52 protein-coding genes, 1 pseudogene and 1 riboswitch (1 of these 54 running past the window's edge) are annotated in these 57671 nt (G+C 61.2%); of the genes and pseudogenes, 28 read left to right on the top strand and 25 right to left on the bottom strand.

Translation table 11 applies throughout. The annotated features are described in order from the left end of the window. The 3 genes from QCE79_RS04940 to QCE79_RS04930 all read right to left on the bottom strand — a co-directional run. A protein-coding gene (locus tag QCE79_RS04940; protein ID WP_309842317.1) for a hypothetical protein crosses the window boundary here: on the bottom strand, positions 1 to 298 show its 5' portion. The gene continues 329 nt to the left of window position 1, outside the view; only the first 298 of its 627 coding nucleotides appear in the window; its start codon is at positions 296 to 298; its stop codon lies beyond the left edge, outside the window. Between the two features lie 817 nt (positions 299 to 1115). Further along, positions 1116 to 1328 carry a hypothetical protein gene (locus QCE79_RS04935; protein ID WP_250464302.1) on the bottom strand — a complete coding sequence of 71 codons (213 nt, stop codon included), beginning with the start codon at positions 1326 to 1328 and terminating at the stop codon, positions 1116 to 1118. Positions 1329 to 1460: 132 nt separating this feature from the next. Next, on the bottom strand, positions 1461 to 1736 hold the full coding sequence (locus tag QCE79_RS04930; RefSeq protein WP_309842314.1) for a hypothetical protein: 276 nt from the start codon (positions 1734 to 1736) through the stop codon (positions 1461 to 1463). A gap of 182 nt (positions 1737 to 1918) precedes the next feature. Between QCE79_RS04930 and QCE79_RS04925 the strand changes: the two genes are divergently transcribed. Both QCE79_RS04925 and QCE79_RS04920 read left to right on the top strand, forming a co-directional pair. Further along, entirely contained in the window at positions 1919 to 2272 is a 354-nt protein-coding gene (locus QCE79_RS04925) for a hypothetical protein (protein WP_244827571.1), read from the top strand. Between the two features lie 69 nt (positions 2273 to 2341). Further along, positions 2342 to 3565: an MFS transporter gene (locus QCE79_RS04920; RefSeq protein WP_309842312.1), complete on the top strand. Its 1224-nt coding sequence runs from the start codon at positions 2342 to 2344 to the stop codon at positions 3563 to 3565. On the opposite strand, the gene QCE79_RS04915 is transcribed toward QCE79_RS04920, so the two are convergent. The 5 genes from QCE79_RS04915 to QCE79_RS04895 all read right to left on the bottom strand — a co-directional run bounded on the left by QCE79_RS04915 (position 3562) and on the right by QCE79_RS04895 (position 5983). Further along, entirely contained in the window at positions 3562 to 4017 is a 456-nt protein-coding gene (locus tag QCE79_RS04915; protein ID WP_309842309.1) for a response regulator, read from the bottom strand. The genes QCE79_RS04920 and QCE79_RS04915 overlap by 4 nt on opposite strands. Positions 4018 to 4062: 45 nt before the next feature. Beyond that, the gene (locus QCE79_RS04910; RefSeq protein ID WP_244827568.1) at positions 4063 to 4695 is read right to left on the bottom strand and encodes a response regulator transcription factor; all 633 of its coding nucleotides are present in this window, start codon (positions 4693 to 4695) and stop codon (positions 4063 to 4065) included. 114 nt (positions 4696 to 4809) lie between these two features. Beyond that, positions 4810 to 5385: a bacterioferritin gene (locus tag QCE79_RS04905; RefSeq protein ID WP_244827567.1), complete on the bottom strand. Its 576-nt coding sequence runs from the start codon at positions 5383 to 5385 to the stop codon at positions 4810 to 4812. A gap of 198 nt (positions 5386 to 5583) precedes the next feature. Continuing rightward, positions 5584 to 5745, bottom strand: a complete 162-nt coding sequence (locus QCE79_RS04900) for a DUF1328 domain-containing protein (protein ID WP_040048814.1) — start codon at positions 5743 to 5745, stop codon at positions 5584 to 5586. A 61-nt stretch (positions 5746 to 5806) separates the two neighbouring features. Next, positions 5807 to 5983 carry a DUF1328 domain-containing protein gene (locus QCE79_RS04895; protein WP_132450940.1) on the bottom strand — a complete coding sequence of 59 codons (177 nt, stop codon included), beginning with the start codon at positions 5981 to 5983 and terminating at the stop codon, positions 5807 to 5809. Positions 5984 to 6156: 173 nt separating this feature from the next. Between QCE79_RS04895 and QCE79_RS04890 the strand changes: the two genes are divergently transcribed. Then, a complete protein-coding gene (locus QCE79_RS04890; protein ID WP_309842300.1) occupies positions 6157 to 7644 on the top strand; it encodes a sensor histidine kinase in 1488 nt (495 codons plus the stop codon). Between the two features lie 150 nt (positions 7645 to 7794). Next, a complete protein-coding gene (locus QCE79_RS04885) occupies positions 7795 to 7929 on the top strand; it encodes an entericidin A/B family lipoprotein (RefSeq protein WP_244827565.1) in 135 nt (44 codons plus the stop codon). A gap of 297 nt (positions 7930 to 8226) precedes the next feature. Here the strand turns inward: QCE79_RS04885 and QCE79_RS04880 are convergent, their stop codons facing one another. The 4 genes from QCE79_RS04880 to QCE79_RS04865 all read right to left on the bottom strand — a co-directional run bounded on the left by QCE79_RS04880 (position 8227) and on the right by QCE79_RS04865 (position 14675). After that, entirely contained in the window at positions 8227 to 9006 is a 780-nt protein-coding gene (locus tag QCE79_RS04880) for a DUF4397 domain-containing protein (protein ID WP_309842294.1), read from the bottom strand. 512 nt (positions 9007 to 9518) lie between these two features. Beyond that, complete coding sequence (locus QCE79_RS04875) at positions 9519 to 10388, bottom strand: glycosyltransferase family 25 protein (protein ID WP_309842292.1); 870 nt, start codon at positions 10386 to 10388, stop codon at positions 9519 to 9521. Positions 10389 to 10598: 210 nt separating this feature from the next. Further along, positions 10599 to 12755: a hypothetical protein gene (locus QCE79_RS04870; RefSeq protein WP_309842290.1), complete on the bottom strand. Its 2157-nt coding sequence runs from the start codon at positions 12753 to 12755 to the stop codon at positions 10599 to 10601. Between the two features lie 981 nt (positions 12756 to 13736). Further along, positions 13737 to 14675: an EamA family transporter gene (locus QCE79_RS04865; RefSeq protein WP_309842287.1), complete on the bottom strand. Its 939-nt coding sequence runs from the start codon at positions 14673 to 14675 to the stop codon at positions 13737 to 13739. Positions 14676 to 14976: 301 nt separating this feature from the next. Beyond that, a riboswitch (TPP riboswitch) is annotated at positions 14977 to 15116 on the top strand. Between the two features lie 177 nt (positions 15117 to 15293). On the opposite strand from QCE79_RS04865, the gene thiC reads away from it, so the two are divergent. The 7 genes from thiC to QCE79_RS04830 all read left to right on the top strand — a co-directional run bounded on the left by thiC (position 15294) and on the right by QCE79_RS04830 (position 22324). Beyond that, the gene (gene thiC, locus QCE79_RS04860; protein ID WP_309842284.1) at positions 15294 to 17225 is read left to right on the top strand and encodes a phosphomethylpyrimidine synthase ThiC; all 1932 of its coding nucleotides are present in this window, start codon (positions 15294 to 15296) and stop codon (positions 17223 to 17225) included. Between the two features lie 220 nt (positions 17226 to 17445). Further along, entirely contained in the window at positions 17446 to 17658 is a 213-nt protein-coding gene (locus tag QCE79_RS04855; RefSeq protein WP_244827561.1) for a glycine zipper domain-containing protein, read from the top strand. Positions 17659 to 17865: 207 nt separating this feature from the next. Continuing rightward, positions 17866 to 18411, top strand: a complete 546-nt coding sequence (locus QCE79_RS04850) for a hypothetical protein (protein ID WP_250464288.1) — start codon at positions 17866 to 17868, stop codon at positions 18409 to 18411. Positions 18412 to 18679: 268 nt separating this feature from the next. Beyond that, the gene (locus QCE79_RS04845) at positions 18680 to 18826 is read left to right on the top strand and encodes a hypothetical protein (protein WP_309842279.1); all 147 of its coding nucleotides are present in this window, start codon (positions 18680 to 18682) and stop codon (positions 18824 to 18826) included. 228 nt (positions 18827 to 19054) lie between these two features. Then, positions 19055 to 20656 carry an L-lactate permease gene (locus QCE79_RS04840; RefSeq protein WP_309842277.1) on the top strand — a complete coding sequence of 534 codons (1602 nt, stop codon included), beginning with the start codon at positions 19055 to 19057 and terminating at the stop codon, positions 20654 to 20656. A gap of 97 nt (positions 20657 to 20753) precedes the next feature. After that, entirely contained in the window at positions 20754 to 21680 is a 927-nt protein-coding gene (locus tag QCE79_RS04835; protein ID WP_250525650.1) for a DMT family transporter, read from the top strand. Positions 21681 to 21799: 119 nt separating this feature from the next. Then, entirely contained in the window at positions 21800 to 22324 is a 525-nt protein-coding gene (locus QCE79_RS04830) for a hypothetical protein (RefSeq protein ID WP_244827557.1), read from the top strand. A gap of 55 nt (positions 22325 to 22379) precedes the next feature. Here QCE79_RS04830 and arfB read toward each other — a convergent pair whose 3' ends face one another. Next, a complete protein-coding gene (gene arfB / locus QCE79_RS04825) occupies positions 22380 to 22787 on the bottom strand; it encodes an alternative ribosome rescue aminoacyl-tRNA hydrolase ArfB (RefSeq protein ID WP_250464280.1) in 408 nt (135 codons plus the stop codon). A 212-nt stretch (positions 22788 to 22999) separates the two neighbouring features. On the opposite strand from arfB, the gene QCE79_RS04820 reads away from it, so the two are divergent. Further along, positions 23000 to 25654 carry an FUSC family membrane protein gene (locus QCE79_RS04820; RefSeq protein WP_309842273.1) on the top strand — a complete coding sequence of 885 codons (2655 nt, stop codon included), beginning with the start codon at positions 23000 to 23002 and terminating at the stop codon, positions 25652 to 25654. 9 nt (positions 25655 to 25663) lie between these two features. Here the strand turns inward: QCE79_RS04820 and QCE79_RS04815 are convergent, their stop codons facing one another. Then, positions 25664 to 25897 carry a hypothetical protein gene (locus QCE79_RS04815; protein ID WP_244827554.1) on the bottom strand — a complete coding sequence of 78 codons (234 nt, stop codon included), beginning with the start codon at positions 25895 to 25897 and terminating at the stop codon, positions 25664 to 25666. Between the two features lie 401 nt (positions 25898 to 26298). Beyond that, entirely contained in the window at positions 26299 to 26766 is a 468-nt protein-coding gene (locus tag QCE79_RS04810) for an Lrp/AsnC family transcriptional regulator (protein ID WP_244827553.1), read from the bottom strand. A 132-nt stretch (positions 26767 to 26898) separates the two neighbouring features. Here QCE79_RS04810 and QCE79_RS04805 point away from each other — a divergent pair, with 132 nt between their 5' ends. Next, entirely contained in the window at positions 26899 to 27477 is a 579-nt protein-coding gene (locus QCE79_RS04805; RefSeq protein WP_309842267.1) for a cysteine dioxygenase family protein, read from the top strand. Between the two features lie 13 nt (positions 27478 to 27490). On the opposite strand, the gene QCE79_RS04800 is transcribed toward QCE79_RS04805, so the two are convergent. Continuing rightward, the gene (locus tag QCE79_RS04800) at positions 27491 to 30034 is read right to left on the bottom strand and encodes a mechanosensitive ion channel family protein (RefSeq protein WP_309842265.1); all 2544 of its coding nucleotides are present in this window, start codon (positions 30032 to 30034) and stop codon (positions 27491 to 27493) included. Between the two features lie 96 nt (positions 30035 to 30130). After that, positions 30131 to 30610, bottom strand: coding sequence for a hypothetical protein (locus QCE79_RS04795; protein WP_309842263.1), 480 nt, complete (start codon positions 30608 to 30610; stop codon positions 30131 to 30133). Between the two features lie 383 nt (positions 30611 to 30993). Between QCE79_RS04795 and QCE79_RS04790 the strand changes: the two genes are divergently transcribed. The 6 genes from QCE79_RS04790 (at position 30994) to QCE79_RS04765 (ending at position 41700) form a co-directional block, all read left to right on the top strand. Then, a complete protein-coding gene (locus tag QCE79_RS04790) occupies positions 30994 to 31302 on the top strand; it encodes a hypothetical protein (RefSeq protein ID WP_309842260.1) in 309 nt (102 codons plus the stop codon). A 530-nt stretch (positions 31303 to 31832) separates the two neighbouring features. Then, positions 31833 to 32702, top strand: a complete 870-nt coding sequence (locus QCE79_RS04785) for an IclR family transcriptional regulator (protein WP_309842258.1) — start codon at positions 31833 to 31835, stop codon at positions 32700 to 32702. A 387-nt stretch (positions 32703 to 33089) separates the two neighbouring features. Then, positions 33090 to 34463 (top strand): MdtA/MuxA family multidrug efflux RND transporter periplasmic adaptor subunit, encoded by a 1374-nt coding sequence (locus QCE79_RS04780; RefSeq protein ID WP_250464269.1) that lies wholly within the window; start codon positions 33090 to 33092, stop codon positions 34461 to 34463. Positions 34464 to 34491: 28 nt separating this feature from the next. Beyond that, positions 34492 to 37614, top strand: coding sequence for an MdtB/MuxB family multidrug efflux RND transporter permease subunit (locus tag QCE79_RS04775; RefSeq protein WP_250525626.1), 3123 nt, complete (start codon positions 34492 to 34494; stop codon positions 37612 to 37614). Between the two features lie 3 nt (positions 37615 to 37617). After that, positions 37618 to 40953: an efflux RND transporter permease subunit gene (locus QCE79_RS04770; RefSeq protein WP_244827544.1), complete on the top strand. Its 3336-nt coding sequence runs from the start codon at positions 37618 to 37620 to the stop codon at positions 40951 to 40953. Between the two features lie 87 nt (positions 40954 to 41040). Then, positions 41041 to 41700 carry an NAD(P)H-binding protein gene (locus QCE79_RS04765; protein ID WP_244827543.1) on the top strand — a complete coding sequence of 220 codons (660 nt, stop codon included), beginning with the start codon at positions 41041 to 41043 and terminating at the stop codon, positions 41698 to 41700. A gap of 15 nt (positions 41701 to 41715) precedes the next feature. Here the strand turns inward: QCE79_RS04765 and kdpE are convergent, their stop codons facing one another. From kdpE to QCE79_RS04750, 3 genes are all read right to left on the bottom strand, one after another. Then, on the bottom strand, positions 41716 to 42414 hold the full coding sequence (gene kdpE, locus QCE79_RS04760) for a two-component system response regulator KdpE (protein WP_250464265.1): 699 nt from the start codon (positions 42412 to 42414) through the stop codon (positions 41716 to 41718). A 54-nt stretch (positions 42415 to 42468) separates the two neighbouring features. Then, entirely contained in the window at positions 42469 to 43443 is a 975-nt protein-coding gene (locus tag QCE79_RS04755) for a quinone oxidoreductase (protein ID WP_250464263.1), read from the bottom strand. Positions 43444 to 43530: 87 nt separating this feature from the next. Continuing rightward, the gene (locus tag QCE79_RS04750; RefSeq protein WP_244827540.1) at positions 43531 to 44310 is read right to left on the bottom strand and encodes an SDR family oxidoreductase; all 780 of its coding nucleotides are present in this window, start codon (positions 44308 to 44310) and stop codon (positions 43531 to 43533) included. Between the two features lie 284 nt (positions 44311 to 44594). Here QCE79_RS04750 and upp point away from each other — a divergent pair, with 284 nt between their 5' ends. The 9 genes from upp (at position 44595) to rng (ending at position 52617) form a co-directional block, all read left to right on the top strand. Next, positions 44595 to 45248, top strand: a complete 654-nt coding sequence (gene upp / locus QCE79_RS04745; RefSeq protein WP_244827539.1) for a uracil phosphoribosyltransferase — start codon at positions 44595 to 44597, stop codon at positions 45246 to 45248. A 348-nt stretch (positions 45249 to 45596) separates the two neighbouring features. Further along, entirely contained in the window at positions 45597 to 46325 is a 729-nt protein-coding gene (locus tag QCE79_RS04740) for a YebC/PmpR family DNA-binding transcriptional regulator (protein ID WP_244827538.1), read from the top strand. 209 nt (positions 46326 to 46534) lie between these two features. Then, the gene (gene purD, locus QCE79_RS04735) at positions 46535 to 47812 is read left to right on the top strand and encodes a phosphoribosylamine--glycine ligase (RefSeq protein WP_250492111.1); all 1278 of its coding nucleotides are present in this window, start codon (positions 46535 to 46537) and stop codon (positions 47810 to 47812) included. Between the two features lie 72 nt (positions 47813 to 47884). After that, positions 47885 to 48823: an oxygen-dependent coproporphyrinogen oxidase gene (gene hemF, locus QCE79_RS04730; protein ID WP_250508821.1), complete on the top strand. Its 939-nt coding sequence runs from the start codon at positions 47885 to 47887 to the stop codon at positions 48821 to 48823. After that, the gene (locus tag QCE79_RS04725) at positions 48814 to 49518 is read left to right on the top strand and encodes a nicotinate-nucleotide adenylyltransferase (RefSeq protein WP_309842243.1); all 705 of its coding nucleotides are present in this window, start codon (positions 48814 to 48816) and stop codon (positions 49516 to 49518) included. Before hemF ends, QCE79_RS04725 begins: the two co-directional genes overlap by 10 nt. 2 nt (positions 49519 to 49520) lie before the next feature. Continuing rightward, positions 49521 to 49976, top strand: a complete 456-nt coding sequence (gene rsfS / locus QCE79_RS04720) for a ribosome silencing factor (RefSeq protein ID WP_309842240.1) — start codon at positions 49521 to 49523, stop codon at positions 49974 to 49976. Positions 49977 to 49990: 14 nt separating this feature from the next. Beyond that, a complete protein-coding gene (rlmH, locus tag QCE79_RS04715) occupies positions 49991 to 50461 on the top strand; it encodes a 23S rRNA (pseudouridine(1915)-N(3))-methyltransferase RlmH (RefSeq protein WP_309842237.1) in 471 nt (156 codons plus the stop codon). A 67-nt stretch (positions 50462 to 50528) separates the two neighbouring features. Beyond that, complete coding sequence (locus tag QCE79_RS04710; RefSeq protein ID WP_250464253.1) at positions 50529 to 51140, top strand: nucleoside triphosphate pyrophosphatase; 612 nt, start codon at positions 50529 to 50531, stop codon at positions 51138 to 51140. Positions 51141 to 51147: 7 nt separating this feature from the next. Next, positions 51148 to 52617 carry a ribonuclease G gene (rng, locus tag QCE79_RS04705; protein ID WP_250492108.1) on the top strand — a complete coding sequence of 490 codons (1470 nt, stop codon included), beginning with the start codon at positions 51148 to 51150 and terminating at the stop codon, positions 52615 to 52617. A gap of 277 nt (positions 52618 to 52894) precedes the next feature. On the opposite strand, the gene QCE79_RS04700 is transcribed toward rng, so the two are convergent. The 5 genes and pseudogenes from QCE79_RS04700 to QCE79_RS04680 form a co-directional block, all read right to left on the bottom strand. After that, positions 52895 to 54145, bottom strand: coding sequence for a CotH kinase family protein (locus QCE79_RS04700; protein ID WP_309842234.1), 1251 nt, complete (start codon positions 54143 to 54145; stop codon positions 52895 to 52897). 980 nt (positions 54146 to 55125) lie between these two features. Beyond that, positions 55126 to 55956 carry an F-box protein gene (locus QCE79_RS04695; RefSeq protein WP_309845190.1) on the bottom strand — a complete coding sequence of 277 codons (831 nt, stop codon included), beginning with the start codon at positions 55954 to 55956 and terminating at the stop codon, positions 55126 to 55128. 30 nt (positions 55957 to 55986) lie between these two features. Further along, positions 55987 to 56214 (bottom strand): annotated as a pseudogene (locus QCE79_RS04690) (RHS repeat-associated core domain-containing protein); the annotation flags it as partial. Between the two features lie 150 nt (positions 56215 to 56364). Next, entirely contained in the window at positions 56365 to 56940 is a 576-nt protein-coding gene (locus QCE79_RS04685) for a lysis system i-spanin subunit Rz (RefSeq protein WP_309842231.1), read from the bottom strand. Further along, the gene (locus QCE79_RS04680; RefSeq protein ID WP_309842228.1) at positions 56937 to 57434 is read right to left on the bottom strand and encodes a lysozyme; all 498 of its coding nucleotides are present in this window, start codon (positions 57432 to 57434) and stop codon (positions 56937 to 56939) included. Before QCE79_RS04680 ends, QCE79_RS04685 begins: the two co-directional genes overlap by 4 nt. Positions 57435 to 57671 lie beyond the last annotated feature (237 nt).

The raw sequence follows: 57671 nt of genomic DNA, 5'->3' as shown, positions 1-57671 counted from the left end.
ACGCTTTGATCTGCTGCGGCGTAAAGATGTTTCCAGTAACCATGTTTGGCGCTATGTGCAATTCCGGCCAGTTGCGATCAACGATCTCCAGCAGTCGCGGGTTTTCAAAGAGATAGGGCTCGGCGTGAGACACAATGTCGATCAAGTAGGCTTTTTCGCCATCCAGACGCAGCAGCAAAAGTTCGGATTTTCCGCGCTCGCGAGATACGAAACCATCCTTGCCTGCGGTGTCAATGCTGTTTAAATGCAAGTGATGGACGCCCCATGACAGCAGCAGATAATCCTTGTGCGCAGGCACCACTGCCTGCTTCGAGAGGTAGGGCCTCACACTCTTGCCCTCTCGAAGTCGGGACGTTATTTCTTCCAGCGCCTTTCGGCGAACCTTGAACTTGGGGTTTTGAGTTAGTTCGATCGAAAATTGGACCGCATATGGAGTCGGCGGAATCGTTCGCTCCGTGTATGTACATAACATAGCGAACCGATCAAAGGCTGTTTCGCGTGCGTGCGCTCGATGCCCAAGACCACTCAATCGCTCGACGGTTAAGGAGTCAAGGTCGGCTATCAAGTCCATCGCCACAAGTAATCGCATACCGTCCGTTACGCGAGTTCAGGGTATCAGGATTTTAACTGTTTCAGCCTTTTGAACGGCCCGCCGCGCCGCTCGCCTGGGTCCGTTTGAGATATCGGCATGGGCCCGCGAGGGCCTTACGCGCGCCGAGACCTCGGGTAGGGTGTGCATTTTTCTGCCAACGCACTCTACAGCACTGTTTTTATATACAGCATATGACCGACCGAACGCCTTGTCTTACCGTGAGACTCATGCCAATATACTGTTCGTATATACAGTGCATCAGGACTTAAAATCCGCCGCCTAACGGCTTGCCGGTTCAAGTCCGGTCCCCGGTACCACTCGCCCATGGTTTCACGCTGAATCGACAGCATAAAGCCAGTCGTCTTTTATCGCGGCGCGCGCTGTTTCCGTTCAGACTTGAACGACCACGAACACAATTGAAACCATCACGCGGGTGATAGCGCTGCGGGCCGAGACCGCGCCCCGCTGCGGGATCTACCCCGTTGCGCTTTCCTTCGCCTGCCTGCTGCATCGATATCGCGGATCACACCGCATTCAACAAGCGTTCTGCATCCCTCACTGCATCGAACAAGGCTTCGATCGGCGTTTCGCGGTCGAGCAGGCAGAGATGCTCGATATCGAACGGCAACGCATCCACACCGATAAACCTCACGGTGCCTCCAAAACATTCACGTCCTCTTCCCCGGCGAACCGAGGCGATATAGTTCGGCGTGACGTAAAGCGCAACGGGCGTCATGGCAATCTCCGCAAACTGGCTTGAGCCGATCGGCGCAGGACCGAGCGGTAAGGCCAAGTCTAGCGGCCGATAATTCGCGCGCGCACCCTCGCCTCGCGGGGACGACATCCCTCCCTGCGCCGCCACCCGCCGTTACAACCCGTGCGCCAATACGCGCGCGATGTAGTGGCGCCCCCACGCCTCGCCATGCGCGAGGGCTCCCGCTATCGTCTCGAACGGACCGTGCGGGCCGATCATCTCGCCGGAATCATCGACCAACTGCGAGCCGTGCACCGCTTTTCCGTCGATGCGCGCCACCCGCACACGAACCGCATAGCCCGCGCCGGACTCGTTTTCGCTTTCTTCCGCGTTGAGCGCCAGCAGATATTCGCCGGCTTCGATATCTTTGCGCATGACGATGGCCTCCACAAAACGAAACGCTATCCGCCGATTGTGCTACCGCCGCGCGCCGCATGCACGACAGGCAAGCACGCCAGCCAGCACGACGCCAATGCGGTCACGCAAGCCGCGCCCGCATGTTATAAAGCTCGCCATCCCCTGATTTCGCTCCGATGCGCCCTCGCGCGGCCGAGCATTCACCCTGTTCACCAATGATTACCCGTTCCCGCCTCTTCTTGCTGGTCTGCCTTCCGCTCGTGCTTTTGTCCGGCTGCACTTCGTATTACCGCAACGTCGAAACGTGCAAGGACCGCGTGCGCGCCGAGTATCCCGACGCCGCAAGCGCGCCACTGAAGCTCACCGGATCGGGCGCGAGCTACCACGGTTCGCGCGTCGTCGTGCGCGGCGAATTCCCGACGCAGCCCAAGCCGCCCGCCACGAAAATCGTCCAGACGCCCGCCGCCGCCGAATGCACGTTCGCCGAGAACACGCTGACCGGCTTTCAATGGCTCGCGCCCGCCAGGCTCGTGAAGAAGCCGCAGCCCACGGACGATGCCGCGCAGTAAGGCGGGCGACCGGAAGCGCGCATCTCTACGGCGGCTCGCCGCCGTTCTCGCGCTCAACTCAAGGCAACCATGACCGCTTCGTCCGATTCCTCGAGTCATCATCAGCACTATTCGCGCGCCACGCTCTGGCTGCTTGCGACCATCGCGGGCGTATCGGTCGCCAACATCTACTTCAATCAGCCGCTGCTGGGCGATTTCCGTGGCTCGTTTCCCGGCAGCGCGTATCTGATCGGCGCGGTGCCCGCCGCGACGCAACTCGGCTACGCGCTCGGCATGCTCGTGCTAGCGCCGCTCGGCGATCGCTTCGACCGGCGGCTTCTGATCCTGCTCCAACTGGCCGCGCTCGGCGTGGCGCTCGTGGTGGCGTGCATCGCGCCGACGCTCGCCGTGCTGATCGCCGCGAGTCTTGCCATTGGCGTCGTCGCGACCATCGCGCAACAAGCCGTGCCGTTCGCCGCCGAACTCGCGCCAGCCGCCGAGCGCGGTCATGCCGTCGGCACGGTGATGAGCGGTCTATTGCTCGGCATCCTGCTCGCGCGGACGGTGTCGGGTTTCGTCGCCGAATACTTCGGCTGGCGCGCCGTATTCGGCGCTTCAGTGATCGCGACGATCGTGCTGGCGGTCGTCGTCGTTGCGCGGCTACCGAAGAGCCGTCCGACGTCTACCTTGCCCTACGGCAAGCTGCTTGTGTCGATGTGGCATCTCGCTGTCGAGAATCCCGGGCTTCGCGAAGCGTCGCTCACGGGCGGCGCGCTCTTTGCAGCATTCAGCGCGTTCTGGTCGCTGCTCACACTCCTGCTCGCTGGCGAGCCGTTTCACATGGGACCGCAGGCCGCGGGACTATTCGGTATCGTCGGCGCGGCGGGCGCGCTCGCGGCGCCGCTTGCGGGCAAGTCGGCGGACCGGCGTGGGCCGCGCGCGGTGATCACGTTGTCCATCGGGCTCGTTGCGCTGTCGTTCGTGGTGTTCGCGTTTTCGGCGCGCAGCATCGCGGGGCTGGTCATCGGCGTGATCGTGCTCGATATCGGCGTGCAGGCCGCGCAGATATCCAACCAGTCGCGCATTTACGCATTGAAGCCGGAGGCGCGCAGCCGCGTGAATACGGTTTATATGGTGGCTTACTTTATCGGCGGGGCGTTGGGATCGGCGCTGGCGTCGCTCGCCTGGCACGCAATGGGATGGACAGGCGTTTGCGTCGTCGGGCTGGCTGCGACGGCGCTGGCGGCGTTCAGTCACTGGCGCGGGCGGGAAGCGGCAGATTCGTTGGCGGGCTCCGGCGGCGGGGATCGCTAACCGCGCTCACCTTCTCTTTCCCGCGCGTGCCGGCAAAGCGCATCCAGCACCCGATCGAACTCCAGCGATTTATCGAAGAAATGGCGCACGCCATATTGCTGGCAGCGCTCGCGATACGTCGGCAACGCGTGATTGGTGAGCACCGCGACAAAGGCCTCGTCGTGTATGGATGCCTTGCCGCTCTCCTGCAACCACGCCAGTACCTCGATGCCCGAGCCGTGCCTGAGTTGCAAGTCGATGATCACCGCATGGAACCGATGCGACAACAGGAGCGCGATGGCTTCGTCCGGAGCCTCGGCGAACGCGGTCACGCGCCACGGACCGAGCGCGTCGATGGCTTCAGTCAGGCTGCGCCGGATCAGCGGCGAATCCTCGATAAGCAGCACCGCGAGCGGCGTGTCGCGCGTTTCGCGTTGCTGCGCACGGTCGTCGGTGATGATGTGCTTGCCCACTTCGGGCGCCCTCCGGTTCAGCTTGCCGTCCGACTGCGCGTCGCGCTATTCGATCAGGCCGTTCTTGATTGCGTAGTACGTGAGATCCGCGTTGTTCGCCAGTCTCATTTTTTCGAGCACGCGCGCGCGGTACGTGCTCACCGTCTTCACCGACAGATGCAATTCTTCCGCGATCTCAGTCGGAATACGCCCGGCCGCGAGCTTGCAGAAGACCTGAAACTCGCGCTCGGACAACGCCTCGTGCGGGCGTTCGGCGGCAGGCTTGTCGAGCTTGTCGGCGAGCGCGTCGGCGATGAATTCCGACAGATACCGATGCCCGCGCGCCACCGTGCGAATCGCCCGGACGATTTCCTCCGGCGCCGCGTCCTTGTTCAGATAACCGTTCGCGCCCGCCTTCAACAAGTTGATCGCGTACTGACTCTCGGGATAGCCCGACAGCATCAGCACGCCCTGCTCCGGACGAATCTGCTTGATGACACGCAAGGTATCGACGCCGTTCTTGTCGGGCATCGCGATGTCGAGCAACACCACGTCGAACGCCTGAACGCGCACGTGCGCGATGGTTTCGTCGCCAGTGGAGGCTTCCGCCGCCACTTCCATATCGGGTTCGTCCGCCACGAACTGCTTGAAACCGCTGCGTACGATCGCATGGTCGTCGGCTATCAGGACTCGGATCATTCGCGCTTGAAATCAGGGATGAGCCGCCATTGTACGCATGCGCCCACGCAAAAGATGCGCGGTCTCGGACGAGTTCCGCGCATCGCGTGACGTCATGCCGGCATGCCCTGCTATTTAGCCGTTACGGCCTTCCAGCAGATCGGCCATGTCGTCGGCGTGCTCTTCTTCCACCGCCAGGATGTCTTCGAAGATACGGCGCGTGGTGACATCCTTGTCGCCGAGATAGCGAATGATCTCCCGATACGTATCGATCGCAATCCGCTCGGCGATCAGATTCTCGCGGATCATGTCGATCAGGTCCGAGCCTTCCTTGTACTCGGAATGCGAGCGCGACTTCAGGCTGTCGGGTGCGAAGTTCGGCGCGCCGCCCAGTTGGACGATGCGCTCCGCGAGCGTATCGGCGTGTTCCTGTTCCTCGTTGGCGTGTTCGAGAAATTCGGCTGCGACGGCTTCCGAATGGATGCCCTTGGCCATGAAATAGTGACGCTTGTAGCGCAGCGTGCAGACGATTTCCGTCGCGAGCGAGTCGTTCAGCAGCTTGAGCACGACTTCGCGATCCGCGCCGTAGCTCGGCGTGACCGGGCCCTCGTCCATGTGCGTGCGCGCATCGGCGCGGATCTTTTCCACGTCGAGGACGAATGCGTCTCGCGATTGAGTCGGCGCGGCTTGTACAGCAGACGATTTGGACATTTGGTTCGCTCCTTGATATTTGATGAAAGACGTTCGCTGGAGCAGGCCTACGCGTGCCGCTTCGTTCATAGGGCCCTGCTATCCAATCAAAAACTCCGATGCACGCGCCATGCCTGCTCCCACCAATGCCTCGCAAAAGGCGCGGAAAAGGCGCGGGCCGCGCGAGCGGCCCGGTGCGGCAAGGCTTTCAGGCGTACGTCAGGTTCGGAACACGCCCAGCAGCAACGTGACGACGAACACCACCAGGAAAATGTAGAAAAGGATCTTGGCGATTTCCGCGGCGCCCGCGGCAATGCCGGTAAAGCCGAACACGGCCGCGATTATCGCGATGACGAAGAAAACGGCAGCGTAATGAAGCATGGAATCCCCCTGACTTGCTTTTGATGGTCTGATTCAGGTTCGGGCGCGAGTGAGTTGGTCGCTAATCGACTATTTTCTTGGTGACGACGAAACCGAGTACCAGGAACACGACGCACAAAATCAGGAACAGCACGAACAAGAATTTGGCGATGGTCGCAGCGCCCGCCGCCACACCCGTGAACCCGAGAAGACCGGCGATCACGGCCACGATCGCGAAAAACAATGCCCACTTCAGCATGATCGTTCCCCGTTGGAATGATTGAAAAATGATGACGAACCCATGCTAGCCGTGCCTTTGGGCGCGCGCATCCGGGCTGGCTCCTTTTTTGCTGTGGGAATCCACCGACATCCGCTTTCAAACGGCTTTGCCGGCGTGGCTCACGACGCCCGCCGGAACCGCAGAAACACACCATGAGCCACGTTCTAAAAGACGCCGCGCCGGCAGCATCTGAAACTCCACAGGGACTCGCCCGGCGCGCGACGCGTATCAACGAATGGATGCATCGCTATAGCTGGGCGGTCGCGATGACGGTGGCTATCGTCATTACCGTCGGCGGGCTCGTGATTTTGGAATCGGGGCGCATGCGCATCGCGGCCGAGTACGAGACCGCGCTCGATGCAAAAAGCGCCACCGCGCAGTTATCGTCGCTGGCGGCCGATATCGCCACGCTCAGCGCCGAGGAACGCGGTTTCGCGCTCGCCGCCGACGACACCTACAAGAGCCACTTCGCGCAAACGGCCGGGCGCGTGCGCCGCGCGTTGACATCGCTCGATAGCTATTACCGCCGCATCGGCGATGACGCCGCGCTTGCGAGCTTCGCGCAGATTCGCGCGGCCGCCGACGAGAACATCGCGCAAGGCGAGGCGCATCTCGCCGATCTGTCGAAGACGCCCGCGGATGCGGAAATGCGCGCACGCGTCGTAGCGACGCCGTCGCCCGACACCAGCGCCACGCTCGATGCCGCGCTCGCCCTCCTGCGGCTGAACGAAGAGCAACGCGCGCAGCACGCGCTCGATGCAAGCCGCGCCGATCAGCGCATTTCCACGCTGTGCGTCGGCGCGTTGTGCGCGCTCAACATCGTCCTGTTCCTGCTGCTGTTCCGCAATCTCGGTATCCAGTTGGACAAGCAGGACCGCGTGCAGAAGAAGCTCATTACGCAGCAGGAGGAACTCGACCGGCTCGTGTTCGAACGCACGCGTCAGCTCGAAGCGCTCGCGTGGCATTTGCAATCCGTGAGCGAAAACGAAAAGACCGAACTTGCGCGCGAACTGCACGACGAACTCGGCTCCATTCTTACCGCGAGCAAGATGGATGTCGCGTGGGTGCGCGGCAAGCTCAGGACGAGCGAACCCGCCATGTCCGACAAGCTCGCGCGCGCCATCGGCAATCTGGACCAGGGAATTGCGCTCAAGCGGCGGATTATCGAAGACATGCGGCCGACCGTGCTTGCCAACTTCGGTCTCGTGACCGCGCTGCGCTCGCTCGCCGATGAAGCCGCGCAACGCAACGGCTGGAGCGTCGAATTCGATCTTCCCGGCGACGATGTGAAGCTCGGCGAGGCTATCGAGATCGCGCTCTTTCGGGTGGCGCAGGAGACGCTCACGAACGCGGCGAAATACGCGCGCGCGAACCGTATCGAAATCGCGCTCGCGCTCGTTGGTGACGACGTTGCGCTCGCTATCGCGGATGACGGCATCGGCATCCGTCCGCAGGATTTGAAGCGCACGCAGACGCACGGCCTGGTCGGCATGCGTCAGCGCGTGTCGGCGCGCGGCGGGCGCTTCGAGATCGAACGCGTGGCGCCGCATGGCACGCGCATCAGCGTGTCGATGCCACGCGAGCGCAGCGCGGGCACGTTCATCGATGCAAGCGCGCCGGCGGCCGTTCCGCTTGCCTGATTACGTAGGACGATACTTACGCCAATAGCAGAGACGGCCGACACCAAAAACCCGTGTGCGCCTACAGCGGCGACTACGCCGCTTTTTTATGATTGATCACAACGGAAGCCTCGAAGGGCTACCCGAATTTCTAATTCAAGGGGAACACACATGACTCGAATCATCGCTTTGCTGCTGATCGCCGGCACCGCCGCGCTCGCGGGCTGCAATACCATGTCGGGCGCGGGCCAGGATATCTCGAAGGGCGGTCAGGCTATTTCGAATTCGGCCGAAGAGCATAAGTAAATTGGCCGCGGCGCGGTGAGCCAGGCGCTCATCGCGTTGATGTTTCGTGCTGATTTTCTGTCGTCCCGTCATGTTTTTTGGCGGGATTTTTTTCGTTTATCTTTAGTACGTGAGAGAACGTGGATGCGTGGCGCCTGAGGCTTGCTTGCCTCGCGTGATCGGCGACGTTCGCACGTAGGTAGGCGGCCGGATGTCTGCGAGGGTCATAAACCCGCTCCTCTTCGAATGAAAAAACCCCACGCATGCGGCAGCGTGGGGTTCGTCGATGTCTGCGCCCTGTTACCCGGGCGCTTCTAATTACAGCGTGTCCGGCAGCTCGATTGCAGGCGTCGTGGTATTGCCGCCCTGCGCAACGAGCACGCGAATCTTGTTCGGGATCACTTGCGACAACGCGTTGCCTGAAGGCAGCGTCGTCACGAGCCAATCGGCGTTGTTGCTCAGATTGAACGGTGCCGACGCATACACCGGCGTCTTCGAACCCGGCAGCGTCGCGACCAGCTGATACGTCCCGCCGTTGACGTAGAGCGAGTCTTGCGTCGTTGCCGGCACGGCGTTCTTGAAGCCGACGCCCGCCATCGTCGGATTGACGGTCGCGATGTTCGTCCCCGGTGCGACCAAATACAAATCGAGAGTCTGCGCATTCGCCGACGCATTGAAGCCGCGCACCCGCGCGCTGTTCGAGAGCAGGCCCTTGTCGAACGGATCGTCGATCACGGCGATGGACGGCAGGAAACCCGCGTCAGGCAGCGCGATCACCGTGTACTCGTGACCCTTGGCGTCATTCGAGATGCTCGTGTCGGTCGCGAGTTGCGTCGTCGTGTTGACGGCGGCGTAGGAGAAGTTCTGCTGGCCCGTATCGATGTTTGCGAAGTTCGTCACCGTCTGGTAGCCGAGATTCGCTTGCAGCACCTTGCCGTTGTCGTAGAAGTCGACGTTGGGGGCACTCGGGATCGCGTGGATGAAGTGGACTTCTGGATTCGTGAGTCCGAGTTCCTTGCCTACGTCGTCGGAGCCGCCACAAGCGGACAGGATCGAGGCGACGGCGGCAAGCGCGGTGACTGTGCGGATGAGCTTCATGTTTCCACCTTCCTTAGCTTTAATCATTGATTTTGTTGTCCGGTCCGCGCTGCGAGCACCACGCTTAAGTGATCATGCGTATTGCCCGGCGCGCCTCGGAAGACCCCTTCTCTCTTTTGCTTCTATTCCCTTGAACGACAGGCTTTTCGCGTCATGCCGATGAAACTGTCGTTCGAGGGTGACGGCATTGAGCAATGCGCATGCCCTGCATCGGTGCGCAGAGGCGGCAGATATGACGGGGAGCCTTGCGCCGCAAGGATTTGTTATTCGTTAGAGGAATTGCTCGGGCCGAGCTGGAAGGCCGATTAAAGCGGCGCCGGATAGGAGCGAATGCAGCGCGCGGAGGAGGTTTTTACAAAAGGAAAGGCGGAAGGCGCGCTGGTTGAACAAGAACAGGTCACCGCCGTACCAAGGCACCGAGCCGAAGTTCCAAATAAGGTACATCTGACCATTCGCCAACATGGTGAAGTCCGCCATAGCAGACAACAAGCCAGTGTTTTTACTGTCTCCACTCAATAATCGGAAGAGCGCGACGTTTCGTATAGTTTCATGCCAAGCGTGTACTCAGGCGAACTTTCCGTTTCGCCGATCATGACCGCTATTTTGGCCATATCCAACCGGTGTTCTCCAGCGAACAATAGACGCCGAATAGCGTTGGCAAGCAAAGCATCTGACATGTTGAGGTGAAGAAATTTAAATTGTTCGTAGGGAATAGTCGAGATGTTTTGAAACTCGGGCGTCGCTATGAATGGGACAGTAATGTTTGCATTGAGCTGGCCACTGGCAATCCAATCTCTATATAGGATATCTACTGCTGCATTCGCGTCCTTATCGTCCGAAAAAAGCCGATGTAATGTCTTTTTTCCCTTGGGCGTTACGACATAAGAGGCGGCGCAATAAGCGAACACACCGCGAGCATCGATAATGCTTACCGTAGAGAGCGCGTGTCGCTCGACTTCCAAAGCGTCGCTACGCAGCCGATTTTTCAGCCGACCTTCAGCAAGCGAAAGCAGGTAGGGAGTCTGTGCGCGAAACGCCACACAGTCAAGAAAGAGTACATCGCAATTTGGAAAGCTATCAACGAAACCATTGAGCGTTGCTTCATTCAGAATGCTCGGGAAATAGCGACTGAGCTCTACATCATCCTCCAAGATTAGAACTGCCGAGTCATCCTCGGAATTCAAGATTGCTTCAGTGTGAGACTGTCGGCAGGCCCAAACGCTGTTTTCGGCGGCATTGTCAAAAGGTCCGTTAGCGCGACCATCAATTGCCGGAAAGCGTGTGATCCAATCTGCGCATCCAAGTTGTTTTAGCTGAGCTTCAATTGACTGTCGTCGTTCCTGACTTCGCTCCAGATTTATAAATCTGCCTTCTAGCATCATGGTTTTTAACCCTAACCAAATCTTTTTTTAGACATTTAACAGCAGGTAGACTCTAGCGCTTTTTCCAGCCTAAACGCCTAATCAAACTGACACTTATGCCGAAGCATTCAGATGATGATTTTTCAAAGCACAAGCGCCGGTTCGCCCGGAAGCTCGGCTGAAAATAATCGCGGGGGATTGGCAAGTAGCGCCCTTCCCCCGCGAAATCGCTTACCAGCGATAACCCGCCTGCGCCTTAAGCGCAACTGGGCCGCCGCTCGCCGACGAAACGGCCACGCCGACATTCAGGTTCGTCGTCGCTTGATACGCTGCCGCAACGCCGACAGCAGTCGAGGTGCCGTAATTCCCGACAGCTGCGCCAACCCATTTTTCACCGGTATTGAGCATCGGAATGCTCGGAATAGCCAGGGTCGACGCGGCTGCCCGGTCGCTGTAATGCTTCATCTCGTTCTTGGCATCCGCGACGGCTCGATCGGTATATACGTTCGCGCCGGCAATCGCGTTGTCGGTGTACGAGTCTGCCTGCTTCACTGCACTGGTCACTGCGCCATTCAGTTGATCGACATTCACCGCATCCGTTCCCTGCGTACCGGTGGCGACATTCTTAATTTGACGCGCGCTTTCAGCTGAGCCCACTGAAACAGTGTTCACGCGGTCCGCTACCGAGTTGGCGCCGAGGGCGATAGACCCGTCTGCGCTTGCATGAGCGTTCGCGCCTACTGCCAAAGAATGTGCAGCACTTGCGATGGCAACTTCTGACGAATCGCCATCAGCTGCAAAGAAGGAGCTTGAGCCGCCCGACAGTGCGACGACGGGTGCCGCGCCTACATTCGAAGTTGCGCCGACGAGCGACGGCGTGCCGACTTCGGACACATCGGCGCTTACGTGCAAAGGCGCGCCAACGAAGGTTGCTCTCACGCCACCCTGCATAGCCGAGATGTTCGCTGTGTTTTGTGCAACCTGAGCGCTTACCGCGTTCAACTGCGACATATTAACAGCGTCGGTGTCGCCGACTCCACTTGCAACACCAATGATTCGCCTGCTATAGCCAAAGTCGCCGCCGACACTGACCACGTTGTCCAGGCCGTAATCGTTAGAGTTTGCCCCCAGCGCAACTGAATTGACTCCATACGATTGCGCGCCGGAGCCCAACGCAAGTGACTTGATGTTTTGAGCGTATGAGCCATTCCCGAAGGCGGCACTTTGCTCCCCTTCAGATCGGCTAAAACCGCCCGCGGCAACGCTATACCATCCCGAAGCATTCGATTCGGCACCAAGGGCTAACGTGAACTTGTCAGTAGCTTGCGCGCTACCCCCGAGCGCGACCGCACTGAACTTCAGTGCCTTCGCTTCGTTGCCGAGGGCAACTGCATAACTGTCAGCGCCCACTGCACTGCCGCCGATCACCACCATGTTGTTGCCGCTAACGTTTATATAGCGCCCGATCGCGATACTGCTGTCCCCGGTTACTTGAGTCCGCGTGCCCAAGGCAATCGAATTAGGGCTATTCGCCTGCGCACTCCAACCCGTCGCGATCGCGCCATATGCGCCGGCGTAGGAACCTTCGCCAATCGCAATTGGGGCATCGCTACTGCCAGCGGATGCGTGATTCCCTAACACGGTACTGCTACCCGACCCGGATGCTCCGTTGCCAACAACCAAGCTGCTACTCGACCCGGATGCGCCAATCCCAACTACCAAGCTCCTATCAAGCGCACGTGCATTGGTTCCGAGCGCCGTACTATAACTATCGGCATAGGAACCAGCGCCAAGCGCAGTCGCACTATAGTCCCCACCCCAGGCATTCGTACCGATAGCGACACCGTTCAAACTCGCCCGGGCGTTCGCTCCAATTGCCGTTGCATCGGCATAGCTGGCATTCGCATGGGGCCCAATAGCGACGCTATTTTGTTTCGCGCTCGAACTTGCTCCAATCGCAACGGCCGCGAGATCACCCGAGTAACCGTCCGCAGTCGATGACACCTGTGCGCCGTTTCCAATAAGAACGCTACCTGTAACATCGTTGTATTGATTGTTCCCGATCATCGTTGCGCTGGCTTTGGCTACATTGCTATCGCCAATCACCGTCGCCGTGGCATTTACCGTATTGTTATCGCCGTAAATATTCGTTCCATCGCGCGATACCCCGGATGCCAACGAGTCGCCCCAACCCGTCACCGTCCCTGCAAATGCGCTTGACGTAGCCATCGCTGCCAAGCTGGTAAGCACCGCCAGCGTGACTGGTTTGAACCGAAAAGCATGAAATTTCATATATAATGATCGTATAAGAAAGACAAGTTGTGATGCGTAATTGCGCTGCGTTAGACGCCCGGCCAAGGTTCGTCTAACGTAGTTTTTTGTAGGCACGATAGTCGTCGCTAAAGCCTCCTTTATTGCTGTGCCAATGCTCGGACCGTTGTTAATAGAAACGCGGCGATAGCGGGTTGGCTGCATTGGTTTGGACAGAGATGCACCAATGACCAAAGACTCCGCCAAAAATCAAGCAATTCGTTTTTATTCTGTTGTTATCTCGTATTAAAAATCATCCATATGCCTTGAATGGCGTTTCTAAGCTCAACCTACTTCAGGATGGGATGGAGCCAAAGCGGATACCGAGGAATTTTGAAGGTCCTGCTCTTACTCGATTAATCAACCTGCTTCCAAACACTATAACCAATGTAATTGAAAGCAATGAAGCAACGCTTCAAATTTTTCGAATTTGCTTATTTTTGAGTCTATCGGGACTACACCCGGAGGGGGCCATTGCGCCTTGCATAGCGGACATGCAGCATTATGTCTTCATGAACGCAGCTCCATGCACACAAGTATGTGCTACGTTTTTTAAAAAACAATCGCTCAAAGAAGCTAAATATAAATGTGGATGTGGTCGCTACAGCGCGCCATTCATTCACGTGACATGAGTTATTTTCAGACGCCTATCGTGTGACGGACGTCGTGTGCAGACGCGGGAGGAAGTGCCCGGCAAGCTTTTCATTGGACGCCACCTGATCGCGCTATAACGCGTCGGTAGAGGAAACAGCAAGCTGTTTTAGCTCAAGCGTCCATCACCTGATCGAGACCATTCGAATTCGCGGCTAACTAGTTGCACTCGCGGCGGTTCGTGCTACGGCGTGCTATGAGAAAGGGGGATGGTGGCTCGGAAGCGCGCGAGATTTCTTAGGTAATGAAACTGATGACGTAACGGACCACGGTGCTTTTTCTAACAAGTCAAGTCAAGTCAAGCTAGTCCCGATTCCTATCTACGATAGTTGCTATCTTTACAAGAAGCGTCGGGCGGCGATTCAGTTTTATTCGACAGCCCTTGCCTACAAGGCCAGATTCCTGCGCTCAAACCAACTCCCGCCGCCGATAATCAAACCAAAACGACAACGCAACGCTCATCAAAATCACGACCGTGGCAACAACCGTCCACTGCGTGATGATTTCCCCAAGCAACAAAGCGCCCAATAAAACCGCGACGACCGGATTCACGTAAAGACAACTCGTCGCGACAATCGTGCTCGTGTTCCGAATGAGAAAGTTATAAGCGACATACGCGGCCATCGATCCGATCACGACGAGATACAAGAACGAAAACCCCGCGCCCATGCTCATCGTGCCAAGGCGCTCGCCTGACACGAACGCGATGACAGTCGCGATAAGCCCGCCAAGCCCGATCTGCAACGCAGTCGACATCAGCAGATCGGAAGGCTGCGAAAGACGGCTTGCCAAATGCGCCCCGCCCGCCCAAAAAATTGCCGCGCACAAGATGGCAAGCGTGCCGACGGTCGAGCTCGGCGAGGGATCGCCATGATTGAGCAACACGATACCCACGAGACCCAGCGCCACCGCAAACCATTCGCCCTTCGCCACACTGCGCCCGGCAAGCGCGGTGAAGATCGTCGCGAAGAGCGGCACGGTAGCCACCATCACGGCAGCCGTGCCGGTTCCCACCGTGCGCATGCCGTAAGCCATCATCCCGCTCGACAAACCTTCGAGCAAAGTCCCGACGATCGCTGCATTCCGTACTTCACGCGCCGTCGGCCACACCGCCTTGCGATGCACGGCAATCGCGAAGAGACCGACGCCAGCGCACAGGTTACGCAGGCCGCCGAGCATGAGCGGCGGAAACGATTCGAGCGCCAGGTGAATGCCGAGATACGTCGATCCCCACACGAGATAAACGACGGCCAACGCGAGCGCGACGCGTCCCTTGAGGCTGCGAGGAGCGCGAAACGGAAAGCGGTCGGGAAAACCGAGCGGCAGACGCGGAGGTACGGCAGACATGCATTACTCCGCGAAGCGCGCCCGGATCGGGGCAAGAGACTTGCAATGGGGACTGCCGCCAATCGACCGAACGGGGCATGAGCTTGAAGAACGCGCGCGCCAGGTGACGAACGAGGCGGGACTGACGATGGACGGCATGACGGAGCGAAAGAAGTGCGGAAGCGACAGGCGGGGCGACTGCTGACGACATCCGGGTAAGTACCGAAAATCGCGCGCTCGCCATTATGCAGTAAGCGCCTGCGCTTCAGCGCAAACTTCGCGAACGGTTGCCAAGATGCCACGCCACGATGTATGGTGACGCCTGCTAACGCGGGGGTCCTGCGTTGCACATCGCGATTCGTCCGGCTGCGTCGACTGAATGGCCCGTGCAATGTGGGTGAGAAATACCCTTTGAACCTGATCTGGATAATGCCAGCGCAGGGAAGCGTTCGGGCCTCGGCGCACGGTATCTCTCTCACGCGCCACGTCTTCTCGGGCCCGCACCTTTCCATCTCGTTCCTCCCTGTCTAGCTCCTGAATCAGCCGAGCTCGCCGGCGTTCGTTTGTTCGTCGTTCATTCGATCGCCCGCGTGCTCGCTGTCAATTACCGTCCCTGCGACTGAAAAGGAGAAACAGCACATGAATGCGAATCCCAAGTTCCTGTCCGAAAACGCCATCGTCGATGCAGCCGCCATCGCGCCGCTGCCCAACTCGCGCAAGGTCTACGTGACGGGTTCGACGCCCGACATCCGCGTGCCGATGCGCGAGATCACGCAGTCCGACACGCCCGACAGTTTCGGCGGCGAAAAGAATCCGCCGGTGTATGTGTACGACACGTCCGGCCCCTACTCCGATCCGGACGCGAAGATCGACATCCGCTCCGGTTTGCCCGCGTTGCGCGCCGGCTGGATCGAAGCGCGCGGCGACACCGAGGAACTCGCGGGTCTTTCGAGCGAATTCGGCCGCGAGCGCGCCGCCGATCCGAAAACGGCCGAGCTGCGCTTCCCGGATCTGCATCGTCATCCGCGACGCGCGACGCCCGGCAAGAACGTGTCGCAGATGCATTACGCGCGGCAGGGCATCGTCACGCCGGAGATGGAATACATCGCCATTCGCGAGAATCAGCGCCGCGCCGAATACCTCGAAAGCCTCAAGACGAGCGGTCCGAACGGCGAAAAACTCGCCGCGATGATGGGCCGTCAGCATCCCGGCCAGTCGTTCGGCGCGGTGCCTTTCGACAAGGACGCCCTGAAGGCCATCACGCCCGAGTTCGTACGCGATGAAGTGGCGCGCGGCCGCGCGATCATCCCCGCGAACATCAATCACCCGGAAAGCGAGCCGATGATCATCGGGCGCAACTTCCTCGTGAAGATCAACGCGAACATCGGCAATTCGGCGGTGAGTTCGTCGATCGGCGAGGAAGTCGACAAGATGACCTGGGCGATCCGCTGGGGCGGCGACACGGTGATGGACTTGTCCACGGGCAAGCATATTCACGAGACGCGCGAGTGGATCATCCGCAATTCGCCGGTGCCGATCGGCACGGTGCCGATCTATCAGGCGCTCGAAAAGGTCAACGGCAAGGCGGAAGACCTGACCTGGGAAATCTTTCGCGACACGCTCGTCGAGCAAGCCGAGCAAGGCGTCGATTACTTCACCATTCACGCGGGCGTGCGTCTGCAATACGTACCGCTGACGGCCAACCGCATGACGGGTATCGTCTCGCGCGGCGGCTCGATCATGGCGAAATGGTGTCTCGCGCATCATCGGGAAAGCTTTATCTACGAGCACTTCGAAGACATCTGCGAGATCATGAAGCAGTACGACGTCTCGTTCTCGCTCGGCGACGGCCTGCGTCCCGGCTCCATCTACGACGCGAACGACGAAGCCCAGCTCGGTGAACTGAAGACGCTCGGCGAACTCACGCAGATCGCGTGGAAGCACGACGTGCAAGTGATGATCGAAGGCCCCGGCCATGTGCCGATGCAGCTCATCAAGGAGAACATGGACCTGCAACTGGAACGGTGCGACGAGGCGCCCTTCTACACGCTCGGGCCGCTCACCACCGACATCGCGCCGGGATACGATCACATCACCTCGGGCATCGGCGCGGCGATGATCGGCTGGTTCGGCACCGCCATGCTTTGCTACGTCACGCCGAAGGAGCATCTCGGACTTCCGAACAAGGACGACGTCAAGACCGGCATCATCACTTACAAGCTCGCGGCGCACGCGGCCGATCTGGCGAAGGGTCATCCGGGCGCGCAGGTGCGCGACAACGCGCTATCCAAGGCACGCTTCGAGTTTCGCTGGGAAGACCAGTTCAACCTCGGCCTCGATCCCGACAAGGCGCGCGAGTTTCACGACGAAACCTTGCCGAAGGATTCCGCCAAGGTCGCGCATTTCTGCTCGATGTGCGGCCCGCACTTCTGCTCGATGAAGATCACGCAGGACGTGCGCGACTTCGCGGCCAAGCAAGGCGTCTCCGAAAGCGATGCGCTCGCCAAGGGCATGCAGACCAAGGCCATCGAGTTCGTGAAGAAGGGCGCGGAGATTTATCAGCCGACCTGAAGCAAACGCTGACTGTACGCAACGGCCTGTGCTTCCTTGCAGGCCGTTTTTGCATGGCGCGCGCGTGCACCGTTTCGGGCATCTTTCCTGCTGATAAGCGAACGAACCGGCGAAAAAAACGTTGCGGCGTCCGTCGATGAAAGCCAGATCGTGATCGAACGGCAGGACGCGTGGGCAAAGCCGCGGCCGTTTCATTGATCAATCGTTCTGGAGAGTCGACATGAAAATCATCAAACAAATCGGCGCCGCAGCAGTGGTCGTTTCCCTTCTCGCCGGACTCACGGCCTGCGACAACATGACGACGCGTCAACGCGATACGGCTGTTGGCGCTGGTGTTGGCGCCGCGGGTGGGGCCGTGATCGGCGGAAGCGCGTTATCGACGTTGGGGGGCGCGGCAGTAGGCGGGGTTATCGGCAATCAAGTCGGGAAGTAAGCGGGCGATCCACAGCCATCTTATGCGGCAAGCAGCGATGCTTGCCGCCGCTTCGATCGAGGGCTGTTTCAGGATTGATACACGCCGAGGTTTGTTAGCGGACGCGCGACGCGCACGCCGCAACGATCGAGTAAGCTCCTTCTTAACGGACCCTTCCTCGCAATCGCATAGGTAGAGTCCGGCAAGCCGCAAGCAAGGAGCAGCATCATGATTTCCCCGCGCATCATCTTCGGTTACAGGGCAGCGGCCGTTTCGCTTGCTGCCGGATTGCTTCTCGGCGGATGCTACCTGCCGTATCCCGACTACCCCGCTTATTACTATCCGCCGGTTCCCGCTGCCTACACGCAACGTGAGTTCGCGTTACCGGCGCAAGGTGCTTCGGGCGTCAGTGCCGCGAACGCGCCGTCGCAAGCTCAGTACGCAGTGGCCGCGCCGACAGTCGACTACTCGACGATCTATACGAGCACGCCGTATGCGCCGGCTTATCCCTATCCTTACGCGTACGCACCTTATCCCGCTTACGCCGCTTATCCCGCATATGCTGCTTACCCCGGTTACTACGGCTACGGTTATCCGTCGGTGTCGATCGGCTTCGGCTACTGGGGCGGCGGCGGATGTTGCTGGGGACGCGGCTATGGCGGCGGATGGCATGGCGGCGGCGGTGGATGGCACGGCGGTGGCGGCGGATGGCACGGCGGCGGTGGCAGTTGGCAAGGCGGCGGTGGACATGGCGGTGGCGGCCATGGCCATTGAATAATGAAACCCCACGCTCGAATGCGGCGTCGATGTCGCATTCTGCGCCGCTATTACCGAAAAAAGTAACAACTCTGAAACATTTTCCGGCAATGCAGAAGCAATTCGCTTGCCTTGCCGCTCTGTACGATCGGTCACTTTCCTTATCCGACAAGGCCCTGGCGCATTACGCCGGTGCTTTGGCACGATTATCGCTAAATGGTATCCCTACTTATCGGACAGCGCGGGTGGCAGCCCAAGCGTTACCTATCGTTCTCGGGGATTGGACATGATGGCCTTCGCTTTTTTCCTGCTGTGGATGGTCGCATCCCTTGGGCTGCTCGCGCTCTGGGTGTTTCGCCAAGTGCCGGCATCGCGTCTTGATTCCAGCGCGGCACAACAAACAACGGCTACTCCAGCGACCGTCGAGAGCTGAGCGCCGCATCCCGCGAAACGCGTGACCAAGCGTCCGAACGGAGCAGATGCGTCACGTCCCTTTCCGCTTCCATCCGGCATCCTTACGCCAATATTCAAGCCTTGACGAGGGCCATCCTCGCCCTATTCTTAGTGAGCGCGTTATGCGGTTGCTTAAAGTCTTCGATACCACTCGAACCAGCAGCGAAGACCGCGGCATCCATCCAAGAATAGAGAAACAGGAGACCCGATGTTCCATCAGATCCTCACGCCTATCGCGGGTTCGCTCGCGCTCTCCTTCATCGTTGCCGCGTTGCCTATCATCGTCGTACTCGTCATGCTCGGCTGGGCGCGCCGTCCCGCGTGGCAGGCTTCGCTTGCGGGACTGATCGTCGCGTTGATCATCGCGATGGTGGGCTGGCACTTCCCGGTTGGACTCGCGCTCGACTCCATCGCGGCCGGCGCCGTGTTCGCGCTCTGGCCGGTGATGTGGATCGTGTTCTCCGCGATCCTGCTCTACAACGTCGCGCAACGCTCGGGACGCTTCGAAGCGTTTCGCGTGTGGATGATCGACAACCTGCCGAACGACCGGCGCATCGTGCTCGTGGTCATCGGCTTTTCGTTCGGCGCATTGCTCGAAGGCATCTCGGGTTTCGGCACGCCGATCGCCATCACGAGTTCGCTCTTGATTCTGCTCGGCTTTCCGACGCTCGAAGCGCTCACGTTCACGCTGATCTTCAACACGGCGCCAGTCGCGTTCGGCGCGCTCGGCGTACCGATCACCGTGCTCGGCGCGGTCACGCATTTGCCCACCGATGCACTCGCCAAGATGGTCGGCCGCCAGTTGCCGTTCTTCGCGTTCTTCCTGCCGTTCTATGTTATCGGTATCTACGCGGGCTTTCGCAACATGCTGCGCGTGTGGCCCGTGCTGCTCGTCTCGGGCGGCGCGTTCGCGTTGACGCAGTACGTCACGTCGAACTACATCAGCTATTCGCTCACCGATGTCCTCTCCTCGCTCGTCTCGCTGATCCTCACGATAGCGTTCCTGCGCGTCTGGAAGCCCGCGCCCGACGAACGCTTCGCGGTGAACGTCGATCGCCTCGCCAACACGCGCGGCAACGTCTCGGCCGCTCAGGGATGGATGCCGTGGATCGTCGTCTCGGTCGTGGTGATCGTCTGGACGGTGGCCAAGATATTCCTCATCGGCGACGTGAAGATCCCGTGGCCGGGGCTCGACAAGGCGGTCTACATCACGCTCTACAATCAGCCTTACGGCGCCATCTGGGACTTCCAGCCGCTCGCCACCGGCACGGCGATTCTCGTGGCGGCCATCATCACCGCGCTCCTGGTGAAGTTGCCGGCAAGCGAGTTCGGCCACGCTATCGTCGATACCTGGGTGCAAACGCGCATTGCCATCTTCACGGTGGCGACCATCGTCGGGCTCGCGTATCTCATGAACTACTCGGGCATGAACTACACGCTCGGACTCGGGGTGGCCTCGGTCGGGCCGTTCTTCCCGCTCGTGTCGGCCTTTCTCGGCTGGGTGGCGGTGTTTCTCTCAGGCAGCGATACCTCGGGCAACGCGCTCTTCGGCAACCTTCAGGTGGTCGCCGCTCATCAACTCAATCTCAATCCGGTGCTGATGGCCGCGACCAATTCGTCCGGCGGCGTGATGGGCAAGATGATCTCGCCGCAAAACATTTCGACGGGCGTCGCCACGACCGAACTCAAGGGCAAGGAAGGACTCGTTTTCGCGCGCACCTTCAAGCATTCGATTCTGCTCACCATCATTCTCGGCATTCTCGTGTGGCTGCAGCAGAACGTGTTGACGTGGATGATTCCGCCACATTGATTGTTCCTTGCGGTCTCATCGGCGCGATGACCGACGGCACGCGGCGCGGTGCTAACATGCGCGGACTTTTCCTTGGAACACTGAAGTCCGCATCGTCATGTCACCCGTCAATTTGTTGCAACTCGTCTGTCTCGCCGCGCTCTGGGGCGCGTCGTTTCTCTTTATCCGCGTGGGCGTCGCCGAGTTCGGCGTCGCGCCGCTCATGGCCTTGCGCGTCGGCATCGGCGCCGTGTTTCTCGTCGCCATGCTGCTCGGCCGCCGCCAGTTTTCGAGCAGTCTCGCGATCATGCGCAAGCGTGCGCTACCGCTACTCATCGTCGGCATTCTCAATTCGGCCGCGCCGTTCTGCCTCTTCGCTTATGCGGAGCTGACGCTTTCGGCCGGCGCCACATCCGTCATCAATGCGACGACGCCGCTGTGGGGCGCGCTCGTCGCCTATCTCTGGCTGAAGGACCGCCTCACGACCTTGCGCACTATCGGCACGGCGATCGGTTTCGCGGGGGTGCTGCTGCTCGTGTGGAATCAGATAGAAGGCTCGCCCGGATCGGCGGGATCGGGCGCGGCGGGCGTGTTGGCGGCGGCCGCGGCGCTCGCGGCATCGGCGCTATATGGTGTTGCGGGCAACTTCGCGAAAAAGTATCTGATGGACGTCGATGCCATGACCAACGCCGCGGGCAGCATGATCGGCGCGACGCTCGTGCTCGCGCCTATCGCCTTCGTCACGTGGCCCGCCGCGCCGGTCTCCGCGCCTGCATGGGCGGCGGTGCTCGCGCTGGGCGTGGGTTGCACGGGTATCGCGTACTTCATCTACTACCATCTGGTCGCGGTCGTCGGTCCCGCGCGCGCGATGACCGTCACTTTCGTCATTCCGCTCTTCGGCATTCTGTGGGGCGCGTTGTTTCTGCATGAGCGGGTGTCGCTCGTCATGCTCGAAGGCTGTGCCGTCGTCCTTGCGGGCACCGCGCTCGCCACCGGCGCGATCAAGCGCCTGCCGTTTTCAGGACGCCGCAAGCTCGTAGGCTGAACTAGACTGCAAACAGCGCAGCCGCTGCCGCAGTGCGAGATTCATCGAATTGTTCGGATGCGCGTTGCATTTCGTGCAACGCGCCGGCATGCGCATCCATGCGTTTCCTGGAGCAGACCATGCACGACTTTTTCGCGAAGGCCAGGCACGAATTGATGAAGATGCTGCCGCCCACCTTGTTCTTCTTCGTCGTGCTGCACGTGGTGATGGTCGTGCACGCGCTCATGGTGAAAGGCGCCGGCCTGTCGATTCCCGCGTCGGCATCCGTGCTCGTCGCCTCGCTCATTCTCGGCAAGGCGGTTCTACTCGCCGATATGCTTCCGTTCATCAATCGCTATCCCGAGCGCCCGCTCATCTGGAATGCGGGATGGAAAACCGTCATTTATACGCTCGTCGCGCTGGTGCTTCATTATCTGGAGCGCTTGTTCGAGTTCTGGAAAGAGACGCATAGTCTTGCGGCCGCGCACCAGGACTTGCTGGACCATCTGAACTGGCCGCAATTCTGGGCCGTGCAGATTCTGCTCGTCACGCTCGTCTTCAACTATTGCGTCTTCGCGGAACTCGCGCGCGTGCTCGGACGCGGCAGGCTTAAGACGATCATGCTCGGGCCGCTCGATGTATCGCCCGCGGAGCAGCACGGCTGACGCGCCGCTTCAACTCCCGCTCGAATCGCGCTCGAATCCCGCTTGAATCCCCGCTTCAGTCGCCGTGCACCGGCCCGCGCCCGGCCTTGATCGCCCCGCGCCTGACCTTGCCTTCGACGCGCCGCACTTGCGAACCGCGCGTTGGCTTGGTCGCGATGCGCTTGCGCCGCACGATGCTCACGCTGCGAATCAGCTCGTCGAGCCGCGCGAGCGCCGCCGCGCGATTCATGTCCTGCGTCCGATATTCCTGCGCCTTGATGACGACCACGCCATCGCGCGTCACGCGGCTATCCGACAGCGCGAGCAGCCGCGCCTTGATGTGCTCCGGCAACGACGATGCGCGGATGTCGAAGCGCAGATGAATGGCGCTCGATACCTTATTGACGTTCTGCCCGCCCGCACCCTGCGCGCGCACGGCCGTCAGCTCGATCTCGTGCGGCGGCACGGCGATGCTGTCGCTCATCGGTGGGCTCCCTTGAAGATGTGTTCGGCGCTTTTCACGTGAGCATAACAAAGGCCGCGAGGCGCCGAAAAGCTGGCCATTCGGCCGAGTTCCGAACGAAGCGCAAGTGAGTTATAAGTGCATGACAAGTGCGATAGACTCAACCCGCCTGACCGCCTGGGTCCGGAGCGTGCTTCGCCCGTGGTCATAACGAGCGTCAAATCAGGAAGTCGATGCGCTATTCGTTCGAAATCAGGAAGTTCATTTACAGCCAGTATTTCTTCGGCGGCTTGCGGATCGCTCTGGGCGTGTCGCTGCCCGCCGTGCTCATGCTCATCGTGTTTCACAATCGCGAGCTGGGCTTCACCATCGCGACGGGCGCGCTTGGCGCGTGTGTCGTCGACATGCCGGGTCCGCTCAAATACAAGCACAACGAGATGCTCGCGTGCACGGTGATCGGCTTCTTCTCGGCGCTCGCCACGGGCATTGCGACGGCGCATCCGTTGACGCTATGGCTCACGGTCGTGCCGCTCACCTTCGTGCTCTCGCTGATCGTCGTCTATGGCAACCGCTGGCCGCAGATCAGCTTCGCCACGCTCTTCATGATGGTCGTCACGCTGGAAGAGCACTTCACGCCGATGCAGGCGCTCGTCAACGCGTCGTGGATCTTGCTGGGCGGCCTCTGGTACACGTACTGGGCCACGCTCGTGAGCCGGCTGCTCGTGTATCGCATCGAACAGCAGGCACTGGCGCAGAGCATCTTCAGTTGCGCGGAGTACTTGCAGGCGCGCGCCGAGTTTTATGACAACGACGCCGATCTCGACGAATGCTACCGAAAGCTGATCGAAAAGCAGATTGCGGCGGTGGAGCAACAGGAAGCCGCGCGCGACATCGTGCTGCGCAATCTGCCGAAAGTAAAAAGCCGCAAGCTCGACGCGCGGCGCGCGCGGCTTTTCAATCTGTTCATCAACGTGGTGGATCTGCACGAGTTCTTCGTCGGCGCGCATACGGACTATCCGCTCGTGCGCAAGACGTTCGCGGGCTCGGACGTGCTGATCTTTTATCGCGACCTGATGCGCAAGGCGAGCGCGGATCTCGAAGAAATCGGCTTGGCCGTATTGCAGAACAGTTCCGCGCCCAGGCAGATCAGCATGAAGGCGGAGCTGCGCGCTATCGAGTACGAACTCGAACTCATGCGCAAGCACGGCATGCCCGAGAAGAACGCCGAAGCCTACGCGGCCGCGGCGGCGGTGTTCCGCCGTTTGTGGAGCGCCACGCGCCTGATCGACAAGATGCGCCGCCGCACGCGCGATGACGCGAGCCTGATCGAAACCGAAGTGCAGATCGACCATGCGTTGTCGCGTTTCATATCGAGCCGGCGCGTGCCGTTCATGCAGATTTTCTCGAATCTCACGATGGCCTCGCCGAGCTTCCGGCACGCGCTTCGGGTCACGATCGCGGTGGGCATCGGCTTCTGGCTGGGACGGCTCTTGCCGCTCACGAACGCGTACTGGATCGTGATGACCACGGTCATCATTCTGAAGCCCGGCTATTCGCTCACGAAGCAGCGCAACACGCAGCGGATCATCGGCACGGCGATAGGCTGCGCGCTGACCATCGCGCTGATTCTGCTCGTGAAGGAGCCGCACATTCTGCTCATCGTGATGTTCGCGTCGATGGTGATGAGCTACAGCCTGCTGCTCTTCAACTATGCGGCGAGCGTGGTGTTCACGTCGTCGTATGTGCTCTTGATGTTTCATCTGCTCGCGCCGGGAAGCATGCGGCTGATCGGCGAACGGGCTATCGATACGGTGGTCGGTTGCGCGATTGCAATCGCGGCGAGCCATCTGTTCCCGTATTGGGAATATCGGCTGATGGGCAAGCTCGTGAAGGATCTGCTTGGCGCGACGCGCAATTATCTCGAGGCGAGTTGGTGGTGGAAGGCCAAGAGCGCGAGCGCGGGGCAAGCGGAGAGTAAAGCGCGTGGCGGTGCGGGTGCGGGTGCGGGTGCAGGTGCGGGTGCGGGTGCGGGTTCGGGTGCGGGTTCGGGTGCGGGTGCGGGTGCGGGTGCGGGTGCGGGTGCGGGTGCGGGTGCGGGTGCAAACACGCGCACGCAAGATTCGATTGCACCGGCCGCCGTCGCCACGGCCACCGCGACACAGACGCTAGACGACGCCGCCGTATCGACCATCGTGATCGCGAAAGAAGCCGCCAACGAATCCACCGTCGATACCTCCGCGCTCGATCCGAATCTCGTGACGGCATCGGCGGTACGTGCCGCGAGCGCAACGGCGGAAAAGCTGTCGTCGGTGAACATCGGCGAGAGCACGGCGGCGACCACCAGCAAGGGCGCATCGGCTGCCGCGACCGTCGCCGCCACCGCGCTGGACCGCGACTTCCGCTACCGGCTCGCGCGCAAGAACGTGCACATTGCGTTCGCCAATCTCGCGCAAGCGTTCCAGCGAATGATGCTGGAGCCCAAGGCGCAGCAAAAATACGTCGCCGAACTCAACGATCTGCTCGTGCAAAGTCACGTGCTCGCGTCGCAGATCACGGCAGCGGCGCCGCTTCTGCAAACGATCAACGAAGCCGAAGGTCAGGCGTTCGAGCCGTTGCAACGGACTTTCGGAATCGTGCGCGACAATCTGTCCGATGCACAGGGCGCGCTGCCGGAGCCCGCGCGCGAAGAAGCGACATCGGCGAATGCGGACGACATCAAGGAACTGCGCCGTGAACTCGACGCCATGGTCACGAACGCCGAACGCACGCAGGCGTTGCCCGCCGATGCGCTTCACGATCTCAAACTGCTTGCGCATCAATGCAAGCAGATGCTTACGGCGTCCGCGCTGATCAGCAAGGATGCGGCGCAAATTCGCTTGCCGGTTTGAGGGGCTCGGCTACTGCGACGCTCCGATCGCCGGCACGGCCGGCCGCGCATCGCTCGCTGGCGAAGGCGTCGCGTTCTGTTGATCGAAGTCGCGCTTCTCGCGAATCGCGTTATACGCGAGCGTGCCGATCACGAGCAACACCACGACGACGATAAACGCGCCGACGCCGAATGTCGGATTCTTCTTCTTGGGCGCGCCGTTGCGGGTGCTGTCCGGGCGGCGGTCGTTGCGGTCATCGGTCATGGCGGATGTTGCGTCTCCTGGCGCGTTTCGTCATCAACCCGTGATAGTACCCGCACTGGTTTTCAGTTGCGTTGCGCCGACCGTTCCTCGATCTGCCGCATGTCCGCGCGCGCCGTTTCGGAAGACGGCCAAGCACCGCGAAATTCTTTGCTGCACGGTCCCGCTTGAGGGGCACCGCGTCACCGGCCATACTTCCTTCGATTCCATGCGCGTCTGATTCCGGCCGGGGCAGTAAGGGCTAGACCGGAATACCTAGTGACTGGACGCGTTACGCCGCCCTCCACGGGCGGCTTTTTTTTGGCGAATCGATCATGCCGCGCCTTCCACAGGCAGGCGCTTGGTGCGGAACGAAGTGGCATGGCGCGGGCAGCGGCAACCGCCATCTGAAAACGAGTCACGCCTCAGGATTCGAGCGTGGGACGCACCGGCAATGCGGTCGAATACTTGATCTGCTCCATCGCGAAGCTCGAACTGACATCGTAGAGCGGCACGGCGCGAATGAGCTGCTTGTAGACGCGGTCGTAATCGTCGATATCGGATACCACCACGCGCAGCAGATAGTCCGTCTCGCCACTCATCCGATACACCTCCACGACCTCCGGAATGTCGCGCACGGCGCGCGTGAAGTCCTCGGCCCAGATCTGCGTGTGCTGATTCGTGCGTACCGCGACAAACACCGTGGTGCCGACACCCAGCTTCTTCGGATCGCATAGCGCCACCTGTGCGCGGATCACGCCGGTTTCCTTCAAGCGCTGCACGCGCTTCCAGCACGGTGTCTGCGAAAGATTCACGCGCTGCGCAAGCTCGGCGATAGGCATCGTCACGTCGGTCTGCAGCAATTCCAGCAGCTTGCGATCGATAAGGTCCATTCCCACAGCGCACCCCCGATAGGAAATTATTCTATTTTTGGTTCTTCGAGCGGAATTATATGGAAACTAATTCTGGGCGCAAGCCGGTATAAATGTTGTTCGCGAAACACAACGAAAACCGGTGCCGTCATCATGAAATTCGAAGCGTTCAGCCGCCTTTCGCGGCCTCGGGATCAAGCGCCGGCGTCGCTACGCGGCGGTTCGGCGCTAAACCGGCTCTGCGATGAAATCGATGCCGCCTTCCATTCCGCCGATGCCTTGTCGTTCGGATCGCGCGTGCGTGCGGCTCTGCGGCGCGCTTCGTCCGATACGAGCCCGCTGCGCCTCGATCAGCGTGAGAGCGGCGCACGCGGCTATCGCCGTCATCTGCTGGCGGCCGACCCGCTTGACCGCTACGCCATCGCCGCGCTCGTCTGGGAGCCGGGACAGGCGAGTCCGGTGCACGGTCATCGAACGTGGTGCGGCTATGCGGTGATCGACGGGACGCTTGAAGAGACGCTTTATCGCTGGGACGCGCCTTCGGCATCAGCCATCGAAACGCGGCATCATGCGCGCGAGGCCGGCGACGTCTCCTTCGTGCAGGCGGGCGGAGGCGCCATTCATCGCCTGGGAAATCCCGCCGATGCCACCGCGCGCGCGATCTCGCTGCATATCTACGGCGTCGCGGGCGACGAGATTGCCACGCACGTGAACGACTTGCTCGCGGCCTGACGACGAGTTCGTCTCAACCTTTGCCCGGCTCCGCCGTGGGAATCTGCGGCGGAATTTGCACGGACTGGTCCGTCGGCGGCGGCGCGGGACGCGGTTCGTGCGAGACATCGCGGGCCTTCGAGGGATCGGCATCCACGAATTCCTCGTCTTCGAGCAGCCGCTCCTCGCCCGTCCAGATGCGCTGCGCGCGGCCATCGGCGTGCGGCTCGAACGCGGCATGCAGGTCGGTGCGGCTCATCTGCACATGCATCCGCGGCACGGGAATCTCGATGCCCGCCTCGTCCATCCGCCGCTTGATGCGCAGATTGAACGCCCGCGCCACACTCCATTGCTGCAGCGGCCGCGTCTTGATCTGCCCTTTCACGACCATCCAGTTCGGATCGAAACGGTCCAGTCCCCAGACCTCCACCGGACCCAGCATCTCGCGCCGGTAGCGCAGATCGTCCATCAGCTCGACGCCGACTTCGCGAATCATTTGCGTGATTTCGTCGACATCCGCCGAAAACGGCATGCGCACTTCGAACACGGCGTAGGCGAAGTCGCGCGACAGGTTTTTCACCGTCTTGATCTGCGAGAAGGGAATCGCGTGGATTGCGCCCTGGCCGTCGCGCAGGCGCACGGTGCGGATCGTCAGACTTTCGACGATACCCGCGTGGCCGCCTTCCACCTCGATCGAATCGCCGACGGAAATGGTGTCCTCGATGATGATGAAAAGCCCCGTGATCAGATCCGCGACCAGCGATTGCGCGCCGAAGCCGACCGCGAGCCCAATCACGCCCGCGCCCGCCAGCAAGGGCGTGACGTTCAGGCCGAGATTGGCCGCGGTGACGATGCCCGCGATCATCAGCAGCACGACGAACACGACGTTGCGCACGAGCGGCAGCATGGTGCGCGCGCGCATGCTCGGGCCGCGCGTGCCGCGCCGCGTGGAATCGGGCCGCAACGTCTCCTGGATGGCGGTATCGATCAGGATCCACACCAGCCAGACTATGAAAAACGTCAGCACGATCATGGCGAACGCGCGCGTGATGCCGCGTGCCGCGACGCTCTCCTCGGCCATGTGCGCGAGCGAAAAACCCCAGAAGCGCGACGACAGTTCGAGGAATACGAGCCACACGCCGGTCACGATCATCGTGCCGACGAATTTCACGAGCCGCCGCACGTAAGCCGACTGGCGGCGCGGCTTCTGCGACTTCGGCCGCGTGATGCGGATCACGATCGCCGACAGGAAGAACGCGACGACGAGCAGTCCGGCGGTCGCAATCGCCATCTGCAACACGTTCTCGGATGTACCGATGCCCGCGAGCGTCGCCACCACCGACGCCGACGCCAGCAGCAGCAACGGCACCTGCCACAACGAAGCGACCACTTCGAAGGTCTCGGTCGCGGCCTTGCGCGTGTTGCGCTGCTCGTAGGTGCGGCTGCGGATCAGATGCGCGACCGGCCGCTGGAACGCCAGCGCGAAATACGCGGTAAGCGCCGCCGCGCCCATGTTTGCGAAGGTCGAGATCAGGGCGGACAGATTGGTGCCGAGTTGCTGCGCGACGTCGTAGTTGGCGGCCGCGTCGCCGAGCGCACCGAACGTGCCGATCAGGAACAGGAGCCGCCGCGCGCGGATGATCAGCACGTTCACCGCCACACGCCGGTGTGCCGAGCCGAACAGCGAAAACATGATGAGGCAGATCGCCGAGAACACCGCGCCCGCCACGATGGCGTAGGCCGTGACCATCGCGAGCGTGCGGCCGAGCGAAAGCGGCATCATGCGCACGAAGGCCAGCGCGACGAGGAACGCGAACAAATAAGGCGCGACGCGCCGCAGCGCGAAGAGCAGCAATTCGCGCGTGGTCGGGTTGGAATGCAGTCCGGCCTGGATGCCGTAACGCGCGTGGACCTGCCGCTGCACATAGACGAGGACGAACGCGCACGCGCCCCAGCCGACTAGCATCGCGAAGTAATTGAAGAGCGTGCGGCCGAACGGCTCGCGGCTCTGGCTCGTGACGATGGTGAAGAGTTCGTTGCCGGCCGCGTTGAAGCGCCCGCCCCAGTACGCGATCGGCGTTTTGCCGCGCTTCACGTCGGCTTCGATGTTCGTGAGCGCCGATGCTATCGCGCCCAGCAAGCCCGCGTTCTGCGCCATGCTCGCCACGACCGACGATGCCGTCGACGGCGTGGCCGCGGGCGCGCTTGCGCCTGACGCAGCGGCTGAATCGACCGCGACCGCGCCCGGTGCCGCGCCAGCCGTCTCGGCCGCGCGCTTGGCTTCGCGCAGTTTCTTCAATTGCGCGACGAGCGCGCCGCGTTGACGATCGCTGTCGAGCGTCGAGATGACCGTATCGAGCGAGCGCACCATGTCGGCATCCGATACGGCCGGGTCCGTCACGCCGGAAGCCGCATCGGGAGCGGATGCGGGTGCGGCGGGCTTGATCAGTTCCTCGAACGAAGGCAGCGTGAGCGCCGGAGCCGCGAACGCGGCGGGCGAGAAAAGCGCAAGCGCGGCCATCCAAAATATCGCGACGATCGCCAGCGCGCCGTCATGCGCGAGCTTGCGTGACTTCATAACTGTCTCGATTTCCGAAAGACCGCCAGTTTAGCGGCTGCGGTGAAGGCATCGGCCGAATCGGACGTAACGGAATGTTAAGTCGACGCCGGCTGCTTACTTGTCCATTTCCGTGCGGGCGCCGCTCGTGTCGGTGGTCGGGCTCGCGCCCGAAGTGCCCGACGTACCCGCGTTACCCGCCGTGCCCGATGCGCTTCCGTCCTTCGACCAGTCCTGCAACTTGCGGCCAGCGTTCTGCAAACCGGCGCCCGTCGCGCTGGCCGCGTCGGTGATGGCGGCGTTGGTCGCGCTCGCCGCGTTCTGCAGATTCGCACGTGCCGTCGCCGCGACGCTGCTCGCGGAGATATCGGGCATCGAGCCGGCGTTGTCGATGTTCTGCTGAGCCGTCTGTTTGGCGGAATCGACCTTCTGGCCGACGTAACTCGCCGCCTGATCGAACTTTTGCTGGGTCTGGCTCGCGAGGTTGTTGAGCGCGCCCGCCGCCTGTCCTGCCGATGCATCGTGCTTTTCGCACGCGGCAAGTACACCGAGCGCGGCGAGCGCGATCCCGATTCGGGTCATGGGCGAAGTCTGCATGGTCGTTCCTTCCAGATGTGGTGCCTGAGTGCTGCATGAATCTCGATGCGAAGTCCGCACGCCTGAGCGCGATTTGTTCCTCTTGGAAATGGCGCTCATCATACGCTGACCCTGGATGGCAACGTTTTGAGCGCATTTTGCCTAAGCGCGAAAGCTCGAATTGGCACTTGGAAAAGAAGCGTTTTGTAAAGCTTGCATCACGAGGGAACCTTGGAAAACCCTTACCGGCTCTTCTCGGCTTTGCCTAACTTTTGAACACCCTCTAACTCCCCGCGAATGTAATAGAGTTTTCCCTCTACATTTAGGACACTTCTGGTTTTGAGAGGCATGGGACTCGCATATATTCGCCGCCAGTCCACATCTCTTCGCGCCAACGTTGCCCCATGCTTTATATGAATTTCGTCGTGGCCCTCTTCGCCGGGGTCCTGCTTTTCGAGCCTTTCACCCGTCCTCCTGTCTCCCGCTTTACCACGCACCAGATGCGCCGCAGTCTGGCCAAGCGCGCCTACTATCAAGCGGCGGCGGCATTTTTCGCGGCGCTTTTGATCGCCACCAGTCAGCCAGCGCCCGAACGCATTTCGCCAGTATTCGTTTTGAGCGTCGCGTTGCTTTTGTTACTTGCCGGCGTGTACTGGATCATGCGCGGCAAGCGGCTGCTTCGGCAGCGCCGTGTGTTCAACGAATTCGATTGAATCGACTCACCGGCGGCGCATCGCGCGCCGCTATCGGTCCACGCGCCCGGCCTTCGGGCGCGCGCCTCGCCCTCTTCCAGCGTCTCCGCAACCCTTCGCGCCGAAGCAAGCTAGCTTCCAGTCCGACGCCATTTCTGCTTTCAGCGTATATTTAGTGCGTTTGTTACCGCAAACATAGGGCGAAAAAAAAGGCGCTATGTTTCCATAGCGCCTTAAAAGTTCTAGCCATTCCGAGGGCCGTGCTAGAACCTGAGAGCCGGTCATTCAAGCGGGGAGCGGAAAGCAACTGTGCACGTCGCCCCACCAGTTTCGAAATTCGGTTCCATTTTTTATGGGATTGCTGCCCAAGTCAAGCAAAATCTCCGGCGCAGAACTTCTGCCCAAGGTAATCTTTGCAAACCCCTAACAAGAGAAATGTTTCATCCCGTCTACCGCTTATTGATGAGAGGCTTGCACCGCTTGCAAGTTTAGGCGGCATCCGGGTTATTTAGCGTCTGCCCGCATCCGAAACTACGTTTCAGAAAATAAGAATGCACACATTAAAAAGCCGGCTACCAGACCGGGAAAAACCGAGAGAGAGAGAGGGCGAAGAAGTCACGGCGCTTGCGCGCGGTCTTGACGTTCTACGCCGTATCGCTGCCGCCGATGCCCCTGTCAGCAACCGAGAGCTTACCGAATGGACCGGCATTCCCAAACCTACCGTGTCGCGTATCACAGCAACGCTCGTCGGCGCAGGCCTGCTGCTGCGGCTGCCCGACAGCGAGCGTTTCGTGCTGACCGCCTCGGTTCTGGAATTCAGCAATGGATTCTTACGCAATTTCGATATTCGTGCTCGGGCGCGCCCCTACCTCATCGCGCTCGCCGAGGAAACCAGCCTGTCGGTGCATCTGGCGGTGCGGGACCGGTTGGAAATGGTCGTTATCGATGCCATCCGTCCGCGTTCGGCCGTGCTCGTCTCACGTCTCGAAGTGGGCGGAAGGATGGACCTGACCCGGACCGCCGTGGGGCGCGCGTACTTGTCCGTGCTGTCGCAGGCGGATCGCGAAACGCTCATCGGTAGTCTGCAGATCGCATCCGGCGACGACTGGCCGCTCATCGCGATGGGACTTCGGCACGGTATCGAAGACACGCATCGCAATGGCTTCGCGGTTTCGATCGGCGAATGGCATCTGGGGCTCAACGCAGTCGCGGCGGGCTTCATCGGTCCGTCGGAAGAGCGTTACTCCGTGAACTGCGACGGCGCGGCGCATCAGTGTCCCGAAGAGACGCTCATCGAAATAGTCGCGCCCGCGCTGCTGCGCTGCGTGAGCCAGATCGCGCGTGAGATCGGCGGCACGTCCGGCGCCGCATCGGCGGCCATCGCGATGGCTGCCTCTACGGACTTGCGCGCCACCGAGTAGACTTGACACCCCTGACGTATTGGCCGGCCGACCCATCGACGGGTTCGGCCGGCCTGCGCTCGCATCGTGCGAAAGCCATGTCAGGCCGCGTGTAACACTCGTAATCAGCCGAAAGAAAGGTGGGTGGACGGGCCTCGATGCGGGACGTAGCATCATGCTTCGCACGACTGCGCGGCGTTGGTGCGGCTTGTATGCGTCGTGTCTCTTCGTTGCGGTTTCGTCATGCGCGGCAGCGCTTCGAACGCGTCGCGAAAAAGCTTCATGTGCTCATCGCCTGCTTTCAGGTCCTCGCCTCGATGCGGCTTGCAGATTGCGCTGTCCTGCCTGGCGTTCGCGCGCCGCCTTGGGCGCTCCAACGAATCACTCGAAATACCAGCCACAGAACCGATGGACGACCAAAAGAATTCTCCCGGACAACCGCAGAAACCGTCCAACTCGCCTGATCGACCTGCCACGACCACGCTCGGGGAACGTCCGCCAAGGCGGCGCAAGCTCGTCCCGCTCGTGATCGCTTTGCTGATTGTCGCGGGAGCCGTCGCCTGGTGGCATCCTTGGAGCCGCAACAGTGCCTCGGGTCAACCACAGGATGCGCGTCAGGGCGGCGGCCGTCGCGGCGGCGGCGCGAACGCGATGAATCAGCCGCAGCCCGTGCACGTCGCGACCGTCGCGCAAGGTGAGATGCCGGTGGTCATCAATTCGCTCGGCACGGTCACGCCGCTTGCCAACGTCACGGTCAAGACGCAGCTCAATGGCACGCTGATGGACGTGGCCTTCAAGGAAGGCCAGATGGTCAAGAAGGGCGACGTGCTCGCGCAGATCGACCCGCGTCCTTATGAGATTTCGCTGCGTAACGCCGAAGGCACGCTGGCGCGGGACCAGGCGCTGTTGCAGACCGCGAGGCTCGACTTGCAGCGCTATCAGACGCTACTCTCGCAAGACTCCATCGCCAAGCAACAGGTCGACACTCAGGGCTCGCTCGTCAAGCAGTATGAAGGCGCGGTCAAGTCGGACATGGCCAACGTCGATACCTACAAGCTCGATCTCACCTACGCGCGCATCACGGCGCCCGTGTCGGGACGCGTCGGCCTGCGTCAGGTCGATCCCGGCAATTACGTGACGACGGGCGACACCAACGGCGTCGTGGTCATCACGCAATTGCAGCCGATCAGCGTGATCTTCACCACCTCGGAAGACAACCTTGCCGCCATCCTGAAGCCGCTGCATGCGGGCACGAAGATGTCGGTGACGGCATATGACCGCGCCAATACGGTTGCGCTCGAATCGGGCTATCTGGAAACCCTCGACAACCAGATCGACACCACCACCGGCACCGTCAAGCTGCGCGCGACCTTCGACAACAAAGGACTCGGGCTTTTTCCGAACCAGTTCGTGAACACGAAGCTGCTCGTCGATGTCATCAAGGACGCGCTTATCGTTCCGACTTCGGCGGTGCTGAACGGCTCGTCGGGATCGTTCGTGTATGTCGTCAAGCCGGACAATACGGTGACGGTGCGCAACGTGAAAACCGGTCCCGTCGATGGCGAGCGCACCAGCATCAAAACCGGTCTGCAGGCCGGCGAGCGCGTGGTGATCGACGGCTCCGACCGGCTCAAGGAAGGCGCGAAGATCACGATTCCGGCGGACAAGGCCAAGGGTGCTTCGGGCGCATCCGGCGCTTCAGGTGCATCGGCGGCGGCTGCCGCGTCGGCAGCTTCGGGTGCGCGGCATGGCGGGCATCGTCGTCAGCAACCGCAGCAGTGACAGTTAAGCCAAGAGCAACCAGAGCCGCATGAATCCATCTCGCCTTTTTATCCTGCGTCCGGTCGGCACGGCGCTTCTGATGGCGGCGATCATGCTGGTCGGCCTCGTCGCGCTACGTTTTCTGCCGCTGTCCGCGCTGCCCGCGGTCGACTATCCGACCATCCAGGTGCAGACGTTTTACCCCGGCGCGTCGCCGGATGTGATGACCTCCAGCGTCACCGCGCCGCTCGAAAAGCAGTTCGGGCAGATGGCGAGCCTGAACCAGATGTCGTCGCAGAGTTCGGCGGGTGCGTCGGTCATCACCTTGCAGTTCAGTCTGGATTTGCCGCTCGATATCGCCGAGCAGGAAGTTCAGGCCGCCATCAACGCGGCGGGCAATCTGCTGCCGTCCGACCTGCCCGCCCCGCCGATCTACGCGAAAGTGAACCCCGCCGACGCGCCGATCATCACGCTCGCGATCAGTTCCAAGACACTGCCGCTCACCAAGGTCCAGGATCTCGCCGACACGCGCCTCGCGCAGAAGATTTCGCAAGTCGCGGGCGTGGGTCTCGTGTCGATCAGCGGCGGCAACCGCCCCGCCGTGCGCATTCAGGCGAACACACGAGCGCTGGCCTCGTACGGGCTGAATATCGACGACTTGCGCACGACTATCGCCAACCTCAACGTCAATACGCCGAAGGGCAATTTCGACGGCCCGTCGCGCAACTACACCATCAATGCGAACGACCAGTTGACCGATGCAAGTGCGTACCAAAGCGCGGTGGTCGCATACAAGAACGGCCGGCCGGTCATGCTCACCGATGTCGCCACGGTCGTCGAAGGTCCGGAGAATACCAAGCTCGGCGCGTGGGTCGACGCGACGCCCGCCATCATCCTCAACGTGCAGCGTCAACCGGGCGCGAACGTCATTCAAGTGGTGGACGGCATCAAGAAGCTGCTGCCAGGCTTGCAGCAATCGCTGCCGGCGGCGCTGGACGTGCGCATCGTCACGGACCGCACCACGACCATCCGCGCGTCGGTGCGCGACGTGCAGTTCGAACTCGCGCTCTCCGTCGTGCTGGTCGTGCTGGTAATCTATCTGTTTCTCGCCAACGTCTACGCCACCATCATCCCGAGTCTTTCCGTGCCGCTGTCCTTGGTCGGCACGCTCGCGATCATGTACCTGTGCGGCTTTTCACTCGACAATCTTTCGCTGATGGCGCTGACCATCGCGACAGGCTTCGTCGTCGACGACGCCATCGTCATGATCGAAAACATCGCGCGCTATGTCGAGGAAGGCGACCCGCCGCTCGAAGCAGCGTTGAAAGGCTCGAAGCAGATCGGCTTCACCATCATTTCGCTGACGGTTTCACTAATCGCGGTGCTTATCCCGCTGCTTTTCATGGGCGATGTGGTTGGCCGTCTGTTCCACGAGTTCGCGATCACGCTTGCCGTGACCATCGTGATCTCGGCTATCGTCTCGCTCACGCTCGTGCCGATGATGTGCGCAAAACTCCTGCGCCACACGCCGCCCAAAGACAGCAAGCGCTTCGAGGCGCGCGCCCACAAGTTCATCGACTACGTGATCGGCCGCTACGCCGTCGCGCTCGAATGGGTGCTGGAGCGGCAAGCCGCGACGCTCGTCGTCGCCCTGCTGACGCTCGTTTTGACCGCCGTGCTGTACATCTTCATTCCGAAGGGCTTCTTTCCCACGCAGGACACCGGCGTGATCCAGGCGATCACGCAAGCGCCGCAGGCCGCGTCGTATCAGGCCGTGGCCGAGCAGCAGCAGGCGCTCGCGCAGAAGATTCTGCAGAACCCGGATGTCGAAAGCCTGACTTCGTTCATCGGCGTGGACGGCACCAACATTACGCTGAACAGCGGGCGCATGCTCATCAACCTGAAGCCGCGCGACGACCGCAGCAACACGTCGAGCGACGTGATCCGTTCTATTCAGAGCGACGTCGCGGACATTCCCGGCATCAAGCTGTATATGCAGCCGGTGCAGGACTTGACGATCGATTCCACCGTCAGTCCGACACAATATCAGTTCATGCTGACCGACCCGAACCCGTCCGAGTTCGCGGAATGGGTGCCCAAGCTCGTCGAGCGGCTGCAACATACGTCCATTCTCACGGATGTGGCGACCGACCTGCAGCAGAACGGCCAGTCGGTGTATATCGAGATCGACCGGCCGACGGCGGCGCGCTTCGGCATCACGCCCGCGACGGTGGACAACGCGCTTTACGACGCCTTCGGCCAGCGCATCATTTCGACCATCTTCACGCAGTCGAACCAGTATCGCGTGATCCTTGAATCGGAGCCTTCGGACGCGCACTACAGCGAGATCCTGAACGGCATCTATCTGCCGTCGTCCACTTCGACGACGGGGCAGGTGCCGCTCAACACCATCGCCAAGTTCCACGAGCGCGCGGCGCCGTTGCTCGTCACGCATCTGGGCCAATTCCCGGCGACGACCGTTTCCTTCAACCTGGCCAAGGGCGAATCGCTTGGGGCGGCGGTCAAGGCCATCGAGCAGGCGAAGAACGACATCGGTCTGCCCGCGTCGTTCCAGATTCGCTTTCAGGGCGCGGCGCTCGCGTTCCAGGCTTCGCTTTCGAACGAACTGTTCCTGATCCTCGCGGCCATCGTCACGATGTATATCGTGCTCGGCGTGCTGTACGAGAGCTTCATCCACCCGATCACCATTCTCTCGACGCTGCCGTCCGCAGGCGTCGGCGCGCTGCTCTCGCTGATGGTCACCGGGCACGATCTGGACATCATCGGCATCATCGGCATCGTGCTCTTGATCGGTATCGTGAAGAAGAACGCCATCATGATGATCGACTTCGCGCTCGAAGCCGAGCGCGATCAAGGCAAGTCGCCGCGCGACGCGATCTTCCAGGCGTGTCTGCTGCGCTTTCGCCCGATTCTCATGACGACGATGGCCGCGCTTCTCGGCGCGCTGCCGCTCATGATCGGCTGGGGCGCGGGTTCGGAGCTGCGGCATCCGCTCGGTATCGCGATTGTCGGCGGTCTCATCGTCTCGCAGTTGCTCACGCTCTTCACCACGCCCGTGATCTATCTGGCATTCGATTCGCTCGGCCGCCGGTTGCGCGCGCGCTTCGGCGGCGGCATGCAAGAGCCGCGGCCCGCCGCCGACGCGGAGTAAGCCATGAACATGTCGCGCATTTTCATCGACCGGCCCGTTGCGACGACGCTGCTCGCGGTGGGCATCGCGCTCGCCGGCATGTTCGCGTTCGTGAAGCTGCCGGTCGCGCCGCTGCCTCAAGTGGATTTTCCGACCATCTCCGTGCAGGCGCAGTTGCCGGGCGCAAGTCCCGAAACCGTAGCGACGAGCGTGGCGAGTCCGCTCGAACGGCATCTCGGCTCCATCGCCGATGTCAGCGAGATGACTTCGCAAAGCGCGGTCGGCACCACGCGCATCACGCTGCAATTCGGCCTGAACCGCGACATCGACGGCGCCGCGCGCGACGTGCAGGCCGCCATCAACGCCGCGCGCGCCGACTTGCCAACCGCGCTGCGCAGCAATCCGACCTACCACAAGGTGAACCCGGCCGACGCGCCCATTCTGGTGCTCGCGCTCTCCTCGCCTACCCGAACCGCGGGCGCGCTTTACGACTCCGCGGCGACCGTGCTGCAGCAGACGCTTTCTACCGTGCCGGGCGTCGGCGAAGTGGACGTGAGCGGCTCGGCAAACCCGGCCGTGCGCGTTGAGCTCGAACCGGGCGCGCTGTTTCACTACGGCATCGGGCTGGAAGACGTGCGCGCGGCGCTGGCATCGGCGAATGCGAATAGTCCGAAGGGCGCAATCGAATTCAAGGACAACCACGTCCAGCTCTACACCAACGATCAGGCGAGCAAGGCGTCGCAATACAAGGATCTGGTCGTCGCCTATCGCAACGGCTCGGCGGTGCATCTTTCGGACGTCGGCGAAGTGGTCGATTCCGTGGAAGACCTGCGCAATCTCGGCCTCATCAACAACAAGCACGCGGTGCTCGTCATTCTGTACCGTCAGCCGGGCGCGAATATCATCGAGACGATCGACCGCGTGAAGGGCATGCTGCCGCAACTGCAAGCCGCCCTTCCCGCCGATGTCCTGATCACCCCGACAGCGGACCGCTCGACCACCATCCGCGCCTCGCTGCACGACACCGAACTCACGCTCGTGATCGCGGTGGCGCTCGTCGTGATGGTCGTGTTCCTGTTCCTGCGCAACTGGCGCGCAACGCTGATTCCAAGCGTCGCCGTGCCGATATCGATCATCGGCACCTTCGCGGCGATGTATCTGCTCGGCTTCTCGCTCGACAATCTCTCGCTGATGGCGCTGACCATCGCGACGGGCTTCGTGGTGGACGACGCCATCGTCGTGCTGGAGAACATCTCGCGGCATGTCGAGAACGGCGTGCCGCGCATGCAGGCCGCGATACTCGGCGCGCGCGAGGTCGGCTTCACGGTGCTGTCCATCAGCATTTCGCTCGTTGCCGTGTTCCTGCCCATCCTGCTGATGGGCGGTATCGTCGGGCGTCTGTTCCGCGAGTTCGCGCTGACCTTGTCGCTGGCGATCGCCGTATCGCTCGTGGTGTCGCTCACCGTCACGCCCATGATGTGCTCGCGTCTGCTTCAAGAGCCGCATCAGAAGAAGAAAGAAGGCCGGCTCGCGCTCTGGCTCGAACGCCAATTCGAGCGCATGCAGCGCGGCTATGCGCGCACGCTTGGCTGGGCGCTCGGGCACCCGCGGCTCATCTTGCTCATTTTGCTCGCGACCATCGGGCTGAACGTCTATTTGTACATCATCGTGCCGAAGGGCTTTTTCCCGCAGCAGGACACGGGGCGTATCGTCGGCGGCATTCAGGCGGACCAGAGCACCTCGTTTCAGGCGATGAAAGGCAAGTTCTCGGAGATGATGCGAATCGTCGAATCGGACCCGGCCGTGGACAGCGTCGCCGGTTTCACGGGCGGGCGCACGACCAATTCCGGCTTCATGTTCATCTCGCTCAAGCCGAAGAGCGAACGCAAGGTGTCGGCGGATCAGGTCATCAACCGTCTGCGCAAGCCGCTCGCCGATGTCGCGGGCGCGCGCACCTTCCTGCAGGCCGTTCAGGATATTCGCGTGGGCGGGCGGCAGTCGAATGCGCAGTATCAATTCACGCTGCTGTCCGACACCACGAGCGACCTTTACACGTGGGCGCCCAAGCTCACCGAGGCGCTGCTCAAGCGCCCCGAACTCACCGACGTGAATTCCGACCAGCAACAAGGCGGTCTCGAAGCGATGGTGACCTTCGACCGCGCCACGGCCGCGCGTCTGAACATCAAGCCCGCGCAGATCGACAACACGCTCTACGACGCCTTCGGCCAGCGCCAGGTCTCGACCATCTACAACCCGCTGTCGCAATACCACGTGGTGATGGAAGTCGCGCCGAAATACTGGCAGGACCCGGAGATGCTCAAGCAGATCTACATCAGCACGTCGGGCGGCACGGCGAGCGGCACGTCATCGACTAATTCGACCACCACTTCCGGCGCCAACTCGACGGCGTCCACCTCGGCGACCGGTTCGACCGGCGCGGGCGGCTCGTCCACCAGCAGTTCCGACACAGCCGCCGCGCTGGCGCTCGCTTCGGTCAAGAATTCGGCGACCAACGCCATCGCGGCGAGCGGCAAGTCGAGTTCGTCGTCAGGCGCGGCGGTTTCCACATCGCAGGAAACGATGGTGCCGCTTTCGGCCATCGCGAAATTCGGGCCGGGCAATACGCCGCTTTCCGTCAATCACCAGAGCCAGTTCGTGGCTTCCACCATCTCGTTCAATCTGCCGCCGGGCAAGTCGCTCTCGGAGGCCACCGCCGCGATCTACGAAACGATGGCGGAAATCGGCGTGCCGCAGACCATCCACGGCAGTTTTCAGGGCACGGCACAGGCGTTCCAGCAGTCGATGAACGACCAGCCCATCCTGATTCTCGCGGCGCTCGCGGCCGTGTATATCGTGCTCGGCATTCTGTATGAAAGTTATATCCATCCGATCACGATTCTCTCCACGCTGCCGTCGGCGGGCGTCGGCGCGCTGCTTGCGCTGCTGCTGTTCAAGACGGAGTTCAGCATCATCGCGTTGATCGCGGTCATTTTGCTGATCGGCATCGTGAAGAAGAACGCGATCATGATGGTGGACTTCGCTATCGAGGCCACGCGGCACGGCGCCAAGACTTCGCGCGATGCCATCGAGGAAGCGTGTCTCTTGCGCTTTCGCCCGATCATGATGACGACCGCCGCCGCGCTGCTCGGCGCGCTGCCACTCGCGTTCGGAACTGGCGAAGGATCGGAGATGCGCGCGCCGCTTGGCATTGCAATCGTCGGCGGGCTGATCGTGAGTCAAATGCTGACGCTCTATACGACGCCGGTGGTTTATCTGTACATGGACCGCTTCCGCGTGCGCGCAGAGGAACGGCGCGCGCGGCGGCGTGGCAATGCGCGGCCGGCAAGCGCGGTGGAGTGACGCGAGGCCGCGCAAGCACGGATAGCACAAGGCGCCGAAATCGCCTACTTTGATTGTCGAGCCGGCCACCGCAAGGGAGCGAACTCAATGAAGACGATGAAAGTTCTGCTGATCGGCGCGCACGGCCGCACGGGCCGGCTTATCGCGCAAGGTCTTCATGACCACGCCGCGCCTTTTCGGGCGCTGCTTCGCAAATCCGCGCACAAGAGCGAGTTCGCGGCGCTGGGCGCCGAAATCGTGCTCGGCGATCTCGATCAGGACTTCTCGCATGTCTTCGACGACATCACGCACGTGATCTACGCGGCGGGATCGTCCGAGAGCGAAGGCGTGCACGAGGAACGTGCGATCGATCGCGACGCCGTCATGCGCACCGCCGATTACGCAAAGCGCCGGCGCGTGCGGCAACTCGTCGTCGTAAGCGCGCTGACCGCGTTTCATCCGGAGCGCAATCCGCTTTCCCTGCGTCATTACTCGCGCATGAAACGCGAAGCCGATGCCTACGTCATGCGGCGCGGCGTGCCTTACGCGATCCTGCGTCCTGGCCCGCTATCCGACGAACCCGCGCGCGGCACGATCGCGCTCGCGGACGAGACCACGGTCGAGATGCCCGACGTGTCGCGCGAGGATGTCGCGCGCATTGCGCTGCGTTGCGTGGCGCTTGGCGTGCGGGACCGGGTCATCGGCTTCGTCGGCGGAAACGAACCGCTCGACGCCGTGCTCGATACCTACGCCGCGGTCACCGCGTAATTCGAACGACGCACGTCACACGACTCCCACGAGCCGATATCCCACGCCCGTTTCCGTGACGATATGCTCGGGCTGCGCCGTATCGCGCTCGAGCTTCTGCCGCAAATGCGCCATGTAGATGCGCAGGTAATGCGGACTCTCCACATGCGACGGTCCCCACACTTCCTTCAGCAATTGCCGATGCGTCAAGACGCGCCCCGCATGCCGCACGAGCGTGGCAAGCAGGCGATATTCGATCGGCGTCAGATGCACGCTCTCGCCGTTTTTCGTGACGCGCCGCAACGCGAGATCGACGGTGACATCGCCGAAACGCACGGCCGGCGTCTCGCTGCCCGCCGCCTGATTGCGCCGCCGCAAATGCGCGCGAATACGCGCCATCAACTCGGAAACGCCAAACGGCTTGGTGAGATAGTCGTCGGCGCCGGCATCGAGCGCGGCGACCTTTTCCGCTTCCTGCGTGCGGGCCGAGAGCACGATCACCGGCAATTCGGTCCAGCCGCGCAGTTCGCGAATGACGTCGAGGCCATCGGTATCCGGCAGCCCCAGATCGACGATCACGAGATCGGGCTTGCGCGTCGCCGCTTCGATCAGACCTTGCTGGCCGGTTTCCGCTTCGTGCACGGTCATGCCCTCGGCTTCCAGGGACACGCGCACGAAGCGGCGAATCTGCTTTTCGTCCTCGATCAGGACGACGGTGACGGACGGCTCGCTCATATCGATGCTGTTCTATTTCTTAGTTTCAGTGAGAATCCGTCACGCGGGAAAGGCTCAAGGCAAAAGAATGGTCGAGCCCGTCGTCTTGCGCGCTTCGAGGTCTTCATGCGCGCGGGGCGCGTCGGCCAGCGAATAACGTTGTCGCACGTTCGTCCTGACCTTCCCCGACGACACGACTTCGAACAGTTCCGCCGCCATGGCATCCAGATCGGCGCGCTTGGCGATATAGCTGAAAAGCGTCGGACGCGTGAAGTAAAGCGAACCGCGCCCGGCGAGTTCGGATGAATCGATAGGCGGCACCGGACCCGACGAATTGCCGAAGCTCACGAAGTATCCAAGCGGCGAGAGGCTGTCGAGCGACGCGATATACGTGTCCTTGCCGATGGAATCGTAGACCACCGGCACGCCCGCGCCGTTGGTGATCTCGCGCACACGCTGCGTGAAGTTGTCGCGCGTGTAGACGATCGCGTGATCGCAGCCATGCGCCTTCGCGATCTCCGCTTTCTCGTCCGAACCGACCGTGCCGATCACCGTCGCGCCGAGCGCCTTCGCCCACTGCACCGCGAGCAGGCCGACGCCGCCCGCCGCCGCGTGGATCAACACCGTTTCGCCCGCCTTCACGCGATAGGTCCGGCGCAGCAGATATTGCGTGGTCAGTCCTTGCAGCATGATCGACGCGGCATCTTCGTAGCTGATCGCATCCGGCAGCTTGACGACGAAATCCGCCGCCATCACGCGTTCCTCGGCATAAGCGCCCGGCGGACGCGACGCATACGCCACGCGATCGCCCGGTTTGAATTGCGTGATGCCCTCGCCCACCGCCGTGACTTCGCCCGCGCCTTCCATGCCGAGCCCGTTGGGCAGCGGCATCGGATAAAGCCCGGTGCGGAAATACACATCGATGAAATTGAGCCCGACCGCGTGATGCTTCACGCGGATTTCACCCTTGCCCGGCTCGCCCACGTTCACGTCGACCCACTTCATGACTTCGGGGCCGCCTGTCTTGTCGAATCGGATTGCCTTGGTCATCGCTTGAATGTCTCCGTCGGTTCAGTTCGCCATGTGTCGAGAATCAAGTGCGCCGTTCGCGCTGATGCGCGTGCGGCGCGGCTGCGTTCAGTACGTGCCCGGATAAGCGCCGCCATCGATCAGCAGATTCTGCCCGGTGATGTAGCCCGCATGCGCGCTGCACAGGAACGCGCAGGCCCGGCCGAATTCGTCCGGCTCGCCGAAGCGTCCAGCGGGCAGCGCGTCCGCGCGACGCTTGCGCGCCTCGTCGATGCTGATGTTCTGCGCCTTTGCCTGCGCTTCGAACGTCACGGCGACGCGGTCGGTGTCGAAGGTGCCGGGCAGCAGATTGTTGATGGTCACGCCCGTGGACGCCACCTTGCGCGCCACACCCGCGACGAAGCCCGTGAGCCCGGAGCGCGCGCCGTTGGAGAGCCCGAGCACATCGATCGGCGCCTTCACCGACGAGCTCGTGATATTGACGATGCGTCCGAAACCGCGCCCGATCATCCCGTCGATGGTCTGCCTGATGAGTTCGATCGGCGTGAGCATGTTGGCTTCAAGCGCCTTGATCCACATGTCGTGCGTGAAATTGCGGAAGTCGCCCGGCGGCGGCCCGCCCGCGTTGTTGACTAGGATGTCCGGCTGCGGACACGCGGCGAGCGCGGCGGCCTGGCCCTCGGGCGTGGCGATGTCGCCGGCCACGGTCTTCACGTCCACGCCATAAGCCGCGCGGATGGCGGCGGCCGTCGCTTCGAGCGTTTCCGCCGTGCGCGCGGTGATGACGAGATTGACGCCCTCGGCTGCGAGCGCCTCGGCGCAACCGCGCCCGAGTCCCTTGCTTGCCGCGCAGACGAGCGCGGTGCGCCCTGCGATTCCCATGTCCATCGTCCATCCTCCAGAGGTTGTCTCGACTGTTTCGGTTCGGAGCGCGTGAGATGACCGTCACGCCTTCCGCGCAATTCTAAGAGAATCGGGGCGGCAACGTCGGGCGGCCCATGCGGCTTGCCGATAAACGCGGCAAATGTTCTTAGGCAACGGCGGGGTTTTCGGTAAACTGTCGCCACTGTCCGCCCGGCGCGCGGCATGAGCGCCGGCGCTCACGCATCGCCCATGACGGCACCCCATCACACGAGTAGCACACCAGCAGGACGCGCGAACGCGCGAGACCCATGAAACAGGACAGCCGTTTTCCCAATCTCTTCATCACCGATCACCCGCTGATCCAGCACAAGCTCACCCACATGCGCGACAAGGACACGTCCACGCGCACGTTTCGCGAACTGCTGCGGGAAATCACCTTGCTGATGGGCTACGAGATCACCCGCAATCTGCCGCTCACGACCAAGCGCGTGGAAACGCCGCTCGTCGAGATCGACGCGCCCGTGATCGCGGGCAAAAAGCTCGCCATCGTGCCGGTGCTGCGCGCGGGCATCGGCATGTCGGACGGGCTGCTCGACCTGATCCCATCGGCGCGCGTCGGTCATATCGGCGTCTATCGCGCGGAAGATCACCGGCCGGTCGAGTATCTCGTGCGCCTGCCGCCCGACCTGGAGGAGCGCGTCTTCATTCTGTGCGATCCGATGGTCGCGACCGGCTACTCGGCCGTCCACGCCGTCGACGTGATGAAGCGCCGCAACGTGCTGTCCGAGAATATCGTGTTCGTGGCGCTGGTGGCGGCGCCCGAAGGCGTGAAGGTGTTCCAGGACGCGCATCCGGACGTGAAGCTCTACGTCGCCTCGCTAGATTCGCATCTGAACGATCATGCGTATATCGTTCCCGGTCTCGGCGATGCAGGCGACCGGCTGTTCGGCACGAAGAACTGATCGCAACCCGTTTTCGCAGATCAAGTCTCGAGACCGCCGCGCGACATGCGCGGCGGTTTTTTATTGTGCGATGGCTTTTGCGCGGCGCACTTTCCCCGAATCCGCCTTCGCCCACTCGTTTTCCCCAATCGACGCAAGCCGCCTGCCAAGCCATCCCAGCATGATAAAATTTCGGTCTGTTCCTAAGCGGATCTTGCCGCGAGCCTGACTGGCTTGCCTTCGGGCCGCGCGCCCGACGCACGAACCCGGCTGCCGTTTAAAAAGACGCGGCAGCGCATCGAACAGACATCTACAGCATCACAGCAAACCAAGGCGCGGCACGACGTCCGCGCGCGATGGAGAAAGGTAATGGCGGGTCACTCGAAATGGGCCAACATCAAGCATAAGAAGGCCGCAGCCGATGCAAAGCGCGGCAAGGTCTGGACGCGCCTCATCAAGGAAATCCAGGTCGCGGCCCGCATGGGCGGCGGCGAAGTCGACTCGAACCCGCGGCTGCGGCTCGCGGTCGACAAGGCGTACGACGCCAACATGCCGAAGGACAACATCAACCGCGCGATCCAGCGCGGCGTCGGCGGCGTCGATGGCGCGAGCTACGAGGAAATCCGCTACGAAGGCTACGGCATCGGCGGCGCGGCGATCATCGTCGACACCATGACCGACAACCGCACCCGCACGGTCGCGGAAGTGCGCCACGCGTTCTCGAAGTTCGGCGGCAACATGGGCACGGACGGCTCGGTATCGTTCATGTTCGACCATGTCGGCCAGTTCCTGTTCGCGCCGGGCACGCCCGAGGACAAGCTAATGGACGCCGCGCTCGAAGCAGGCGCGGACGACGTGGTGACGAACGACGACGGCAGCATCGAAGTGATCAGCCCCGCCAACGACTTCCAGAAGGTGAAGGACGCGCTCGAAGCCGCCGGCTTCAAGGCGGAACTCGCCGAAGTAACCATGAAGCCGCAAAGCGAAGTGGAATTCAGCGGCGACGACGCCCTGAAAATGCAAAAACTGCTGGACGCTCTCGAAAATCTCGACGACGTGCAGGAAGTCTATACAAACGCCGCCATCAACGACGAATAAGCGCCGCCGTTGCGCCCGTCCGCCGCGCTCGGCGGGCCGCGATGCTGGAACGGCTTTCGCTTGATGAGAAGGCAGGTGACGCAGCCTGAAGTCCGCGCGAGCCGCCTTCGACCTGTCATGCCGGTGACGGCGTGGACTCCGGCATTGGCCTGGTCCGCCCGGCGTCAGCGCGCGGCTACTGCTTTCACTCAAGCTTTTCGGGGATTCAAATGAAGTTACTCGTCGTTGGTTCCGGCGGTCGCGAACATGCGCTGGCCTGGAAGCTCGCCCAGTCGCCGCGCGTGCAGATCGTCTATGTGGCGCCCGGCAACGGCGGCACCGCGCAGGACGAGCGCCTGCGCAATATCGACATCACCGAGCCTTCGGCGCTCGCCGATTTCGTCGAACGCGAGCATGTCGCGATGACCGTCGTCGGACCGGAAACGCCGCTCGCCGCGGGCATCGTCAATCTGTTTCGTTCGCGCGGGCTCAAGATTTTCGGGCCGACAAAGGAAGCCGCGCAGCTCGAAAGCTCGAAGGACTTCGCGAAGGCGTTCATGAAGCGCCACAACATTCCGACGGCCGACTACGAAACCTTCACCGACGCCGCCGCCGCGCATGCCTACATCGACACGAAAGGCGCGCCGATCGTCGTGAAAGCGGATGGCCTCGCTGCCGGCAAGGGCGTGGTGGTCGCGATGAGCGCAGAGGAAGCACACGACGCGATCGACTCCATGCTCGCCGACAACAAGCTCGGCGACGCAGGCGCGCGCGTGGTGATCGAAGAGTTCCTGTCCGGCGAGGAAGCGAGCTTCATCGTCATGGTGGACGGCAAGCACGTGCTGCCGCTCGCGTCCAGCCAAGACCACAAGCGTCTGCTCGACGGCGACAAGGGCCCGAACACCGGCGGCATGGGCGCGTATTCGCCCGCGCCGATCGTCACGCCGCAACTGCACGCGCGCGTGATGCGCGAGATCATCCTGCCGACCGTGCGCGGCATGGAAAACGACGGCATCCGCTTCACCGGCTTTCTGTACGCGGGCTTGATGATCGACGCCAACGGCACGCCCAAGACGCTCGAATTCAATTGCCGCATGGGCGACCCCGAAACGCAGCCGATCATGGCGCGCCTCAAGGGCGATTTCTCGAAGGTCGTGGAGATGGCCATCGACGGCAAGCTGGACAGCGTGGAGCTCGACTGGGACCGGCGCACGGCGCTGGGCGTCGTGCTCGCGGCTCACAACTACCCGGAGACGCCGCGCAAGGGCGACCGCATCAACGGCATTCCGCCTGAAACGGACAACGCCGTCACATTCCATGCGGGCACTACGCTCGCGGACGGCAAGCTCACCACTTCAGGCGGGCGCGTGTTGTGTGTCGTGGGTCTGGCTGATTCCGTGCGCGGCGCGCAATCCGTGGTCTACGATACGGTGAATCAGATTTCGTTCGATGGCATGCAGTATCGCCGGGACATTGGCTACCGGGCGGTGAACCGCAAGCACGGATAAGGCTTTTCGCCTGAAATCGAGCCGTTTTTAGAGAATCCACATAACGCCTGTCATGGCGCATTGCAGCAATCGATGAGTGAAACGAACCAGCACGACGCAGCCCACGATATCGCCGCCGTCCGTCAATACCTGACGGGCTTGCAGACGCGTATTGCCGATGCCCTCGGCGCGTTCGACGGCAGTTCGTTCGCGACCGATGCCTGGACTCGCGAGCCCGGCGCGCATCTGCGTGGCGGGGGCGTGACGCGCATTCTCGAAGGCGGCGAGTTTTTCGAGCGCGGCGGCATCGGCTTTTCGGACGTGGCGGGCGACGCGCTGCCGCCCTCCGCTAGCGCCGCGCGTCCGCAACTCGCCGGGCGCGGTTTCGAGGCGCTGGGTGTGTCGCTCGTGATGCATCCGAGAAATCCGCACTGCCCAACCGTGCACATGAACGTGCGCATGCTCACGGCGGTCAAGCCCGGCGAAGAGCCGATCTTCTGGTTCGGCGGCGGCATGGACTTGACGCCCATTTACGGCTACGAGGACGACGCGCGGCATTTCCACCGCGTCTGCCGCGACGCGCTCGACCCGTTCGGCGTGGAGTTGTATCCGCGCTTCAAGACGTGGTGCGACGAGTACTTTTATCTGAAGCATCGCGACGAGCAGCGCGGTATCGGCGGCATCTTTTTCGACGATTTCTCCGAGCCCGGCTTCGAGCGTTCGTTCGCGATGATGCGGCGCGTCGGCGACGCGTTTCTCGAAGCGTATCTGCCAATCATCGACAAGCGCCGCGACACGCCTTACGGCGAGCACGAACGCGCGTTTCAGGCGTATCGGCGCGGACGTTACGTCGAGTTCAACCTCGTGTTCGATCGCGGCACGCACTTCGGTCTGCAAAGCGGCGGGCGCACCGAATCCATTCTCATGTCGATGCCGCCGGTCGCGAACTGGCGCTACGACTGGGCGCCCGAGCCCGGCACGCCGGAAGCGCGACTCTATTCCGACTTCCTGGTGCGCCGGCAATGGCTGTGATCGCGCCGGGCACACCTTGCAAAAAGCGCGTCGGCATTTTGGGCGGCACCTTCGATCCGATTCACGAAGGGCATCTGGCGCTCGCGCGCCGCTTCGCCGCGCTCTTGCGCCTGACCGAACTCGTGCTGTTGCCCGCGGGTCAGCCGTGGCAGAAGGAAGGCGTATCGGCGCCGCATCACCGGCTGGCGATGACGCGCGCGGCGGCGCAGTCGCTGCACATCGAGAGCGTGAAGATCACCGTCGCCACCGATGAAGTCGAGCGCGAAGGCGCGACCTACACGGTGGAGACGCTTGCGCGCTGGCGCGAGCAGGAAGGCGCCGAGGCATCGCTTGCGTTGCTGATCGGCGCGGATCAACTGGTCAAGCTCAATACCTGGCGCGACTGGAAACGGCTCTTCGAATTCGCGCATGTCTGCGTGGAGACGCGTCCCGGCTTCGATGTCGCGTCGCTGCCCGCGCCCGTCGCCGCTGAACTCGAAGCACGCGAGGCATCCCCGGAAGTCTTGCAGGCCAGCACGCACGGTCACATGCTGATCGACACCACGCTTCTCATCGACGTATCCGCCACGGCGATCCGCGAGGAAGCGAGCGCATCACACGAAGGCGCACGAGGCGCGTCGCAAGACGAAGTCCGCGCGCAGGTCCCATCCGCCGTATGGGACTACATTGTTCAACATCATTTGTATCAACGGTAATCATGGAAATTCAAAAGCTTCAACGCGCGATCATCGACGGTCTCGAAGACGTCAAGGCGCAAGACATCAAAGTGTTCAACACCACTCACCTGACGTCGCTGTTCGACCGCGTGGTCGTGGCGAGCGGCACGTCGAACCGGCAGACCAAGGCGCTTGCCAACAGCGTGCGCGAACGGGTGAAGGAAGCCGGTGGCGACATCATCAGCACCGAAGGCGAAGAGATCGGCGAATGGGTGCTGGTCGACTGCGGCGACGCGGTCGTCCATATCCTGCAACCGGCGCTGCGCCAGTACTACAACCTCGAAGAAGTCTGGGGCGACAAACCCGTGCGCGTGAAACTGAGCAAGCCGAGCATGTTCGGCGGCGCGAACGTCGAAGCCGACGAGGACGAAGACGAGGAAGATACCGCACCGGCCGTCAAGCGTCCCGCCCGCAAGACCGCGCGCAAGCAGGCCTAAAGCGCAGCGCGTCGATGAAGCTCGTCATTCTCGCAGTCGGACACAAGATGCCCGACTGGATCACGAATGGCTTCGACGAATACGCGAAGCGCATGCCGCCCGAATTGCGCATCGAGCTCAAAGAGATCAAGCCCGAGCAGCGCTCGTCCGGCCGCAATGCCGAAAGCGTGATGACTGCCGAGAAGCAGCGAATAGAAGCTGCCCTGCCGAAGAACGCCCGCGTGATTGCGCTCGATGAACGCGGTCGCGACTGGACCACGATGCAACTCGCGAACACCCTGCCCGCCTGGCAACAGGACGGCCGCGATGTCGCGTTCGTGATCGGCGGCGCGGACGGCCTCGCGCCCGAAGTGAAGGCGCGCGCCGAACTCATGCTGCGTATCTCGAGTCTCACGCTGCCGCACGGCATGGTGCGCGTGCTGCTTGCCGAACAGCTTTACCGTGCGTGGAGCATCACGCAGAATCATCCTTATCATCGCGCGTAACGGCAGATGCCCTGATATTTCCGTGGTGGTGTCGAAGGCCGGCGCGCTTGTCGAGACCCGCTATCGAATGTCTACTTATCCCTTCGTCTATCTTGCGTCTCAAAGCCCGCGCCGCCAGGAGTTGCTGCGGCAACTGGGCGTGCGGTTCGAACTCCTCTTGCCTCGTCCCGATGAAGACGCCGAAGCGCTCGAAGCCGAGCTGCCCGGCGAAGCAGCGCATGCCTATGTTCAGCGTGTCTGCATGCTGAAGGCGCATGCGGCGCGCGCACGTCTTGTCGCGGGCAATCATGGGACAGCGCCCATTCTCGTCGCGGATACCACCGTGACCATCGACGGACAAATACTTGGCAAGCCCACGCATGAAGAAGACGCGGTCGCGATGCTGACGAAGCTCGCGGGTCGCGAACATGAAGTGCTGACGGCGCTGACCATCGTCGATGCCGATGGCGCATGTCACGCCGCGCTCTCGCGCTCGACGGTGCGTTTCGCGCCGGTCGACCGTGCTGCGCTGCAACGATACGCCGCGACGGGCGAGCCTTTGGGCAAGGCCGGCGCGTATGGCATTCAAGGCCGCGCGGCAGCATTTATCGAGCGAATCGACGGGTCCTATTCGGGTATCATGGGTTTGCCCCTTTTCGAAACCGCAGCACTCTTGCGCGTGGCACGCGTCGAATTCTAAACAGGCCATGAACGAAGAAATCCTGATCAACGTCACACCGCAAGAAACCCGCGTCGCACTGGTGCAGCAAGCCGCCGTTCAGGAGCTTCACGTCGAACGCACGCTCTCGCGCGGCCGCGTCGGCAACGTCTATCTTGGCAAGGTCGTGCGCGTGTTGCCGGGCATGCAGTCGGCGTTCATCGACATTGGTCTGGAACGCGCCGCGTTTCTTCATGTTGCGGATATATGGCATCCGCGCGTGGCGGGCGAGCCGCATGGATCGTCGCCGCATGTGCCTATCGAGAAGATCGTCTTCGAAGGACAGGCGCTGATGGTGCAGGTCGTGAAGGACCCTATCGGCACGAAGGGCGCGCGACTCTCCACGCAGGTGAGCATTGCGGGGCGCACGCTGGTTTATCTGCCGCAGGAACCGCATATCGGGATTTCGCAGAAGATCGAGAGCGAGACAGAGCGCGAAGCTATTCGCGCGCGTCTCACCGCCGTGCTGCCCGCCGATGAGAAAGGCGGCTATATCGTGCGGACGATTGCCGAAGATGCATCGAGTGAAGAGCTTGCCGCCGATGTCTCGTATCTGCGCAAGACCTGGGCGACGATAGTTGCTCAAGGGCAGCGCGTACCGCCGACCACTTTGCTCTATCAGGATCTAAATCTGGCGCAGCGCGTGTTGCGCGACTTCGTGAATGACGAGACCACGCGCATTCAAGTGGATTCGCGCGAGACGTATCAGATGCTGGCGGATTTTGCGGCGGAGTTCACGCCGGCGGTGGCATCGCGCGTGCATCACTACACGGGCGAGCGGCCGCTTTTCGACCTGTACAACATCGAGGCGGAAATTTTGCGGGCGCTGTCGCGGCGCGTCGATTTGAAGTCGGGCGGCTATCTGATGATCGATCAGACCGAGGCCATGACCACCATCGACGTGAATACGGGCGGCTATGTCGGCGCGCGCAATTTCGACGACACCATCTTCAAGACGAACCTCGAAGCGGCGCACACCATCGCGCGGCAATTGCGGTTGAGGAACCTGGGCGGAATCATCATCATCGATTTCATCGATATGGAGAACGTCGAGCATCGCGATCAGGTCCTGAGCGAATTGAAGCGCGCGCTGTCGCGGGATCGTACGCGCGTGACGGTCAATGGCTTTTCGCAACTCGGGCTCGTGGAGATGACGCGAAAGCGCACGCGGGAATCTCTTGCGCATGTGTTGTGCGAGCCGTGTCCCACTTGTCAGGGCAAGGGGCAGGTGAAGACGCCGCGAACCGTGTGTTATGACGTGTTGCGCGAGATCATGCGCGAATCGCGGCAGTTCAATCCGCGCGAATTTCGCGTGGTGGCTTCTCAGCAGGTGATCGATCTGTTTCTGGAAGAAGAGTCACAGCATCTGGCGATGTTGATGGACTTTATCGGCAAGCCGGTTTCGTTGCAGGTGGAGTCGAATTTGAGTCAGGAGCAGTATGACATTGTGTTGATGTAGGACTAACTCATACAACCTCTAAAGAAACACGCAGGGGCGCGCGTTCGAACCTTTTGTTCATCGACGCATAAATAAGCAACGAAAGGGCCGAATAGCGGCCCTTCGTCATTACGAAGCTTCATTCGAAGGCAGACCAGAATTTGTCGACATCGAAATCAGCGCCTTAATGGATGGCTGGTATGGTTTTCCAGACGACTGAGCCGAGCGGCTCTTCTGTATCGATGCTGCAAACAGCAAATAGCAAACAGGAGCGCGTGACGCTCCTTCAATTCCACCCTCAAAGATTCCCATCCAACCAGGCAATCCGCCGCGTGAGCCAATCTTTCAGATAAGCCACCTCACCCTGATAAGAACCCGTCACCACCGGATTCGGCCAAAGCTTCTTCCCAAGCACCGGCCATTTATCAAAGTTGCGCTTAGCTGCGCCATTTGCCTGAAGCGCCTGCGCGTTCTCATCGACATAACTCACGATCGTATCGATTTGCGATGCCTTCAGTTGATCCCACCGTGCCCGAACACGCGTCTCGAAGCTCGGATCGATCTGCTTCATGCGTGAAATCCACTGACCATTTGCAACCCACCATCCTTCCGGATACTGCGCGTCGGAAAAGTTAATGTTGCCCGCGCCAATGTCGAAGTCCCACAATGGCCCGAACTTCAATTTGCCGCCGGCATCCTTGTAGAGGTAGATGCTCGCAAAATCCCGCGCATCCTGATTCTTGAAAATCTCATTGACGAGATACCAGTCGATCAGCGAAGCGACATCGAAGTACTGCTCGTATTTTCCCGAATTGGAATACAACGCGTCTTCGGCCTGCTGCATATAGTTTTTGATAAAGGCGACCTGTGTGTCCGATGCCGAATCCGGACTGTCGATGCAAAGCGCAATGCCGTGCGTCGTGCGCCAGCAAACGTCTTCGTCCATGCGCTCGTTGATTTCGACCAGGAAGCCTGTGCTCTCGGGCGCGACCACGTTGTCACTATTGGCGATATTCACGCGGTTCTTGTCCACCCGCACCGACTCGACCACGTCATACACGCCCGCATACTGACCGTTGAGCGTGAGTTCGACGGGAACGTCATGCGGCGTCCACGCCATGCCAAAACGCCTACCGAGTTCGAACGCCGTGCGATTGCGCAAAAGCGTCTTGTCGAAGTAATTCGCGAGCAGAATCCAGTTCTTATCCTTCGGCAGCCCAAAAAAACTTGCCTTGCTGTCGAGTTTCAAGCGATATGGCTTCTTGTCCGCCGTCCACGTGCTGTTGCCATGGCCCTTGATGCTCGTCCTGCCTGTGAAGGGATCGACATCGTCCGGCCCGGTGATGCCGAGATCGGCGCCGAGATAAACATCTTTATCGACGATTCGAACACGGCCATCCGTATTAATGGACATGGCCGGCAGCGCGGCCGCGGGCGTTGCGCTCTTGCCCGACGGGTCCGTCGTATCCGTCGAATCCTTCGAGGGAGCGCTAGAGCCGCCGCCCGAGCAGGCAGCAAGAACGGTGCTGATGAGAACCACCGCAGCCATCGACGCAAGGCTCGGCCGACTGCGCGTTTTTGCTTCTACAACGAACTGCAACATCATCTTCGCTTCTCTTTCAATGATCCGGTCCCACGAATTGGGCCGCGGATCATATCAAGGCTAATCGAAGCGTTTGTATCAATAGTTGACCGAAGTCGGGAACAAGCGCCGATGGTCAATAAGCCGATCAAGCCGGCTGCTGCTGATACTGAATCAGGACATAGAAGTGCAAGTAAGCATTTAGAGCATTGATTTTAAACACTTTGTCTAACGCCGGTCAGCATTGAGACTAGTGCCATTTTCTTGCGGTTTTGGTTACGTGCCACGGTTTAAGGTCTCATATTGGGCACACTTTCATTCATGGCGTTGCCGCGTTTATCCGTACTCGTGTAGTGCGCTGATGTATGCACGAGTTAACTAAACTCCTCTGTCCAACGAAGCTAAGGATGCGTCGGTCGGCACGGTCACCGTCTGCTTTCGTGGAAATAGCGAACGAACGGGGCTGCTAATGTCGATGATTAGCTCAAGGTGACCTTCCGCGTCGCTCTGACTCGCGTTGATTGAGGCGGGGCAGCTCGCTGTCGCTGCATGAGTACTGCGTCCACCTTGCATCTAGAATGAGCTTTTCGCTTCCGGGTCTCGTATGGTGAGGCCTTCTTATATCACCTCTGCTAGGCCCTCAGTTGCGCCGCCCCCATAGAAACAGCGGCCCGCCATAGTTAGCTCAACTGGTCGGACGTCGGTCAACATTGACCGTATCTACACACAACCTCCGTTATCAAGCTTCAACGGGAAAAACGTCCCGGCCCTAATTCGTTGAGAGATGATTACGGCGCTTCCAAATAGCCCCCTTTCGTCAAGCTATAGTTTGTCTATAGGTCAGCCCTATTCCGCGTGAACAAAATAATTTAGTCTTCGTTTTATGCTCCGAATCCAGGCCACACAATAGCTGAAAAATATACTTTGAAATGTGTATGAGGCCACCTTTAACGGAAAGCAAACGTGATGCGTTCAGCCTTCCATAACTGGGTCGCCTCATCTGGGGTAAAGATTCCAACTTGATCAGTGAGTACCTGCTCACCATACATCCACAAGTCATAATTAAGCATGTATTCATTTTTAGACCTTTTGGGAAACGAAAACTTCCGTACGACAATACGAAAATCATAGCCGATACTATTTAACTGTCGTCGCATAGCACCCGGTTCCCGTCCCGCCAATACCGCAGCAAACATCTTCAAACGAGCCATAGGATCCCTCCTATTAAGCCTCCATTGCAGTCGCTCCGTAGAACTATACCGGCGAATTCTTGCTCTCAGTTCTTTTGAGGTCAGCGAGAGATTCTCAAGGTCGCTGCCTGGAAGATAGTCAAAAATCTCCATTTTAAGTTCTGGCGGCAAGGCTTCAAAATGCGACAGCCTGCTAGCGCTCGTCACCGACGTTGACGCATCGCTTCTAAGGCCTTTTGAAGCTCCGACCGCACCCCGTCCTGAGAGGCCAACGCTTCGGATTTGTCCCAAGCGCAGCCTTGTTCCTTTTGTGAAGAACGCAGCGGCACTTAGGGCACCCGAGGCGAGACCGACAGCCCCAGCTCCTAAAGCCACCCACCCAAGCGCAGCCGACGCCTTCGGATCAACCTCCTCAACTGCGCCAGACGCGATTGCCGCGACATCTGCAACCACGCCCGCCCCTCCAACAGCCAGTCCTACTGCGGAAGCGCTCTCGATTGCGGCTATAACGCCGCCTGCTGCGGCGATGGAAGCGCCTGCGGTGAATGCTGCAAGCCCCAGCCCCACTACCCCCAGGCCGATACCCATCCAGGCTTGCCAACTGAGATGCCCGGAGGGATCCAGCCTGTTAATGGGGTCGCCCGCGCAATATGCGTAGGGGTTAATGCCGCCCGCCTCAAACGGGCTCAAGCTATCAGGGCATCTGAAGCGCATTAACGCAGGACTGTACGCTCTATACCCGTTGCCCAAGTGATATGCATTGCTGAATGCATCGTGCCGCTCGCCACCAAATGCCAAAAATTCTCTGCTAGCTTTATGTGTGCTGTTAAGGGCCCTATCGACCATATGAAACCTCGATAAGCTGTGCTTCGTCTGACATGGTAACGGCTTCGCGCCGATTGTTCGTAAGCAGAACCATGTTGTCAATGCGAGGATCGCTATGGACCGGTTGGATCAGTGCATGAATGTGAAAAGAATATTGAGTTTTCTATATCGCTAGTTAAACTTGTTGACAGCATTGCCCTCCGGCTCGCCTCTAGCGATTATTCCTCGCTTTTGCAGCATGAGAACATAGTGCTGCAAGTACTCCGCTTTGAGCCGAGCGTCGCCATCGGCATCGTCAACTATTGCAAAAAGATCTCTTCCAATCTCTGGTGGTAGCTCGGCGTAGCGACGGGCTCCATCGCCCATGCGGCCGGCGGCGGGGCTTGGATTTGCGGCACCGCTATGGTTTGCGGAGGCATTGGCGATTGCGATGCGCAACCGACGAGTGCCGTCAGCAATAGCGGCGCGATTTTTGGCGTTGTCAGCTTCATGGGAAATCCTCTCACGGTGGAACTGTTCGTCGAGCGCTGCAATACGGGCGGCTGCCGTGTTGTGAGCCGCGATTGCAGCGCTTGCTGCCTTCGCCGCACCCTCCGAAAGGGTCGCGAGTGTTCGTACGTTCGCCTCGTTGTCGCGCGCGTGAGCGGCCTGCTCCTTGGCAAGTTGGCTGCTATCGAAGATGTGAAGCGCAGCACCGCCGATTGCAATGCCAGCCACGCATACGACGAGATACGGTGCGTAAGTCACAAGTCCCGCTCGCAAAGCGAACGCTCCTCGGCGCGCCGTTTTATGAGACCAGGAAGCACCCGCCCTCGTGAGCTCACCCACTGCGCACGCCCGTCGTCCGATTCGTTCATCGCCCGGCAAGCGCCCCTCCAGTCATGCTCATTGAATCGTTTAGCGGTCGTGCTCGCGCAATAGTTGCGGCCGCCTATGTTATAGGCGAAACTCACCGCCGCGGCGAGTTGGTTCGGATGGTCCTTGAGGCCCGGCGTGCATCGAAGCACATCATCGGCATGCGTCACGAGTTGGCGGTTCAAGGACTCCCAGCACTCGTCCGGACTGTACGATTGGCCGACAACGACGTCGTGCGTGTCGCCGCTGCATTTCGTCGCAGCGCCCACAGGATCGAGGTAACCGCGATGCACCACCCCTTCAAAGCGAGGCACGATGCAATACAGCGTGGTTGCAGCTAAGGTGCCGACTATGCCCGCAAGCGCTGCTTTTCCAAGGTTAGCCATGCAATGGTCTCCAGAAATAACAAAGCCCCGCCTGCCGATGGCAAACGGGGCTTTGTTCATATTTATGCGAATCAGGCGTGAGCCGACTCGCGTTCGCGCGCGCGTTGATCGCGCCGGTCTTTTCTCCAGGCGAACACAAAACTCGCGCCAATATAGGCAAGCGTCGCCACCGCGACCCACCAGTTGATGTCGTGACTGCTCAGCCACAACCAAAAGTTTCCGCCCGCCACGGGCACA

The organism is Caballeronia sp. LZ003 (genome assembly GCF_031451465.1).
Lineage (GTDB): Bacteria > Pseudomonadota > Gammaproteobacteria > Burkholderiales > Burkholderiaceae > Caballeronia.
This window is presented reverse-complemented; position numbering and strand designations above follow the sequence as displayed.

Excerpts from the sequence above, each read along its gene's own strand:
- QCE79_RS04935 (WP_250464302.1), bottom strand. The coding sequence starts at position 1,328 with ATGACGCCCGTTGCGCTTTACGTCACGCCGAACTATATCGCCTCGGTT.
- QCE79_RS04925 (WP_244827571.1), top strand. The coding sequence starts at position 1,919 with ATGATTACCCGTTCCCGCCTCTTCTTGCTGGTCTGCCTTCCGCTCGTG.
- QCE79_RS04920 (WP_309842312.1), top strand. The coding sequence starts at position 2,342 with ATGACCGCTTCGTCCGATTCCTCGAGTCATCATCAGCACTATTCGCGC.
- QCE79_RS04910 (WP_244827568.1), bottom strand. The coding sequence starts at position 4,695 with ATGATCCGAGTCCTGATAGCCGACGACCATGCGATCGTACGCAGCGGT.
- QCE79_RS04905 (WP_244827567.1), bottom strand. The coding sequence starts at position 5,385 with ATGTCCAAATCGTCTGCTGTACAAGCCGCGCCGACTCAATCGCGAGAC.
- QCE79_RS04900 (WP_040048814.1), bottom strand. The coding sequence starts at position 5,745 with ATGCTTCATTACGCTGCCGTTTTCTTCGTCATCGCGATAATCGCGGCC.
- QCE79_RS04895 (WP_132450940.1), bottom strand. The coding sequence starts at position 5,983 with ATGCTGAAGTGGGCATTGTTTTTCGCGATCGTGGCCGTGATCGCCGGT.
- QCE79_RS04890 (WP_309842300.1), top strand. The coding sequence starts at position 6,157 with ATGAGCCACGTTCTAAAAGACGCCGCGCCGGCAGCATCTGAAACTCCA.
- QCE79_RS04885 (WP_244827565.1), top strand. The coding sequence starts at position 7,795 with ATGACTCGAATCATCGCTTTGCTGCTGATCGCCGGCACCGCCGCGCTC.
- QCE79_RS04880 (WP_309842294.1), bottom strand. The coding sequence starts at position 9,006 with ATGAAGCTCATCCGCACAGTCACCGCGCTTGCCGCCGTCGCCTCGATC.
- QCE79_RS04875 (WP_309842292.1), bottom strand. The coding sequence starts at position 10,388 with ATGATGCTAGAAGGCAGATTTATAAATCTGGAGCGAAGTCAGGAACGA.
- QCE79_RS04865 (WP_309842287.1), bottom strand. The coding sequence starts at position 14,675 with ATGTCTGCCGTACCTCCGCGTCTGCCGCTCGGTTTTCCCGACCGCTTT.
- thiC (WP_309842284.1), top strand. The coding sequence starts at position 15,294 with ATGAATGCGAATCCCAAGTTCCTGTCCGAAAACGCCATCGTCGATGCA.
- QCE79_RS04855 (WP_244827561.1), top strand. The coding sequence starts at position 17,446 with ATGAAAATCATCAAACAAATCGGCGCCGCAGCAGTGGTCGTTTCCCTT.
- QCE79_RS04850 (WP_250464288.1), top strand. The coding sequence starts at position 17,866 with ATGATTTCCCCGCGCATCATCTTCGGTTACAGGGCAGCGGCCGTTTCG.
- QCE79_RS04845 (WP_309842279.1), top strand. The coding sequence starts at position 18,680 with ATGATGGCCTTCGCTTTTTTCCTGCTGTGGATGGTCGCATCCCTTGGG.
- QCE79_RS04840 (WP_309842277.1), top strand. The coding sequence starts at position 19,055 with ATGTTCCATCAGATCCTCACGCCTATCGCGGGTTCGCTCGCGCTCTCC.
- QCE79_RS04835 (WP_250525650.1), top strand. The coding sequence starts at position 20,754 with ATGTCACCCGTCAATTTGTTGCAACTCGTCTGTCTCGCCGCGCTCTGG.
- QCE79_RS04830 (WP_244827557.1), top strand. The coding sequence starts at position 21,800 with ATGCACGACTTTTTCGCGAAGGCCAGGCACGAATTGATGAAGATGCTG.
- arfB (WP_250464280.1), bottom strand. The coding sequence starts at position 22,787 with ATGAGCGACAGCATCGCCGTGCCGCCGCACGAGATCGAGCTGACGGCC.
- QCE79_RS04820 (WP_309842273.1), top strand. The coding sequence starts at position 23,000 with ATGCGCTATTCGTTCGAAATCAGGAAGTTCATTTACAGCCAGTATTTC.
- QCE79_RS04815 (WP_244827554.1), bottom strand. The coding sequence starts at position 25,897 with ATGACCGATGACCGCAACGACCGCCGCCCGGACAGCACCCGCAACGGC.
- QCE79_RS04810 (WP_244827553.1), bottom strand. The coding sequence starts at position 26,766 with ATGGACCTTATCGATCGCAAGCTGCTGGAATTGCTGCAGACCGACGTG.
- QCE79_RS04805 (WP_309842267.1), top strand. The coding sequence starts at position 26,899 with ATGAAATTCGAAGCGTTCAGCCGCCTTTCGCGGCCTCGGGATCAAGCG.
- QCE79_RS04800 (WP_309842265.1), bottom strand. The coding sequence starts at position 30,034 with ATGAAGTCACGCAAGCTCGCGCATGACGGCGCGCTGGCGATCGTCGCG.
- QCE79_RS04795 (WP_309842263.1), bottom strand. The coding sequence starts at position 30,610 with ATGCAGACTTCGCCCATGACCCGAATCGGGATCGCGCTCGCCGCGCTC.
- QCE79_RS04790 (WP_309842260.1), top strand. The coding sequence starts at position 30,994 with ATGCTTTATATGAATTTCGTCGTGGCCCTCTTCGCCGGGGTCCTGCTT.
- QCE79_RS04785 (WP_309842258.1), top strand. The coding sequence starts at position 31,833 with ATGCACACATTAAAAAGCCGGCTACCAGACCGGGAAAAACCGAGAGAG.
- QCE79_RS04780 (WP_250464269.1), top strand. The coding sequence starts at position 33,090 with ATGGACGACCAAAAGAATTCTCCCGGACAACCGCAGAAACCGTCCAAC.
- QCE79_RS04775 (WP_250525626.1), top strand. The coding sequence starts at position 34,492 with ATGAATCCATCTCGCCTTTTTATCCTGCGTCCGGTCGGCACGGCGCTT.
- QCE79_RS04770 (WP_244827544.1), top strand. The coding sequence starts at position 37,618 with ATGAACATGTCGCGCATTTTCATCGACCGGCCCGTTGCGACGACGCTG.
- QCE79_RS04765 (WP_244827543.1), top strand. The coding sequence starts at position 41,041 with ATGAAGACGATGAAAGTTCTGCTGATCGGCGCGCACGGCCGCACGGGC.
- kdpE (WP_250464265.1), bottom strand. The coding sequence starts at position 42,414 with ATGAGCGAGCCGTCCGTCACCGTCGTCCTGATCGAGGACGAAAAGCAG.
- QCE79_RS04755 (WP_250464263.1), bottom strand. The coding sequence starts at position 43,443 with ATGACCAAGGCAATCCGATTCGACAAGACAGGCGGCCCCGAAGTCATG.
- QCE79_RS04750 (WP_244827540.1), bottom strand. The coding sequence starts at position 44,310 with ATGGACATGGGAATCGCAGGGCGCACCGCGCTCGTCTGCGCGGCAAGC.
- upp (WP_244827539.1), top strand. The coding sequence starts at position 44,595 with ATGAAACAGGACAGCCGTTTTCCCAATCTCTTCATCACCGATCACCCG.
- QCE79_RS04740 (WP_244827538.1), top strand. The coding sequence starts at position 45,597 with ATGGCGGGTCACTCGAAATGGGCCAACATCAAGCATAAGAAGGCCGCA.
- purD (WP_250492111.1), top strand. The coding sequence starts at position 46,535 with ATGAAGTTACTCGTCGTTGGTTCCGGCGGTCGCGAACATGCGCTGGCC.
- hemF (WP_250508821.1), top strand. The coding sequence starts at position 47,885 with ATGAGTGAAACGAACCAGCACGACGCAGCCCACGATATCGCCGCCGTC.
- QCE79_RS04725 (WP_309842243.1), top strand. The coding sequence starts at position 48,814 with ATGGCTGTGATCGCGCCGGGCACACCTTGCAAAAAGCGCGTCGGCATT.
- rsfS (WP_309842240.1), top strand. The coding sequence starts at position 49,521 with ATGGAAATTCAAAAGCTTCAACGCGCGATCATCGACGGTCTCGAAGAC.
- rlmH (WP_309842237.1), top strand. The coding sequence starts at position 49,991 with ATGAAGCTCGTCATTCTCGCAGTCGGACACAAGATGCCCGACTGGATC.
- QCE79_RS04710 (WP_250464253.1), top strand. The coding sequence starts at position 50,529 with ATGTCTACTTATCCCTTCGTCTATCTTGCGTCTCAAAGCCCGCGCCGC.
- rng (WP_250492108.1), top strand. The coding sequence starts at position 51,148 with ATGAACGAAGAAATCCTGATCAACGTCACACCGCAAGAAACCCGCGTC.
- QCE79_RS04700 (WP_309842234.1), bottom strand. The coding sequence starts at position 54,145 with ATGGCTGCGGTGGTTCTCATCAGCACCGTTCTTGCTGCCTGCTCGGGC.
- QCE79_RS04695 (WP_309845190.1), bottom strand. The coding sequence starts at position 55,956 with ATGGGTATCGGCCTGGGGGTAGTGGGGCTGGGGCTTGCAGCATTCACC.
- QCE79_RS04680 (WP_309842228.1), bottom strand. The coding sequence starts at position 57,434 with ATGGCTAACCTTGGAAAAGCAGCGCTTGCGGGCATAGTCGGCACCTTA.